At 68.1% G+C, this 57,671-nt stretch carries 46 protein-coding genes and 2 pseudogenes (1 of these 48 running past the window's edge); 23 read left to right on the forward strand and 25 right to left on the reverse strand.

The genetic code is table 11. From position 1 onward, the window contains the following. The 7 genes and pseudogenes from ACFYYJ_RS29860 to ACFYYJ_RS29890 all read left to right on the forward strand — a co-directional run. Nucleotides 1–261: pseudogene (locus ACFYYJ_RS29860) on the forward strand (hypothetical protein); the annotation flags it as partial. Nucleotides 262–305: 44 nt separating this feature from the next. Further along, complete coding sequence (locus tag ACFYYJ_RS29865; protein ID WP_389137097.1) at nt 306–1,088, forward strand: hypothetical protein; 783 nt, start codon at nt 306–308, stop codon at nt 1,086–1,088. A 315-nt stretch (nt 1,089–1,403) separates the two neighbouring features. Next, nucleotides 1,404–2,343 (forward strand): annotated as a pseudogene (locus ACFYYJ_RS29870) (IS110 family transposase); the annotation flags it as partial. Nucleotides 2,344–3,197: 854 nt separating this feature from the next. Beyond that, entirely contained in the window at nt 3,198–3,689 is a 492-nt protein-coding gene (locus ACFYYJ_RS29875; RefSeq protein ID WP_389137099.1) for a hypothetical protein, read from the forward strand. A gap of 195 nt (nt 3,690–3,884) precedes the next feature. Then, nucleotides 3,885–4,448, forward strand: coding sequence for a hypothetical protein (locus ACFYYJ_RS29880; RefSeq protein WP_362068539.1), 564 nt, complete (start codon nt 3,885–3,887; stop codon nt 4,446–4,448). An 8-nt stretch (nt 4,449–4,456) separates the two neighbouring features. Then, nucleotides 4,457–5,692, forward strand: a complete 1,236-nt coding sequence (locus ACFYYJ_RS29885) for an MAB_1171c family putative transporter (RefSeq protein ID WP_385126831.1) — start codon at nt 4,457–4,459, stop codon at nt 5,690–5,692. A gap of 320 nt (nt 5,693–6,012) precedes the next feature. Then, a complete protein-coding gene (locus ACFYYJ_RS29890; RefSeq protein ID WP_363178046.1) occupies nt 6,013–6,642 on the forward strand; it encodes an HAD-IA family hydrolase in 630 nt (209 codons plus the stop codon). Nucleotides 6,643–6,970: 328 nt separating this feature from the next. Here ACFYYJ_RS29890 and ACFYYJ_RS29895 read toward each other — a convergent pair whose 3' ends face one another. Continuing rightward, on the reverse strand, nt 6,971–7,846 hold the full coding sequence (locus ACFYYJ_RS29895; RefSeq protein ID WP_389137102.1) for a helix-turn-helix domain-containing protein: 876 nt from the start codon (nt 7,844–7,846) through the stop codon (nt 6,971–6,973). A 239-nt stretch (nt 7,847–8,085) separates the two neighbouring features. Here ACFYYJ_RS29895 and ACFYYJ_RS29900 point away from each other — a divergent pair, with 239 nt between their 5' ends. Beyond that, nucleotides 8,086–8,604 carry a hypothetical protein gene (locus ACFYYJ_RS29900; protein WP_385360001.1) on the forward strand — a complete coding sequence of 173 codons (519 nt, stop codon included), beginning with the start codon at nt 8,086–8,088 and terminating at the stop codon, nt 8,602–8,604. 349 nt (nt 8,605–8,953) lie between these two features. Here the strand turns inward: ACFYYJ_RS29900 and ACFYYJ_RS29905 are convergent, their stop codons facing one another. Beyond that, nucleotides 8,954–9,466 carry a LysM peptidoglycan-binding domain-containing protein gene (locus ACFYYJ_RS29905; protein ID WP_389137105.1) on the reverse strand — a complete coding sequence of 171 codons (513 nt, stop codon included), beginning with the start codon at nt 9,464–9,466 and terminating at the stop codon, nt 8,954–8,956. 279 nt (nt 9,467–9,745) lie between these two features. Here ACFYYJ_RS29905 and ACFYYJ_RS29910 point away from each other — a divergent pair, with 279 nt between their 5' ends. From ACFYYJ_RS29910 to ACFYYJ_RS29920, 3 genes are all read left to right on the forward strand, one after another. Next, nucleotides 9,746–9,976, forward strand: coding sequence for a hypothetical protein (locus ACFYYJ_RS29910; protein WP_389137107.1), 231 nt, complete (start codon nt 9,746–9,748; stop codon nt 9,974–9,976). A gap of 261 nt (nt 9,977–10,237) precedes the next feature. After that, the gene (locus ACFYYJ_RS29915) at nt 10,238–10,645 is read left to right on the forward strand and encodes a hypothetical protein (RefSeq protein WP_385126823.1); all 408 of its coding nucleotides are present in this window, start codon (nt 10,238–10,240) and stop codon (nt 10,643–10,645) included. Then, the gene (locus ACFYYJ_RS29920) at nt 10,605–11,150 is read left to right on the forward strand and encodes a hypothetical protein (protein ID WP_389137110.1); all 546 of its coding nucleotides are present in this window, start codon (nt 10,605–10,607) and stop codon (nt 11,148–11,150) included. The genes ACFYYJ_RS29915 and ACFYYJ_RS29920 overlap by 41 nt, the downstream gene beginning before the upstream one ends. 172 nt (nt 11,151–11,322) lie before the next feature. Here the strand turns inward: ACFYYJ_RS29920 and ACFYYJ_RS29925 are convergent, their stop codons facing one another. The 18 genes from ACFYYJ_RS29925 to ACFYYJ_RS30010 form a co-directional block, all read right to left on the reverse strand. After that, nucleotides 11,323–11,706: an HU family DNA-binding protein gene (locus ACFYYJ_RS29925; protein ID WP_389137112.1), complete on the reverse strand. Its 384-nt coding sequence runs from the start codon at nt 11,704–11,706 to the stop codon at nt 11,323–11,325. Nucleotides 11,707–11,838: 132 nt separating this feature from the next. Continuing rightward, on the reverse strand, nt 11,839–12,204 hold the full coding sequence (locus ACFYYJ_RS29930; protein ID WP_389137114.1) for a hypothetical protein: 366 nt from the start codon (nt 12,202–12,204) through the stop codon (nt 11,839–11,841). Nucleotides 12,205–12,245: 41 nt separating this feature from the next. Next, entirely contained in the window at nt 12,246–13,985 is a 1,740-nt protein-coding gene (locus ACFYYJ_RS29935) for a hypothetical protein (RefSeq protein WP_389137116.1), read from the reverse strand. Between the two features lies 1 nt (nt 13,986). Then, nucleotides 13,987–19,533, reverse strand: a complete 5,547-nt coding sequence (locus ACFYYJ_RS29940) for a hypothetical protein (RefSeq protein ID WP_389137118.1) — start codon at nt 19,531–19,533, stop codon at nt 13,987–13,989. A gap of 165 nt (nt 19,534–19,698) precedes the next feature. Next, a complete protein-coding gene (locus ACFYYJ_RS29945) occupies nt 19,699–23,739 on the reverse strand; it encodes a type IV secretory system conjugative DNA transfer family protein (RefSeq protein ID WP_389137120.1) in 4,041 nt (1,346 codons plus the stop codon). Nucleotides 23,740–23,899: 160 nt separating this feature from the next. Beyond that, nucleotides 23,900–25,957: a hypothetical protein gene (locus ACFYYJ_RS29950; protein ID WP_389137122.1), complete on the reverse strand. Its 2,058-nt coding sequence runs from the start codon at nt 25,955–25,957 to the stop codon at nt 23,900–23,902. A 141-nt stretch (nt 25,958–26,098) separates the two neighbouring features. Beyond that, nucleotides 26,099–27,853, reverse strand: coding sequence for an AAA family ATPase (locus ACFYYJ_RS29955; protein WP_385360028.1), 1,755 nt, complete (start codon nt 27,851–27,853; stop codon nt 26,099–26,101). A gap of 255 nt (nt 27,854–28,108) precedes the next feature. Next, nucleotides 28,109–28,657 (reverse strand): hypothetical protein, encoded by a 549-nt coding sequence (locus ACFYYJ_RS29960; protein ID WP_389137125.1) that lies wholly within the window; start codon nt 28,655–28,657, stop codon nt 28,109–28,111. An 87-nt stretch (nt 28,658–28,744) separates the two neighbouring features. Beyond that, on the reverse strand, nt 28,745–31,024 hold the full coding sequence (gene mobL / locus ACFYYJ_RS29965; protein ID WP_389137127.1) for a relaxase MobL: 2,280 nt from the start codon (nt 31,022–31,024) through the stop codon (nt 28,745–28,747). Nucleotides 31,025–31,118: 94 nt separating this feature from the next. After that, on the reverse strand, nt 31,119–32,159 hold the full coding sequence (locus ACFYYJ_RS29970; protein WP_389137129.1) for a hypothetical protein: 1,041 nt from the start codon (nt 32,157–32,159) through the stop codon (nt 31,119–31,121). Beyond that, nucleotides 32,159–32,683: a hypothetical protein gene (locus tag ACFYYJ_RS29975; protein ID WP_385360036.1), complete on the reverse strand. Its 525-nt coding sequence runs from the start codon at nt 32,681–32,683 to the stop codon at nt 32,159–32,161. The genes ACFYYJ_RS29970 and ACFYYJ_RS29975 overlap by 1 nt, the downstream gene beginning before the upstream one ends. Nucleotides 32,684–32,746: 63 nt before the next feature. Continuing rightward, nucleotides 32,747–33,457, reverse strand: a complete 711-nt coding sequence (locus ACFYYJ_RS29980) for a hypothetical protein (RefSeq protein WP_389137131.1) — start codon at nt 33,455–33,457, stop codon at nt 32,747–32,749. Further along, entirely contained in the window at nt 33,454–34,242 is a 789-nt protein-coding gene (locus ACFYYJ_RS29985; RefSeq protein ID WP_389137133.1) for a hypothetical protein, read from the reverse strand. The genes ACFYYJ_RS29980 and ACFYYJ_RS29985 overlap by 4 nt, the downstream gene beginning before the upstream one ends. A 74-nt stretch (nt 34,243–34,316) precedes the next feature. Beyond that, on the reverse strand, nt 34,317–35,018 hold the full coding sequence (locus ACFYYJ_RS29990) for a hypothetical protein (protein WP_385360042.1): 702 nt from the start codon (nt 35,016–35,018) through the stop codon (nt 34,317–34,319). Continuing rightward, on the reverse strand, nt 35,015–35,998 hold the full coding sequence (locus tag ACFYYJ_RS29995; RefSeq protein ID WP_389137136.1) for a hypothetical protein: 984 nt from the start codon (nt 35,996–35,998) through the stop codon (nt 35,015–35,017). The genes ACFYYJ_RS29990 and ACFYYJ_RS29995 overlap by 4 nt, the downstream gene beginning before the upstream one ends. A gap of 193 nt (nt 35,999–36,191) precedes the next feature. Next, nucleotides 36,192–38,816: a phage tail tip lysozyme gene (locus ACFYYJ_RS30000; protein WP_389137138.1), complete on the reverse strand. Its 2,625-nt coding sequence runs from the start codon at nt 38,814–38,816 to the stop codon at nt 36,192–36,194. 57 nt (nt 38,817–38,873) lie between these two features. Beyond that, the gene (locus ACFYYJ_RS30005; RefSeq protein WP_389137140.1) at nt 38,874–40,178 is read right to left on the reverse strand and encodes a hypothetical protein; all 1,305 of its coding nucleotides are present in this window, start codon (nt 40,176–40,178) and stop codon (nt 38,874–38,876) included. 138 nt (nt 40,179–40,316) lie between these two features. Further along, nucleotides 40,317–40,709: a hypothetical protein gene (locus ACFYYJ_RS30010; protein ID WP_385126794.1), complete on the reverse strand. Its 393-nt coding sequence runs from the start codon at nt 40,707–40,709 to the stop codon at nt 40,317–40,319. A gap of 453 nt (nt 40,710–41,162) precedes the next feature. On the opposite strand from ACFYYJ_RS30010, the gene ACFYYJ_RS30015 reads away from it, so the two are divergent. Further along, nucleotides 41,163–41,672 (forward strand): helix-turn-helix domain-containing protein, encoded by a 510-nt coding sequence (locus ACFYYJ_RS30015; RefSeq protein ID WP_385360050.1) that lies wholly within the window; start codon nt 41,163–41,165, stop codon nt 41,670–41,672. A 510-nt stretch (nt 41,673–42,182) separates the two neighbouring features. Next, nucleotides 42,183–42,356 carry a hypothetical protein gene (locus tag ACFYYJ_RS30020; RefSeq protein ID WP_385360052.1) on the forward strand — a complete coding sequence of 58 codons (174 nt, stop codon included), beginning with the start codon at nt 42,183–42,185 and terminating at the stop codon, nt 42,354–42,356. A 953-nt stretch (nt 42,357–43,309) separates the two neighbouring features. On the opposite strand, the gene ACFYYJ_RS30025 is transcribed toward ACFYYJ_RS30020, so the two are convergent. Continuing rightward, a complete protein-coding gene (locus ACFYYJ_RS30025) occupies nt 43,310–44,188 on the reverse strand; it encodes an undecaprenyl-diphosphate phosphatase (protein ID WP_389137143.1) in 879 nt (292 codons plus the stop codon). A 48-nt stretch (nt 44,189–44,236) separates the two neighbouring features. Next, nucleotides 44,237–44,965, reverse strand: coding sequence for a TVP38/TMEM64 family protein (locus tag ACFYYJ_RS30030; RefSeq protein WP_389137145.1), 729 nt, complete (start codon nt 44,963–44,965; stop codon nt 44,237–44,239). Nucleotides 44,966–45,014: 49 nt separating this feature from the next. Here ACFYYJ_RS30030 and ACFYYJ_RS30035 point away from each other — a divergent pair, with 49 nt between their 5' ends. From ACFYYJ_RS30035 to ACFYYJ_RS30050, 4 genes are all read left to right on the forward strand, one after another. Then, a complete protein-coding gene (locus tag ACFYYJ_RS30035; protein ID WP_389137147.1) occupies nt 45,015–45,731 on the forward strand; it encodes a DNA alkylation repair protein in 717 nt (238 codons plus the stop codon). Between the two features lie 274 nt (nt 45,732–46,005). Continuing rightward, entirely contained in the window at nt 46,006–47,187 is a 1,182-nt protein-coding gene (tuf, locus tag ACFYYJ_RS30040) for an elongation factor Tu (RefSeq protein WP_389137149.1), read from the forward strand. A gap of 108 nt (nt 47,188–47,295) precedes the next feature. Next, nucleotides 47,296–48,141 (forward strand): patatin-like phospholipase family protein, encoded by an 846-nt coding sequence (locus ACFYYJ_RS30045; RefSeq protein WP_385364087.1) that lies wholly within the window; start codon nt 47,296–47,298, stop codon nt 48,139–48,141. 78 nt (nt 48,142–48,219) lie between these two features. Continuing rightward, nucleotides 48,220–49,011 carry a spermidine synthase gene (locus ACFYYJ_RS30050; protein ID WP_389137319.1) on the forward strand — a complete coding sequence of 264 codons (792 nt, stop codon included), beginning with the start codon at nt 48,220–48,222 and terminating at the stop codon, nt 49,009–49,011. A gap of 40 nt (nt 49,012–49,051) precedes the next feature. On the opposite strand, the gene ACFYYJ_RS30055 is transcribed toward ACFYYJ_RS30050, so the two are convergent. Both ACFYYJ_RS30055 and ACFYYJ_RS30060 read right to left on the reverse strand, forming a co-directional pair. Then, on the reverse strand, nt 49,052–50,410 hold the full coding sequence (locus tag ACFYYJ_RS30055; protein WP_389137152.1) for an MFS transporter: 1,359 nt from the start codon (nt 50,408–50,410) through the stop codon (nt 49,052–49,054). Nucleotides 50,411–50,520: 110 nt separating this feature from the next. Next, on the reverse strand, nt 50,521–51,555 hold the full coding sequence (locus ACFYYJ_RS30060; protein ID WP_385126783.1) for a hypothetical protein: 1,035 nt from the start codon (nt 51,553–51,555) through the stop codon (nt 50,521–50,523). A gap of 98 nt (nt 51,556–51,653) precedes the next feature. Between ACFYYJ_RS30060 and ACFYYJ_RS30065 the strand changes: the two genes are divergently transcribed. The 5 genes from ACFYYJ_RS30065 to ACFYYJ_RS30085 all read left to right on the forward strand — a co-directional run bounded on the left by ACFYYJ_RS30065 (nt 51,654) and on the right by ACFYYJ_RS30085 (nt 56,404). Then, nucleotides 51,654–52,112, forward strand: coding sequence for a DUF4442 domain-containing protein (locus ACFYYJ_RS30065; protein WP_376658205.1), 459 nt, complete (start codon nt 51,654–51,656; stop codon nt 52,110–52,112). Between the two features lie 49 nt (nt 52,113–52,161). After that, nucleotides 52,162–52,362, forward strand: coding sequence for a DUF2191 domain-containing protein (locus tag ACFYYJ_RS30070; protein WP_376658206.1), 201 nt, complete (start codon nt 52,162–52,164; stop codon nt 52,360–52,362). 121 nt (nt 52,363–52,483) lie between these two features. Beyond that, on the forward strand, nt 52,484–54,997 hold the full coding sequence (locus tag ACFYYJ_RS30075; RefSeq protein ID WP_389137155.1) for a beta-glucosidase: 2,514 nt from the start codon (nt 52,484–52,486) through the stop codon (nt 54,995–54,997). Nucleotides 54,998–55,055: 58 nt separating this feature from the next. Beyond that, nucleotides 55,056–55,724: a DedA family protein gene (locus ACFYYJ_RS30080; RefSeq protein ID WP_385126777.1), complete on the forward strand. Its 669-nt coding sequence runs from the start codon at nt 55,056–55,058 to the stop codon at nt 55,722–55,724. Next, the gene (locus ACFYYJ_RS30085; RefSeq protein ID WP_385126776.1) at nt 55,724–56,404 is read left to right on the forward strand and encodes an ankyrin repeat domain-containing protein; all 681 of its coding nucleotides are present in this window, start codon (nt 55,724–55,726) and stop codon (nt 56,402–56,404) included. Before ACFYYJ_RS30080 ends, ACFYYJ_RS30085 begins: the two co-directional genes overlap by 1 nt. Here the strand turns inward: ACFYYJ_RS30085 and ACFYYJ_RS30090 are convergent. Next, entirely contained in the window at nt 56,401–56,946 is a 546-nt protein-coding gene (locus ACFYYJ_RS30090; RefSeq protein ID WP_385126774.1) for a gamma carbonic anhydrase family protein, read from the reverse strand. The genes ACFYYJ_RS30085 and ACFYYJ_RS30090 overlap by 4 nt on opposite strands. Before the next feature lie 139 nt (nt 56,947–57,085). Between ACFYYJ_RS30090 and ACFYYJ_RS30095 the strand changes: the two genes are divergently transcribed. After that, nucleotides 57,086–57,671: the 5' portion of an acyltransferase gene (locus ACFYYJ_RS30095; RefSeq protein WP_384581859.1), read on the forward strand. It continues 161 nt past the right edge of the window; the window shows 586 of its 747 coding nt (coding positions 1–586); its start codon is at nt 57,086–57,088; the stop codon falls past the right edge of the window.

Below are 57,671 nucleotides of genomic sequence, written 5' to 3' on the forward strand. Positions count from 1 at the left end.
GCTCCAACCCAGTCCTCCAACTCTCTGCTACCCCTGAACCGTAGACGGGGACGTTCATCCGTACACACCTGGGGAGCCGAGGTTGTACGCCGACACCGGCACCTGGAACGCGATCGCGATGCTGTCACTGCTGGACTCTCACTGCCGTGGAACTCCGGGGTCGTCGAAGGCCATGTCAATCGGATCAAGATGCTGAAGCGCCAGATGTTCGGTCGCGCAGGCTTCGAACTCCTCCGCAAACGTGTCCTGCTTTACACGTGACACCCGCAGACAACCCTGCCTCGTCAACCCAATAGCCTCAGTCTGTGACCCACAGCAGCAGCCACCACGAGCAGCCTCACCCCGCCGCCCTCCCTCCCTTTCAAACACTGCTGGACAGTACGAACTGGGCGTCACTTGCCACAGCCTGCGGAACGGGTGAGGCACTGCCGGCGGCACTGACACTCCTTACCAACGCCGACCCGGTTATCAGGCAGTCCGCCCTCCACGATGCGCTGGGGCCCGTGACTCACCAGAACAGCATCTACGAGGCCACCGTCCCGGTGGCGCTCTGCGTCGCTGCGATCCTCAACCATCCGGCCATCACAGCGGGCGATGCCAACCCCGACGCCGAGACACCGAACCGCCCGACTCTCGTGCAGCTGCTCGACTGGCTCGGCGACACCGCCTACGACGCCAACGACGAGTGCGTGGCCATCGACGAACGCCTCTACGGTGCGGGAATTCACGATGAGCAGATGCGGGCGTTTCGGAACGCGCGGCCAGCAATCCACTCTGCTGTTCATACCTTCCTCGGTCATGACGACGCCAACGTGCGCCACACCGCCCTTGTCGCTGCCATCCCCCTCATAGAGCACCCCCTCCTCACCCAACGCCAGGCCGATCTCGCCGACCACGCCCGACGTCTACTGGCCACCACCACCGACCGACACCACCGAGACCGCGCCCTGGACGCACTGAACGCTTGGGGTCATAACACCAGCGGCCTGGAGAACGCGTCCGACATTGCGGCCCGCGAGCACTACGCCCGCCTCAGAGCTGCACGCGAGTCTTGGGAAGGCGGATACAGCGAAGACCCGCCGTTCTGACTCAAGATCTCAAAACACTCCGGTCATTCACCCGCTACCCTGCGTGGCCGCACCACAAGAAGTGGATCAGAGCCGAAACTCACCAACAAAGCCAGGCCCGGTATGAACTGTGTCCCCTCTGTCGAAGGCATGACCCGCGGGGTGGTGTCGCCGGGTCCGAGGGGTGCCGTCGGAGACACGTTGATGAGAGACCCGGCCACTGCCCGGTCCGGCGTAATGCCGGGCGGTTCGCGGGCGGCAGGTCTGCACAACGTGCATGCGCGAGCACGGCGCCACCGCCGAGGCCGGCACGGTCAACACCTGCAGAAGGGTGCGATGTCAGACATCGAAGGCATAGACGTCTTCCTCGGGATGGACGTCGGCAGGACGGCCCACCACGGCCACGGGCTCACCCGGCGGGGAAGAAGGTCTTCGCCGTCGCCCGCGACGCAGGCTGCGACGTCGCCTACCTGACCGGACTCGCCAGGCGGCGGATCGCCGCCCTCTACCCGGGCGAGGCGAAAACGGATGCGCAGGACGCGGCAGTGATCGCGGATGCGGCCCGGACAATGCCGCACATCGCGCGCTCGCTCGAACTGACCGACGAAATCACCGCCGAGCTCACCGTCCTGACCGGCTTCGACCAGGACCTCGCCGCCGAAGCCACCTGCACCGGCAACCGGATACGCGGCCTGCTCACCCAGTTCCACCCGTCACTGGAGCGTGTCCTGGGCCCACGGCTGGATCACCCTGCCGTCACCTGGCTCCTCGCGCGCCACGGATCCCCGACCGCACTGCCCGAAGCCGGCCGCCGCAGACGCATCGAGCTGTTCCGGGCCAAGGCCCGGTGCATGGCCACCCGGCTGAACGAGGACGTCATCGACGCCCTCGACGAACGGACCGAAGAGGTCCCGGGCACGGGCACCCTCGGCGTGGTCGTTCCCTAGCCGGCCCGCTCGCTCGCCGCGGTCCACGAACAGCGCCGGGCACTGGAAGCCCAGAACGGCACCCTGCTGGAGGCCCACCCTCTTCACCCGGTCCTGCCATCGATGCCCGGAGGCGGAGTCAGGTCCGCCGCCGTCCCGCTGGTCACCGAAGCGACGGTACCGGCTTCCCCGCCGCAGCCCACCTCGCCTCCTACGCCGGCCTCGCTCCCACGACCAGGTCGTCGGGGACCTCGATCCACGGCGAACACGCCCCTAGAGGAGGAAACCGCCGGCTCGAACGCGCAGTGTTCCTCTCCGCGTTCGCGTGCATGAACGCCGAACCGGCCGCGGTCGCCAGCCTGTGCACCCCGCCGCTGGAGGCCGCGCTGCGCGTTCTGTGGCCGCACGTCGTGCGCAGCCGTCACGAACGGCGAGCCGGCTCTCGCTCGACACCAGCGCCCAGGAGCTCGTGTTCATCGGCGGCCCGCTACCCGTCCTGGCCCTGCACACCCTGGCGGCAGCCCTGTTCGGGGCGGGGATCACCCTGGGAGCACTCAACGTCGTCGGCCTCGCCGCAGCCGAACGTCACCACGCCGAGTACCTCTCGACGATGATGCCCGCGGTGCTCGCCGTCGGCAGCCCGATCGGCGGCTTCCTCTACGTGACGCCGCACCTGGCCCGGCTCGCCAACGCGTCAACTCCGCGCGATCGGTTGCGGCTTTGCGGTCGGCTCCCTGCCGACGCTCGCCGACCCCGCCCCTGCCCTGGCCATCACGGCCGCCGTACTGCCCGGCGTCTTCCCCGCGCCACTGCTGGTGACCGGCTTCCACACGCCGGACTTCCTCGTCCCCCGCCTGCTCTCGCTGAGGCGTCGGCCTGGCTCATCGCCTCTCCGAGCCTGGAGCAGGCCGCTGGGATCGCACTCGCGGGGCTCGTGCAGGCGGCCACTGCTCCCGCGGCAGCCGTCGGCGGGGTCGCAGCCGGGTTCGTCGTGCTCTGGGCCACACGCCGCCACTTCATCCCTGCTGCCGACTGTCCTCCGGTGGCGTCTGCCCAACTCGAACGTGCGCTAAAATCGGTCGACTTGACAGGATCCTTGCGCGTAGGGATATCGTGCGGACTCTCATCAAGTGGGCTGGATGATCAACACCTTTGGTTGACCTGGCCATACTGTTCTGTTCCGCAACGGGGGTAAGGCCAGCACATGCGGTGGAAAGCTCGCCGCGTCGGCAAGGGGTATACGGTCAGCCGCCGTGCCGTACGCGGAGCGTCCGGGAACATCGTTGAGAGAACCAAGCGCAGGGCGCGGCCGTTTGACAACATCTTCCGCCCGCGCAGTGTCCGTGGATCACGACCAGTCCACCACATTGCCACCCGGGCGTTCACGGGCGCCGTCATCGCGTTGGCCTTCGCGTTCACCGTTGCGTTCGAGGTTGTCGCTGAAATCCCGTACTTCATGGAACCGCACGCCGGCGTCTTGGGTCTACCGATAGGCATGGGCCTGTTCTGTCTCTGCACCGCTGCCGTCGCGGTCTGCGCGGCGCAGCGGGGCGGCGCGGTCAAGCAGACACCCGGGCGGGCGGTGAATGCCGTGGCCATGGTGCTGGACGTCGTCCACGACGTGCTGCACATGGTCACGACACGTCGTCACGCCGGGCAGCGAAGCGAGGGTTCACTGCACACGCGGAAAGTCTGACGACTACTTGGCTCAGCCTGCCGAACGCATGCCTGAGCGCGGGGTGGGTGGAGCCCCGAAAGCAAACGGGGCAGGGGCGAGGGGGACGGGGCGATGAGTTGGGCTGCTCGACGGAAGACCGCCCGGAGCGGGGAGAGTGGCGGGTTGCGTGCAGAACCAGGCGGTACAACGCCGCTGCACCTCGCGAGAGCAGTCATGCAGTGGCGCAGGGACCCTTCGCGACGCGCCCTCTTGAAGGAATGCGAGAAGCTGCTTGCCGATCTGCCCGTGCCCACTCCCTTCAGTGTCGAGGCGCTGGTCCGGAACATGGAGCATGCACTGAAGCGTCAGATTCGGCTGGTGCCTTTTGACGACCCGGATGGAGGGCTGGGCACAGCCTGCGGCCTTCGAGTCAGGACGCCGGAGTTCACGGTCGTGCTCTACCGGCGCCGATCCAGCCGGAACCAGACCGAGCACATCATCCTTCATGAGTTGGCGCACGAGTGGCTGGACCACGGCAGCACCCTGAACGATGAAGAGGTCGAGCGGTACGTCCCTGAGCACATCCGGGAGGAAGTCCTTCGTCGATTCCCGTTAGCTCTGGTCCAAGGCCGCGTGAACTACGACAGCCCGGAGGAGCAGCAGGCCGAGTTGTCGGCCTCCCTGATCAAGCGGTTGGCCCGCCGTCAGCCGTTGGCCGGCGACGACATGGTCAGCCTCTTGGAGTCCTCGCTCTCCCACCCGGTTGCTCCGCCGCGGCGTGGCTCCAAGAACGAATAACGGACGGCATGCTCGACTTCTTCAGGTACCTGACCGCGGCAGTGATGACCCTCATAGCCGTCTGGCGATTCCCCGCCGTCCGGTACGGTGACGCCCACCGCCGAGCCCTCTGGGGCGGCTACGCCGGATTCTCCGTGGCCCTGTGGCTCTACACGCCGGCAGCGATGCAGGCCGTGGACCGCATCCCCGTGATCGACCTGAACGCTCTCCTGAGACACTTCGCCAGCACCGCCGCCATCATCGCGTCCTTGACGTACGTTGCGACCAGCTACGGCAAGAGCTCCGAGGCCGTGGTGCCCCGACACGTCAGGGTGTCGCGCTGGATCGCCCGTGCCTCCTACCCGGTGGGCGCAATCGGCGTGACCCTGCTCACCATTCTCTTTTTTACCGTAGTGGACCGCCAGCGGCAAACTAAAGACTTTCTCATCGATCACGCAGGGCAATTGGGCGCCGCTGCGTATATGAGTGTCTTCTACTTCTTCCCGCTCGTCACAACCGCCGTTTGCGGTTACCAGTGGTCGCGGGGGGCGCGAGAAGCCGAGACGATCAGTATGCGAATCGGTCTCAGGCTCATGGGAATCTCGATGTGGATGGGACTCCTCCACACGATGGCCCGGATCTTCATCGTGTGGACGGCGGTATTTTTCCCGCTGAGGCATTCCACGGTGGAGATACTCGTTGATCTCACGGCGATGTGGATGAACCTGCTCTTCCTGATCGTGGCTGTAGGCGCGAGCATCCCCACCACCAGCGTCGTTGCCGCTCGCTGGAAGACATGGAAGACCCTCTACCGGCTTCACCCGCTCTGGTTCGACCTGGTGAAGGCTTTCCCCGGAACGAGTCTCTACCCGCCCGGGTCGCGCCTGGCCGAGCTGATCCACATGCGGGTCCCCAGCGATGTCCGCCTGGACCGATGGACCCAGGACGTCGCCGATGCCTGCGAGAAGCTCCGGTACTACGCCCCGGAGACGCTGCTGTGGGCCGCCGAAGAGACAGCCGCGTCGCACCCCGACCCAGAGCCGGGCGCCGAGGCGTACTGGATCGCCGCGGCGCTCCGTGCCGCTGCCTCCACGAAGGCCAGCCAGTACGCGACAGGCCCGCTCCAGGAGAAACCTTTCGTCGACACGAACAGCGAGGCAGCTTGGCTCGTCCGAGTGAGCAAGGCTTACGCGGTCATCACCCCGGAAGACGCTCAAGAGCTTCTGCAGCAGTCTGCGGAGCTGAGTCTTGAACCGGATGCGTAAAACGTTGCGGCCCGAACATGCCATTCGAGTTTCAGGTACCGCTCCTTGCGGCTGAAGAAGTCGACTCAATTGGGAGGTCGCGTGAAATAGGAAACAGTCCTCAGGTGCTATTGCCGCCCTTCGGGTTCGGGCGGGGCTGCCAGTCCGCAAAGAGGTGGCTGGTACCGTGGGCCAGACAGTGGGTGGCATCGTTTTCCGCCCTGTAAATACCGCCGACCCTGGAAAGCGAAGCGCAGGCGCTGTCGCCGCCACGCGTATGCCGGGGCCGGAACGCCGTCCAGTACGGGCGGCGCCGAGATTCTCAGCACTGGAGTTCCTGCATGTCTCAGCACACCGGCCTCGTCCTCGACTTCGGAGGCGTGCTCACCACACCGCTCCTGCCCGTGGTGCTCGCCTTCGAGCAGCGTGAAGGGCTTCCCCAGGGTGCATGCATCTCGGCCCTGTACCAGGACGAAGAGGGCGTCCGGATCACCAGCGACCTCGAGCGTGGAGCGGTCAGCCAGACCGAGTGGAACGAGTTCGCCGGCAAGAAGCTGGGCGTCTCTCCCGACAACTTGATGGGCAGGATCTTCGGAGGCCTGCGTCCGGAGCCGCTGCTGATCAACGCGGCCGCCGCGGCGCGGCGAGCGGGGATCAAGGTGGGCATCCTGTCCAACTCGGTGGGCCTCGCGCCCTGGGACCTCTACGACGGCTACGACCTCGACAAGCTGTACGACGTCGTGGTGATCTCCGAGCACCACCAGCTGCGCAAGCCCGACCCCGCGCTCTTCGAGATCACGCTCAAGCTCATGGAGATGCCTGCCGAGCAGTGCGTCTTCGTGGACGACACCGAGGCGTACGTCCAGGCTGCGGAGCAGCTCGGTTTCGCGGGGGTGCACAACAAGGACCCCAAGCAGACGGTGGCCGACCTGTCGAACCTGCTGGGCGTGGACCTCACCGCCGCGCCGTAGCCGGCCCCCGGGCAGGCGCCTGGTCCAGCCGTCCCCGGCCGTTGGCCACCTCACTGCGAGGTGGCCAACGGCCGGGGATCTGCGTTGTGCGCCGCGGCTCGGGATCCTGGTGGTACGCGTCAGGACCATGGGGGCACATCCGGTACACGGACGGTGCCGTTCCGCCCCCGGACGAAGCCCGGCCGTCGGCTACCGCTACACGCCGCATGGGCGTGCCCGAAGCTGCAGCTCAGCCGCGAAGGGCGTCAGGCCGAGGGCGGGAAGCGGCCGGCTCTGCCAGGGCCAGGGGCGGACGGCTCGGCGGCGCTGTCAAGGCGTGGCGCCGGCGTCACTGCTCGCTCTGCTCGCCCGGCAGCTTGTTCTTCAACTCTCCGACGACTTCGTTGATCTTGGCCATCATGCCGGCCGACAGCCCCGCCTGGTTGCCTCGGGCGGCGAGGCCGAGGATCTGGCCCTGGTGAATCGACCCGAGGAAGCGGATGGCTTCGAGGAATTCACCGGCCGCAGGGCTCAACTCGGCGTCGTCCTGGAAGAGGGCGATGTCGACCTGGAGGGCATGAGCCAGGCCGGCACGTACTGCGTCCGAGGCAGTCGTCGGGGCGCCCGAACGAAGCGTGGCGACATCATCGGCAGTCATGTGCGTCGTGCCGCTGTGCTCGTTGACGGCTTGCGCGATCTGCTCGTTGGACGGAGGCGTCCGGCCTGCGTACCCGTGCTCCAGAAGATAGTTGATCTTCTCGCCGACCGTGCGAGGTGCAGATGGACGAGCTTCCCTCAGCGGCCGCACCCTGCGGAGCCCGAACGAGACGTCCTGCGCGGCCAGTAGCTCTTCCGTCGTCACCCCGTAGGCGTGCGAGAGCGGTCCCACGTAGGCATCCTGGAGCCGACGCCTGCCGGACTCCGCGTTGCTCAGTGGCACGCGACTGGCGTTGATGGCCTCGGAGGCCTGCGCCACGCTGAGGCCGGCGTCGCAGCGAAGCAACTGCAGGTCCACGGCGCCGTCGTAGGGGAAGAGGGCGTCAAGGTCCTGACCAAGTGCCGAGGCGATCCCCGGGAGTTTCTCCCCCTTGGGGAACTCCTCGCCGCTTTCCCATCGCGCCACGGTCGGGCCGCGGACACCTACTCTCGCGCCCAACTCCTTCTGGCTGAGCTCCTTGCCCCGTCTGACAGCTCGCACTCGGCTGCCGTCGAATTGACGTGGCACATGTACTCCTGCGACTTGACGGTCTAGACCTCGGGTGGCGACGAGAGAACCCTAACGGAAACCGGCTTGATCGATCCATGCATCTACCGTACGTTTCTGTATCGCACTTGATGGCGGGGCTCTGCTCGTGCGTCGATCCTATGCCCCGATTAGTCCATCGCTCAACTACCCGCCCTGTTCAAGGCGGGTCCACCGGACCCGGTCATGCAACGGCCTGGGAACCTGGAAGGATCCCACCGATGATCCAGTCTCACTCGGAGTTGTCCGACTCTGGCGAGTTCAAAGGTTTCAACGAAGCCCGGCGCATCATGTGGTGCTATGAGGCTCGTGCCCGTGTGTGCGAGCGGTTCGAGGAGACGAGCTTCATCGGTGATGCCAACGTTGCGGCGGTCCACGTCGACAACACCACCAGGGCAGACCGCGTGTTCCTCGTGGCATTCGACGAGGACGGCCGGCAGGTCGGCGTTGACACGCTCTACGTCGACGGGCCGAATCAACACCTCGACATCGCTTCCGAGTTCGACCACGACTTCACCGGGATGGACGTCGTGCCGGGCTCGCAGCTTGACCAGGCCATCTCTCGCGAGAACGGCTGGGTCGTCAACCTGAAGGTACTGCGCGAGTACGAGCCCTCGGTCGATCGTCGGGCCACGCAGCGTGCGGTGTTCTTGGTGCATCTGCAGGACATGATGACGAACGGCGAGGTCCGCGGATTCCTGTTTGGCCAAGGTGAGTCCGATGAGGCTGATGCGGCGTGAGGGGCCACGATCTCGTACGTCAGACGACCCCGCCGGCCAGGCTGCCGGCGGGGTCGCCTGATCTCTGACGCTGTTACGGCGCTGCATCCTCGCGGCGAGGGGGGGATCGGCACGGCTGATCCGGGTGTCGAACCCAGGTCGAGTGCGGGCATGCCGTGGACCGGCTCATGCAGGTCCCGGGTGACGTCGGTCCCGGGTGACGCCTGGCGGTGAGCCCCGCGAGGTCACCCGGTTCACCTTCGACACAGTCGCCTTCCAGGAGTGGAGCCCGTGATGCCGCCCTGACGGCCTCGTGGCGTCAGGGCGTCGATTCAGGCTCGGTACGCGACGGTGTCGCCCTGTCGCGTCGTCACGTCCGTGGGATGAGCCGCGAGGCCCACTCGTGGATGAGTTCGGCATTCTCGGTCTTGTTCGCCTCGGCCAGAATGTCGATCGGAACCCCCGTCCTCCTTGAGATCTCGGCGAGCGTTTCGCCTGACACGATGGTGCGCGGCTTCGTCTTCGGCGCGGGCGCGGCGGGTGCGCCCGATCCGTTGGGCTTGTCCTTGTCCTTGTCCTCGTCCTCGCTGCCGCGACTGGGCTTCGAAGTCGGACTCGCCCCGCTCTCGTCCTGCTTCCCCGTGCCGGCCCCGCTCTCGTCCTGCTTCCCCGCGCCGGCCCCGCTCGGCTGCTGGGCGCTGCCGCCTCCGGCGTTCTGTTCGTCGGGGTTGCCCGGTGCCTCGGCCGGGGCGTGATTGCCATGCAGTGCCTGGGCGAAGCCGCCGCCGGAAGTCGCGAACTGTGTCAGGCCCCAGCCGGCGAGGATCGCCGCTCCGCCCGCCATGAGGCCGGCCGCGATGAGCGGCCCGTTGCCGAAGCCCATCGGGCCGGCGTGACTCCGGGCAGTTGCTCTCGTCTGTGCCGTCGGCTTCGACGCCGTCCCCTCTGGCCTCTGAACCGTAGCCGCCATCCCTGCCCCAACTCCTCTATGAATAGCATGCAGAGTCATCCGCGTCTGACATTGGCATTCTACTCATAGTCGAATAAAAGTCGATGCAATAAGGGATTGAATGGTAGTTGGAGCCCTGCCCGAGAGATCGCCAATGGATCCCCGAACCATCGACCGCCAGGCCGAACGAAGGAATCGCGCCACCATGGCCAAGTGCTCCGGTCTGCCGGCCCTGTCGCCGAGGGCAAGAACGTCTTCATCCGCAGGAAGCCCGGCTTGGCCGTACTCGCCCGCCTCGTCGAGGGCGCGGAACTCGTCACGAGCGACCGGCGCAAGACGACGAACGGCATGAACCCCGTCGGCGAGCCGCACAGCACCGCGACGATCATTCACGCCGAGGTCCAGTTCGCGTTGCGACGTCCTCTTGGCCCTGGACGGCCGTGACCGAGTGGTGGCCCTGTGGCGCTCGCCCGGCATTGTCTGCATGCAGGTCGACGCGGGGGACTCCTGGAGTCGCGGCTGTCCGTCAATCAGAGCCCGTGCTCCAGCCCGCACCGTGCGGGACTGGAGCACGGGCTCCTCCTTCTTTTGTCTGGCCCGCCTCTCGAACATGGAGTGAGTCGTCATTCGATGTCCATGTCGACTCGGCGATGACCTCGTATACGAGTCGACAACAAGTCAATCTAGACTGACTATACTGAAGGTATGACTCGCAACGACAATGCTCACGGCGGCAGCGGTCCCGGCGCCGAGCTCCCGAAGTTCTCTGTCAATGTCGTCCCGACAGACCAGCTCAGGCACGAGGAACTCGCCACGGTCCTGAACCTCTATCGCCGCGGCCAGATCACGCCGCTGATCTTCGGAGACGGCAACAAGCCCGAGGCCGCGATCATCCCCTTTGCCGCGTTCGTGCGCCTCATGAAGTACGACCACGCGGCCCACGTCCACGCTGAGGCTGATTTCCAGGCCGAGCTCTCCCATCGCATCCAGGAGTCCGACGCCTCCGGCGATGCGGGCATGACCGTCGAAGAGCTGGCCGAAAGCCTCGGCCCGCTCGGTCAGCAGTGGGCGGATGACCATCGTGCCGCCCAGCAGAAGAAGCGTCATGAGTGAGCGTCGGCCCGTCATCCGCATCCTGCCGACCGCCGGTCTCAAGCAGGACTTCCAGACTCTCCACGACGCTGCGCTGAAGAAACCTCAAGGACCAGCGGACCGGCTCCTGCGCGTGGCTCTCAACCAGCTGCGCCGGATCCAGGAAGGCGCGCCGGGCACGCACCCGCTGGCGTTCATGCCCAGTTATCCCGATCTCTCCGATTGTGAGACCACGTACGTCGGCGCAGATCCCAATGCAAAGCCCTCGCACCGGATCGTCTGGCGGGAGCGCGCGCCCCAGCACCCGGGCGAGCCCGTTGTCCGCGAGATCATCGCCCTGGGTAAACGCGCGAACGGGCAGGTTTACCACATGGCCGGCCAGCGTCTGGACCGCCCTGTGGGCTTCACTCTCGCCGAGCTGGCCGCGCAGCGCGAGCCGATTGCGAGTCCCTCACGACCCGGGCAGCGCTTGACCGGCAGTTTCGACACGCCAACCATGAACGAGCCCGACCACCAGTTCGAGTGACCTGTACCTGGCCGTGGCCGGCGTGTTCATCGTCCGGGTCGGCGCACTCGTGCTGATCTTCGTCATCGCCGACGGCTGAGCCTCGCGGCCGAACTCGTCTCATCCATAAAGAAAATCCCCGTGATGCCTGCAGCCATCACGGGAATCTTCTTTTCTGCCGGCTCCTCGCTTTCTACGACGCGGGCCGCAGCTCACGACCCTCAATGACGTTTTCGAACTTGCCGGCATCCCCGATCGACCCGTAGGTCTCCGGTGGGGCATCGTCTTCATTGCCCCCCAGTCGACGGTTGAAGCTGCTCGATGCGGAGAACTTGAGAACCACGTAGTCATCGACGTTGCTCTTGCCGAAGCGCACCTTGTGACCCTTGTGGTCCTGCCGGTAGAAGCGGCCGAAGCTCGTGAGTACGACCGCCTCTCCGCAGCTCACCGCCCCAGTGAGTTCATCAAGCAACGACTCGTATACCTGGTTCACCACTCGTCTGGGCAACTTGCTGCGAGTCGCGACCCGCGAGATGAATTCGCGCTTATTGACACGCGGTGTCTTCGTCGTTTCCATTTCTACACCCTGTCCTATCGCCGTTCGTGAAACGGTTCCAATTGGAAGTCAGTCTATCGGAGATAGTCATGAGTGGAGAAGGGGAGTTGGGCGTATCAAGTTCAGTCACCATGCTTATCGCTGGCCATTTGACTAGATTTCCAGATCCGGCTCGATCCCCTCCCGGTCGCCCCTGGGCTCATAGTCGACCGACTCGATGATGCTCCACGTCTTCGGATCGCGGCGCTGGTTCACGACCTTGTCGTGCGACTCCTCGAACCGCTCCTGCGCCGCCACGCGGTGGGCCGCATCGAGCTTCGCGCCGATGTTGCGCTCTGCGAACTCCATCATCGAACTCAGTGCCGACGTCGCGCCCTGCCGGAGCGCGCTGACGTGCGGCTTGTTCTGCGCCCGCTGCTGCTCCCATCGGCTCCGATCCTCCGGTGTGACGTAGCCGAACATCCGCGCGAAGCGCGATCCGAACCTGACCTGCTGACCCTCGCTCTGTTCCTGGCTCATGCCCCCTCCTCCTGCTCCTTGTTCGTGTTCTCGGATCGCACTCAGGTGGGCTGGAAGTGCTCGGAGTCGGTCTCGGCGTTCGGGCCGTTGTTCTGCGAGCCGGCCTCCTGCTCGGCCGACGGACCCGTAGGGCGCGACCGCGGCTTGAGTCGCTGCTCCTCGAAGAAGGCCCCGGGGTCGTCGACCGCCGCCTGCAGTGTCTGCTGCCAGTTCTCGCCGAGGCTCCGCTTCAGCTGAGCCTCGAGATCCGGGTACTTCTCGTTCACTGCCTCCATCGCGTCGACGTAGGCGTTGGAGTAGACCCGCTGCTGCTCCTCGGGTGGCAGACCGTCGATGTCCATGCTCGCGATCATCACCTCGGACTGGTCCAGGCGGTGCTGGAGCATGTCGGGCAGCCCGCTGGTGTCCAGACCCTGTTTCCGCACCGCGAAGCCGACCAGGTAGCCGAGCATGTTGCCCCCGTAGGCCTCTTGGTCGCCGCGGCCCAGCGCGTCGAGAAGCGAGGTCTTCATCGTCTCGGCGAGCTGGACCTGGTGGGCGTCCGCGTCCATGGGTCGGCGCAGTGTGAACATCCCGTCCTCTGGCAGACGCCGGCCCATCTGGTCGTCGAACTCCCCGCTCCACACCGTGTGGACCCGGTCGGAGCCCGCGATCCGCTCCTCGTGCGCGGGGGCCTTGACGATCCGTCCGTGGGCCACGCCGTTGAACATCGTGCGCAGCTCGGGCTCGTACTCCATCCGCTCGCCGATGATCCTTCGGGCGCGCTGGACGACCTCCCGTCGCTCCAGGCCGTCTTCGCTCATCTGCTCGTGCAGCCGTTTGCGCAGAGCCTGGTAGCCATCGCGGATCAGGCCGACGTCCGCGCCCGGCTCACGCATCTTCCAGAAGGCGTTCTCCATGAGCGCGACCTCGGTCATGGCTGCCGAGTCCGGAGTGAACATCTCCCGGTGGCCGCGCTCACGATGCTGCATGGCGTCGAAGCGCTTGCGCCACTTCTTCGACAGGTGGTCACGCGGATCCGTGCTGCCGATCAGGCGCTCGCGCCGGGCGTCGCTCGGCAGGTCCTTGAAGATCCTCTGCCGGTGCGTGATGCCGCTCTCGGCAAAGGCCACCATGCCACGGGTCCTGGTGTCGATGCGCTCCTGGATCTTGTCCTTGAGGGGTTGGAGGTAGCTGTCCATCTCCTTCTTGAAATCCGGGGCGAGCATCCGCATCGTCATCACCATGCCGACCGCTTGGATGATCGAGTTGGCATTCACTCCGCGAGAGAGCGGCTTGAGACACGACTGCATCATCATCTGCATGTAGACGTGGTGCATGGCGCCGAGATCCTGCGCCCGCTCCTCGTCGTTGAAGCCGGGCACCAACAGCTTCGAGTCCCGCAGCGAGGCCATGTACTTCTCGCAGGCCAGCCGCGTCTCCGCCCTGAGTTTGAGCAGCTGCTCGCGCTGATCCAGGCCATCGCTCTCGTCCTCGGCCCGGTCGACGTCGATCCCGTGCACGCGCTCACGGTCGGCCATCCGCTTCCGGGTCTTCTCACCGAAGAACTCGCGGGCACGGTCCCGGAGCCGTTCACGCCAGGCGCGCGCACCGTCTGCGTCCTGCGGCCCCGGATCGTCGATCACCTCGGCGTCGATCGGCTCGTCCGAGCGCGAGTCCGAGTGGGCACGGGTGTTGCCTCGTGGCTCACCGGTCCGAAGCCGATCGTCGCCGACCGGAAGCACCTTGATCGCGCGCCGACGGCCCGCGGCTCCTGTTGCCAGTTCCTTGTGCTGTGCCATCTCAGTACCCCATCCCGTAGTCGCCGTCGTTGACCTCGGGCTCGATCTCGATGCTCGGCCTGTAGACCGGGCGCGTCGCGCCCACGCCCACGGCATGCGCGGAGCGGCGGTGCGAGCCGCGGGTGCGGGACGCCGCCGCGCCCTGAGAGATCACGTCGGGCTTGACCACCGAGTCATCGAGAGCGATCACGGCGCGGTCCGGGCTGCGCGTCTCGGTGGAGCCCAGCTGATCGAGCTGCCAGGACGTCCGCACCCGAGCGTTCAGAGTCGCCACGGGCGCGAACTGCTCGTTCTTCTCGCCGTCGTAGACGCTCTCGCGGTTCTTGGCCGCCTCGACCAGATCGGCGAACGCGCCGCCGTAGGCCATCCGGTCCATCACGGTGCCCCGCAGCGACACGTCCTCTTCCAAGTTGCGGATGCGCCCGGTCGTCGGGTCCTCCAGCGCACTGGCCACGCGGGCCACGTACTCCGGGTTGACCGTGACTCCGAAGCCCTCCTTGGACTCGTAGAACTCGATGAACTGCTTCTCCCACTCTTCCGCCGTAGCCTGGACGGGCTCACCGTCGATGAATGCCGTGTGCCACTCGCCCGATCCGACATGTTTGATGCTGCGGCCCCTCCAGAGATCGCGGCCGGGGCCCTGGAGCATCGCGTACTTGTGCCGGGCCTCGGCAGCGTCGTGCTTCGCCTGCAGGATCGACTGGGTCACCGGGTAGGTGACCTCCAGGACGGCCTTGAGGTCCTCGCCGCGCAGCGCGCGCACGGCACGCTGGCTGAACGAGCCACCCAAGCCGGTGCCGTGGGACTTGATCGCCGTGGCGAACATCGAGGCTTCCTGGTCGGATTGGGTGATGCCGGGCGTGCCCTGTGCATCGCCCAGGTTCCGGGCGTAGTCGGTGAGCTTCTTCTCGCTCCCCTTGGCGCCGGTCTTGACGCAGACCTCGCGCACGCTCCGCAGGTGTGCCTCGCGATCCGAGAACGTCAGTGCCGCACCGAACTCGCCACGCTGCGCTTGGCGGTACAGCCCGCTCAGCTCCTCCGTCACGATCCGCTGGGCGAGCTTGATGTCCTCCGGCGCATCCGAGCCCGTGATCGCCCGCAGCCGGAGCCGGTTCGCCTCGCTCCGCGAACTCTCCAACTCATCAGCCATTCCGGCGTCCTTGGAGAGCGCGACCTGGGTGTCCAGCGACACCTGCATGGCCAGCGGGTGTGAACCATCGCCCTTGACCACTCCGGTGTCCAACAGGTTGGCCGGCACCGAGAGCTTTGCCAGGGCCTCGGCCTTGGCCGCCTCGCTGTGCAGCTTCACCACGGCGACGGCATCACCGTCGAAATCGCCGTCGAAGCAAGCGTCCATCACCGGGTTGATCGCGGCGCCGGTGAGCCGGTCGTCGATCGCGACCCGCATGTAGCGCACACCGGCGTCACGGAGCACCGGGTCACGCCACACCAGCGCGTGGTCGCCCTCGGCGAGCCCCAACTTCTCGGCCTTGACCGAGCTGAGCGCAACCTGGTCGACGTCCAGCCGTGGGTCCGCGGTCCACACCATCGTCGCCGAGTCGGTGAGCCGTGAGGACATCAGCCCGGTCTTGAAGATGTTGCTCTTGCCCGTCAGCACTCGCTTCTGGACGTCGGTCGTGATCGTTTCGAAGGCGCGCTGAGCGCGCGAGACCGATTCGCTCATTTTGCGACGCACCTCGGCGCGCTGCTCGGCGGACGGACTCTGGCCGTCCAGCTGCTCGGCCATGTAGCGGTAGCGGCAGGCCTCCACGAAGACGTCCTGGTAGCTGCTGGTGTAGTCGTGCGTGACGGAGGACCCGTCCTCGAACTCCTGACCACTGCGCAGATGCGAGGACATCACCGGCAGCTTCCACGAGTTCGCGCTCACCGTCTCGGTCTGCTCACCAGTCGGATACGTGAGCGGGAACGGGATCTCCATGTCGCCGCCGCGGTCGCCGATGAGCTCGCCGAAGGACTTGCGCATCGCGATCGTATTCAGTATCGGGAGCTGGCCCGCCTTGCGGGGCTGCGTGCGCAGCAAGTCGGGCATCGGGATGAACCGACGCTCGGTACGCTCGTCGAGACCCTCGGCCTGGCCGATCACGCGCAGCGTGCCGTCGGCGTCCATGTCCATGCCGGATACCAGCAGGTACTCGCGCAGGCTCGACTCGGCCCCGCTGTTGTGGCCGTAGAACTCGCGCATGATCGCCGGGCAGTCCTGAGACTGCAGCGCCCAGGCCAGCTGAGCGGAGGCCTTACGGCCCTTGCCGGCACGCACCTGCTCGTCGTCGTAGATCTTCGTCTTCTCGTCGACGGCCATATGGGTGACCACGAAGCGCATCTCGCCCAGGGCACTCGGCCGCAGTTCTCCGTCGGGCGAGCGCAGATCGGAGACGTTCCCGCTCATCAGCTCGCGCGCCGAGCCCGCGTTGCGCCGGGAGATGAGGCTGAAGGGACTCATCACCACGTCCAGACCCGGGTTGGCCCGGAACCAGTCGACCTCTTCGACGACGGCCTGCTGTTGCGCGTCGTGCAGGGGCATGTCCCGGTCGACGATCAGTGAGATCACGCCCTTGTTGCCGTGCAGATCCGAGATCTTGTCGCCCACGACGAGATCGCGCTCCCGACCGCCGGCCCCGCGGATGCGGTGGCGCTCGGCGAACTCCTTCGACACCACGATCGGGTCGTCTGCCGTCCAGCCGCCGAAGGTCATCAGCGCCGTCTTCGCCGGCGCGGTGACCTCGGAGGACTGCATGATCGTCGAGGCCGTCATCTGCTGACGGTCGAACGGGTCGTACCGCAGCGTCTCGAGCTCGGGGAGAGCCATGAGCGGCGCACGCTGTCCGGCCACGCTCTCGTCGCCCGGCACGATCCGACCATCGGTGTCGACCCGGGCCTGAGCGGTCAAGTACCGCACGATGCCCTGGTTGGTCGAGCCTCCGGTCATCACCGGGTCGAAGTAGCCGCTGGGCGCGGCCACGTTGTTCCGGTCCTTGCCGGTGAGCACCGTCATGTTCCGCCCGCCGGTGAGCCGCCAGGCGTCGAAGCGGTTGTCATCAGCCGGGTCGGTTCGGTCGCGCTGGGCCCTGTACTCGGCGTAGACCGTCGAGCCGGCCTTGATCTCGTTGGAGTAGCGCACACGGCGCGCCTCGGTCTGCAGGATCGCTGCCGTCCACTCCTCCAGGTGCGCCTTGATCTCGCCGGTGGACTCGTCCCGCTGGTACGTGGTGGCGCGCTCGATGTAGTCGACCGGGTGCTTGGTGCCGTACAGCTGTGAGTAGACCGTGTTGAGCGAGGAGGGCTCGCCGGTCTCGCTCCGCCCGGCGCTGACGTCACCGGCGATCTGGTACTGGATGCGCTCGTGCATGAGCTGCTCGTAGCCGCGCAGGCGCGTGCGCTCCTCGACCGAGGTCGGAGCCTCGCCCGGGGTCTGGGCCGTGATCGTGGCCTCGTAGCCGGGCACGATCAGGGCGTTCTGCCCGCTGGCGAAGGCGGTGGTGATCTCGCCGTACTCGCCGACATCGAAGACCTGGCCGATCTCACCCGAGATCGGAGTCCCCTTGCCGTTACGGTGAAGCTTCTCGCCACTCCAGCGAATGACGCCGTGCTCGTCGACCAGGATCTGGGAGACCGTCGCCGCGTTGCGCTCGATGCTCTCACGCACGGTGACCCCGATACGCCGTATGAACGCGGATTCGTGATCGGCGATCGGCACGGAACGCTCGGCGTTGAAGCGGACGAGCCGGTCCTTGAACCGGGTCGTCTGGAAGGTCGAGCCCATCATCTCGTCAGGGGAGATCTCGCAACGACGAAGCGCCGAGGCGAGGTTGTCGAGGTTCGACCACTGCCCGGTGGGGCTGGTCATGTATCGCGCCACCCGGTCCGGGTTGAAGCGCTGATCGACCCACTCGCCGTCGACGTCATGGGGCTGCGCCTCCCAGGTCCCGATGAGTTCGAAGGGAACGTCCTCAGCGTGCTGTCGGACCTTGTCCACGGCGGTGCCGCCGTAGACGAGGTTGCCCATCTCGGGCGTCTCCTCGGCCTGCAGCTCGCCGATCTCCTCCAGCCGTTCCCGATACATCTCTTCGGTCGCACCCGGGCGCAGCAGTTCGCTGTGCGCGCCTGTGAGCACGTCCCAGTACGAGCGCTGGATCGCGGCGACCTCGGAGTCAGCCGAGTACTCCGGCGGTTCCATCGCATCCAGCTGACCGCCGGTTCGCTCCAGCTCCGTCTCGGCGCGAGCAATGAGATCCTCGACGCCAAGGGCTGCCTGCAGGTTCTCCCGAGCGCTCTCGACGGCGGCCTTCGCATAGGCCTCGGCCGGCTCGGTGTCGAGGAAGAAGGCCGGCAGTGAGCGGTTCGTCGCGTCCCGGCGCAGCATCACCTTCGAGCCGGGCCGAGGGCGGGACTCACCGGGGGCCACGTAGTCGCCGACGACGAACATCGAGTCACGGTCAACGTGGTAGCTGTCGGGCACGTCCACCACCGTGCGGCCACGGCCGAGCTCCTGGTGTGTCGTGCCGGTCCCGCCTGCGGCGTGCCCCGGCAGATCCGTACGCTCGACGCGATGTCCCTGGGCGAAGCGCAGGAGTTGGACAGCCTCCGCCGGAGAGGGAGAGTAGACCGCCATGCCGCCGGGAACCCGGTGGTTCGTCGAGTAGCGCAGCACCGTGCCGTTGTCGTACACCCGAGCTCCGGCGTACTCCTCCTGACGCGTGTCGGTGAGGCGGATCTCCATGCCGGTCCCAGCGATCTTCGCCTTGATCTGACCTGGCTCGCGGTCGCGCATCACCGCGTAGGACACGCCCTGGGCCTTCAGCTCTTCGAGCAGTGCTGCCGAGCGCGCCACGGCGCGCCGGGACATGAAGCGGTTGCGGTCGACGCGGTTCGTCTGCGGGTTCCGGGCGCCGTCGATGACCCACTCGCGCACCTGGTCGTACTCCTGCCGGCTCATCTTGTCCATGAGCGCGGTGAGTCCAGCGGCGTCGTCGTTCGTCATCGCGCGGCCCGCCTCGAACGGCTTGCCGTTGTCGTCGATGCGCCAGAGCACCATGTTTCCGTGCCGCGGATCGGCCAGGGTCTCCACCTCGCCGCCGGCCACGCGTCCGATCGTCTCGTCCGGCAGGTACAGCAGCGCGGTCCCGGCGCGCTTCACGGTCGCGCGTCCGGACCAGGCGGGGTCATAGGGGCTGATCGGCAGCCCGGCCGACTTCGGGTCGACCTGGGCACCGACACCGGTGACGCGGGTGAACTGCCGCTGCAACTGCTGATAGCGCTCGTTCTGCGGGGAATGATCACCGAACTGCGGCTCGTAGTCGGACACGTTCTCCTGGAACGCCTGGTCGATGGCGGAGAGGCAGTCCGCGATGGCCAGCCGCGGGTCGGCCAGTGCGGTGCCCCGCCGGCCGAGGATCTCGTCGACTCGGGCGCGGATCGCCTTGGCCTGGGAGATCGGAACGACCTGTCCCGCCTGCACCCGGGCCTGCTCGACTGCCTTGTAGTAGACGTACTCGTAGAAGTACTTCCGCAGTCCGCGTGCCTTCTTCATAGTCAATCAGCTTCCTGTGGATGCTCCGGGTTACATAGAGCCTACATTGCCTATCGAAAGAGAGTTGGAGGCTATTCGAAAGGCCAGTGCCGAGGCTGTCTCTCTTGGGTGAGAGATGGCCTCGGCACTGGTTGTGATCCTCGTCCGACCCCAAGCGGCCGTCGGCTACTTCGAGTTCATCTCGATGGCCATCGCCCTGTCGAACCGGCCGTCGGCCAGCACCTCCCAGCTCGGCAGCGAGGCCAGGTACTGGTAGAAGGCCGAGTAGACCTTCACCGTCGCCAGCGACTTCAGGTCCTCCTCGGTGACGTCCTCCTCCGCGAACACCCGAGAGTCCTTCTCGTTCACGTGGCCGTTGATCCGGCGGGCGGCATTGGCGTACGCGTCCGAGCGGATCTGGCTGATGTAGGTCTGAGACCCATCGGCGCTGCGCAGTTCGCCGTCGCCGCCGACCGAGAAGTGCTCGCGATCCTGTTCCAACTCGGTCTGCGCGGACTTGTAAGCCTCGCCGATCTCGATGTCCAGGCTCTTGACCTTTGCCGAGCCGTCGGGATTGACCAGCATCTCCTTGCTGATCGTCCCCTCCGCGTAGAGCAGACGCTGCCGCTCGACGCTGACCGCCTGCCTCTCGGCGACCGCGACCCCGACCTCGACGTTCTCGATGAACTGGTCCTCGTCGAACATGCTCATCCCCTCGTACTCGTCGGGGTCGACGACCACCGGAGCGTTGGGGTCCTGGTACTTGTCGACCGTGGTCATCGTCGTGATGACCTCCATGACCTCGTCGGCGTAGACATCCGGGTCCAGTCGCTCGATGTCGACCTCCTGGTAGCCGTAGATCTCCTTGTACTGCGCCTTCGCGTCCGCGGCCTTGACCGCCTGCCGCATGCGCTTCTCCAGCATCTTCACGAAGTCCGGCTGATTCATCCGCACGTCGAAGTCCATGGCACTGGACAGCGTGGGGATCGTCTGCAGCGAGTACGTGTGCCCCGGGTGCTTGATCGTGTTCCCCAGTAGCCGGACCGACATCGGCAGGATCGTCTGGTTGCGGTTCCAGATCGGCGCATCGCCGGCCCGGAAGACGATCGAGTTGCGCGGCGAGAGGAAGGCCATGTCGTTGTAGCTGATCAGCGGCTCTTCCCTGGTGCTCATCGTGTAGGAGACCCGGCCCTCGGTCTTGCCGCCGATGACCTTGTCGAGATCCTGGCTGATCTGCTTGCTGTCCCTGTACGACCGGTGGGTCTTGCCGCTCATCTTCTCCAGCGTCTCGATCATCGAGTCGTCCGTGGATTTCAAGAAGACGATGTTCGAGGTGTTGCCCTGCACGATCTTGTCGACGCTCTCGCCGTAGACGTCGCGCAGTTGCTGCAGGGTCTGCAGGATGAGCGTGAACTGCTGCTCCTGGCCCAAGCCGATGGAGAGCATCGTCGCGAAGCCGTCGATGCCCTTGCCCTCCGACTGCAGGTTGCCGAGCTCGTCGAGCATGAACCGCGTGCGGTAGAGCGGCTTCTGGTTGGACTTCGTCATGTACGCCTGGTCGGCGCTCACGTCGAACAGCTGCTTGACCAAGATCAGGATCAGTTTCGCGTACTTCATCAGGTGAGGCGGAGTCACCAGGAACAGCGCCTTCGGGGACTCCGAGTAGCGAGACAGTTTCTGCGTGATCGCCCGTGCCTGATACGAGACCTTCTCCGGGTTGCCGCCGCCGGAGAAGTCGAGTCGCGTGTCCGGGTAGAGCGTGTCCCCGGCCTGGAAGGACAGGATCTTCCCGTCCCGAGTGCCACCCTCACGCACCGGCTTCAGCTCACGCATCACGCCGTTCTTCACGATCTTCTTGCCCGTCACCGGCTCGACCACGTAGTGCCGGCCATTGAGCGAGACCTGGTGGGTCTTCGTGAAGCTGAAGTAGAAGGTGCGCAGCAGCATCTTCGTCTGTGGGTTGACCAGCTCCAGCTTGAGCCAGGCTTCGTGGCCGGGGAACTTGCCCTTGAAGTTGTACCGGGCCCAACCTTCGCGGCCGACGATCTCCTCGTGCTCGAAGTCCTCGCCGAGGTTCTCGGTGAACATCGGGTCCGCGTAGGCCGACCACACGGCCTGCTGACCGACGAGGTGGTCGCGCTTGACGTAGTTCGGCGCGAAGCGCACGCCGAGGCGACGCGGGAAGCTCAGGCCGGCCAGGTCGGTGTTCTGCGACGGCTTGCCCGAGGTCAGCGTCGAGATCGTGGGGTCGGTGAAGAACGACATGGCGGTGATCGCGATGCCGTACACCGAGGCGAGCATCTTCTCCGCGCCGGCCATCGAGCGCAGTGCGTTGTGGGCGTTGCCCACCATCGTGCGCATGTTGTTGCGGGGCAGAGCTTCGCTCGCGTTGAAGTACAGGCTGAGCATGTCCTGATCGGCCTTGCCTTCCCACATGAAGGCCTGGGCCGCAGCCTTCTCCTGCTCCTCGGCCAGGGCGTCCGCGTTGTTGTCGAACTCGCCGGCCTTGACCCGCTTCTCCAGTTCGGCCTCAGGGTTCTTGATCTTCTTCGAGCTCATCTGCACGAAGAGCTGGTAGCAGTTGTAGAGCGTGACCTTGCCCCAGAGGTCATCGAGCTTCTGCTCGAGCAGCGCCGGGTCCATGCTCAGCACGGCTGCGGCACTGCGCAGCTCCCGTTCCTCCTCCAGGTAGAAGTCGATGAGTCCGTAGGCCGCGCGCTTGAAGGCGTTGTTGGCGGCATTGGGCCAGACCGGGTCCTCGCCGCCGTCGAGCGGAAAGAAGATCCCGGCGATGTTCTCCACATACAGTGCGCACTTGGTGAAGTTGCCTTCACGCGCTGCGTCGGCCGCCAACCCCAGGGGGTTGTAGATGTCGGTCTTCATGGAGTTGATCAGGTTGAACTGCACCGGTTCGAACCCGCGTGTGACCAGGGGCACGTAGTTCTTCACCAGCAGCTCGCCCTTGGGATCGTTGACGACCATGTTCGAGGGCTTCTTCTCCCGCGACCACATGTCGATGACCGGCTCGATGTACGTCTGGCCCTTACCGGCTCGGGTGATGGCCAGCACCATGGTGTTCACCGGCGCGGTATCGACCACGTACGCCCCGGCAGGGCGTTGGACCTCGTACGCCGGGAACGTCCAGTCCTCCTTGATCAGGGCGGCGACGGTCTTGTGCGTGTCCGACCCGAAGCCGAGTTTGTCCCGGTTCTTGCCGTCAGGGTTGTACGGGATGCGCGTGGTGTCGTACTTCAGCCGCAGGGTCTTGTCATCGGGGAGGCCGGAAGCCTCGAACAGCTCGTCGCCGAAGCCTTCGTCGATGATCGGCAGGGTCTGCGTCAGCGGACTGCCTTCGTCGTCGTCCATGACCTCGCCGGCGTAATAGGCGAGGTTCCCCTCCTCGTCGATGACGTCCTTCTCGGCGCGCTGGGCGACCTCGACGGTGCCCAGACCCTTCTGCCTGAGCATCATGTGGCTGAGCATCGAGCTGACCTGCACGCTCGAGTGAGCACCGGCGTCAGGGAACCAGTCGTAGTTCTGCTGGATCTCTTCCGGCAGAGCGATGTGCTGGTCGTTCTGGTACTGGTTGATGTCGCTCGTGGTGTTCATCAGGTTCGCCGCGGCGACCCTCCGCGAGAACCACGTGCCGATGACGAGGGCGACCATCAGACCCGAGCCGAGCGTGATGAAAAGCTTGAACCCCGAGACGTCGGCCAGCTGCTCTCCGACCGTCGTCGTGCTCTTTTCGGGCTCAGCCGGCCTGCCGGCGCTGGGCTTGTCGTCCTTCGCCGCGGTGTACCAGATGGGGACCGGAACGGCCTCAACGCTGGGGTGACACTTCGCCTTCACGTCCGGGTTGCCGTCCTTGGTCAGGGGCCGGTAACACTTCACGACCGAGCCCCCCGCACCCGTCATGGTGTCCTGGACGTAGTACGCACTCGGCTTGCTGCCGCCGGACACACCCGAGCCCAGGGAGACGCCCACCGAGAGCACCGCCGTGGCGATGAGCGAGTAGAAGACCCAGGCGACGACCGTCACCAGCACTCCGGCAATCACCGCGACGACGATGCCCGGTCTGGTCGACCTCAGGGTCAGGAACTTGCTGCGGTCCAACTGCTGGTTGTCGTAGACGTCTCGGTTCGTCAGCGTCTCGCCGGGCGTCCGCGCCGAGATCTTCTCCCAGCTGCTCGCCTTCGGCCGTGCCGCCTTCCGCTTGTTCGTGGCCATCGTGCTTCCCTACTCTCGAGCCTCGCTCATTTCGCTGTCCCGCTGTCCCGCTGTCCCGCTGTCCCGCTGTCCAGTGCGCCCGGCTGCGCAGACGACGACGGCGCATGGGGAACGCGCCCCATGCGCCGTCAGATCACCCCGTCGGTCATGACCGGATCGCTCAACGGATCAAGACCACCCCGACGATGAAGCCGGCGACACCCATCAGGAGCGAGAGCGTGACGATCATGACGACGAGAATCTTGTTCGAGCGGCTCTGCATCTCGGAAGCCCGCGCCAGCTCGTTGGCGTAGGACTCCTTGTCGGCCTGCATCTCCGTCAGGCGTGCTTCGTACCGTTTGGCCACTGAATCCTCGACCGTCGACAGCTGCCCGAGCAGGTCGGAGACCCGCGTCACCTGGTGGTTGGTCTTCTCCTTCTCCAGGTCGAGGTTGTGCTGCCACTCGGCGTCCCGAGTCGTCATCTGGGTGATGGCGTCCTTGCGGTTGCGTTCGAGCTCGTCCTCCATTCGGCGGATCCGGTCGGCGTGCTCAGAGCGCACCGATTCCAGGAGGTCCAGCTGTTCCCGGCGCAGGATGCCGATCTCGTCCGTGGTCCGCTGGTGCTCGGCCAGCGCCTCGTACTGGGCGATGTCGGCCTTGCGGTTGTCGTCGACGATCCGCTGGATCTCGGACTTCCACTGGCTCAGGCGCGCTTCCTCGGCCGCCAGGTACTCCGACTGCCGCTCGGCCAGCACCTCGAATATCCGCGTCTGCCCGGTCTGCATCTTCAGCGTCGCGTCCGACCGCCGGACCCGCAGGATTTCATGCTGGTTGTGCGCGTGGGTGTCCTCGATGTCCCGCTCGATCGCGGCGGCGGAGTCAATCTGCTCGCGCTCCATCCGCGAGCGGTTGCGCTCCTTGTACTGCAGCTCCGCCGAGAGCGCCGCCTGCTGGGCCACCTTGGTGGCCTGCGCCTCATAGTCCTTGGCGATCTCCGCCCGGCGGGCTCGGATCTTTTCCTCCCTCTCCGTCTGCCGCTGCTGGTGCTCAGCCTCAGCCGCGTCCTTCAACAGCTTGTACCGGGAGCCCTCGCGGTCGGTGGCCACCGTGCGGATGACCTGCTCGGTGTGCGCCGACATGAGGTTGACGTAGAGCGCACGCAGCTCGACCTCGTGCGCGGAACGGAGCTGCATCAAGTCCGCGTTGGCCTGCCGGTTGAGCTGGGCGACCTGGTCCCCGAGCCACTCGGTCGCTCCCTCGGGCACGGCGATCTGCACGACCGGTGCGCCGATGGTGAAGGTCGCGTCGAACTCGTCGAGCCGGACGTCCAAGTCCAGCTCCTCGGAGAGGAACCGGCGGGCGATGACGTCGCGTACCTGGGCCTGATCCGCCGGAAGCACAGCGTCGCCGGCCTCCTGGTAGTCGCCTTCGATGCCGGTGCCGGCGTCGGCCTCGTCGAAGCCCTCGTAGTCGGTCACCTCGTCGCGGTCGTAGTCCGGCTCCGACTCGACCGAAGCGGTGGCCACGTCGTCCCCGTCGAACACGGGTGTGTCCACCCCTTCATCGTCGTCGATGACGTCGCTGAAACGCGGCTCGTCGTCCAGGCCCTCGTCAGCCCCCTCGTCACCGGGGATCACATCGAAGATCGCATCCCCCTCGTCCTCCCAGAAGACCGCCGGGGCGGGGTCGGCGGTCCCGGCCTCGGCGATCAGGCCGCTGTGCTCTTCCCACGCCATCTTGCCCACGGCTTCTTCGAGGCTCGTGGTACCTGCAGCGACAAAGCGCGCCTCTGCGAAGGTCGCGTCGTTCACCAGATCGACGAGCAGATCGCCGCCGGGCTTCTGCCACACGACGGCCCAGGCGTAGGTGGCGCCGGTGAGCAGCGAGTACTCCTCCATGCGCGCGAGAGTCTCGTCGGTGGGGATGATGCCGAAGACCTCCGCTTCGAGCATCTCCGCCGTGGCGACCGTGCGGATCTGGTCGGAGCTGATGAGCTCGATGATCGAGCCCTTCGCCTCGTCCCGGCCGTGCCGCGTACTCAAGCCGCCGATCTCCTCGGCCGCAAGCACGAGCATCACCCAGGCCGTGCCGCTGGGAAAGACGAACGGAGTGTTCGACCGCAGCAACTCGACCGCTGCCGGGATCGCCGTCTCTCTCACCACGGAGGCCAGAAGCTCGTTGGGCTTCTTCTTCCGTTCCTTCTTCTGGCGGACCGCCGCCGTTCCCAGAATGCCCATTGATGCCGATCCCCTCGCCAAAAGAACACAGTCCGCCTGGTTTACGAGCATCCTATCGTTGGCTTGTCGGAGTAAGCAACTATAGGGTGTCGAAGGCCTATCGACTCGTTAGTCGACTAGATCCCGTCGGCCTTGACCGACTCATCGCACCGCACTGACCTCGATATAGGCATCGGAACTCAGCAGGTTCTTGTCGTCGCTGACCAAATCGCCGACGACGTCAATGCGGATCCGTCGCTCTGAGGGGTGCTCGTTGAGGAAGGTCGCCACCGCGGTCGTCACCTCGTCGGTCAGCTTCGCCACGGCCGCACGCGCGCCGCCTGCATCGGAGTCGGTGTCACCCTTGTCCTCGATGAGGTACTGCAGGACCCTCGCGTCGACGTCGACCCGCACGTTGTGCTTGACGAACACCTCCTGCACCATCTGCCGCAGCTTCTTCCGCACGATCTTCTGCTGCGTCGGCAGCGACAGCGGCTGGAAGGGTACGATCGCGTCGATGCGGCCCAGCAGCTCGGGCGGGAACCGGTTGTCGCCCGTCGTCGAGGAGATGGAGCGGCGGATCAGCTTCTCGTACTCCATCAGCTGTTTGCCCGAGCCGGTGTCGTCGGCGGCGTACTGCGAGATGCTCTTGTAGATCTCCGTGCCGGCGTTCGTCGTCAGAACGATGTACGTGTTGAGGAAGCTCACTTCGCGGTTGTTGTCGTCGTTGAGCCGGCCGTCGTCGAGCACCTGTAGCAGCACGCGCGTGACCATCGCCGAGGCCTTCTCGACCTCGTCGAAAAGCAGCACGGCGTGGGAGAGGTCCCACACCCGCTTGGTGAGTTCGGAGCGGAAGGCCGCGAATGACGAGTCCTCGGCGTACTCCGTCATGTCGAAACGGATCAGGTGCCGCTGGTCATCGCCGAACAGCAACTTCGCCAGTCGTTTGGTGAGTTCGGTCTTGCCGACACCGGTGGAGCCCGTGAACAGCAGGCTCGCCATTGGCTTTCCCTTGTCATTGAGGTCCGCCACCGCCAGCTGCAGGCGACGTGCCACCGCGCTGGTCGCCCATTCCTGGCTGAACACCTTCTCGTCCAACTGCTTCTTGATCTTCGCGCCGTCGACCTTGAAGGCCACGTTGACGTTCAGGGTCTCCATGAGCACGTCCGAGAGCAGGTCCCGGTCCATCGGCCGGTGCGTCAGGCGATGCCAGCCGACCATGGAGTCGAGCACGAGGATCGACTTGCGCGGTTGAGCGCTGGCCGGCATGTAGCGCTGGGTGTACTCGTAGATCTGCCGGAAGATGTGGTCGTCGTAGAACTCGTCGGCCACCCCGTATCGTTCGGCCATTCCCTGCAGAATCTTGATGGTCGTCGACTGGTCGGGCGGGTTCAGGTTGATGCGTTGCAGTCGCTCGACGAGCGGCTGGTTCGGCGAGATGTGCTTGTGGAACTCCTCGTAGGTCGTCGCCGCGATGATCCTGATGCCGCGGGTTCCCGATGCGGCGAGGACCGGCTTGATCGCCTCGACGGCGGCGTCGGAGAGCTGAACGATCTGATGGAACTCGTCGATGAAGAGGACCAGTTCGTGCTTCTCGATTCTGACGAAGTCCTCGGCCTCGTCGAAGAAGCCCTTGAGGATCGCCGCCATGTTCTCGGCGTTGCCCGCCTCGGAGATCATGCGCGCCGGGTCCACCTCCAGGTACAGGCGGTCCTTGTCCACCAGCATCGTGGCCTGGACCAGGGCCGTCTTGCCTGTGCCGGCCTCGGCCAACAGGAGCGCGTTGCACAGCTCGGGACGGCTCATCGAGGCCAGCAGCTGTGTCGTCTCGTGCTCGCGGCCGACGATGTCGCGCTCGGCCTTCTTCAGTGGCTCCGAGAGCTTGGACAGGAGCCGGTAGCGCTCGTTGAGCTGCACCTCTTGAAACATGCCGCACAAGCCCTCTCGACAAGACTGACGATTCGACTGCAAAATCAGTCGAAACCTATCATGAGTCGTACTCGATAGGAGGCTTGATAGGGAGTGTGAAGGAGTGCTCGCGCGCGTAGCGCCGGCGGTTCCGGTGGTGCGAGCTGACCGGCAGGTAGGCGCCCCCGTGTAGCCGAAAGGCCCCTGGATGTCATTCCAGGGGCCTTTTGGGGCTTGACTCGGCCTCGACCTTCGACCTTGGTCTCAGCCGACCGTCGGCTGGTCGACCTCGACCTCGGCTGCCTGCTCCCGCTCGGTCTCGGGGGCCGAAGCCCGAGCCTGTGACTCCCTGGCCGCGGCCTGGGCCTTGCGGGCTGCGCGCATGGAGGTCAATTGGTTGTCCAGCGTTGTGCTGTCGACCTCGAACTCGGAGGCCTCGACGGACTTGGTGTTGACCACCAGGCCGGTGCCGCGCGTCGCGGGCATCACATTGCCCTTGAAGCCGTAGACGGTGCCGACCTCCTTGCCGTCCTTGTCCAGGATCGGCTCGGTGTTCGGCCCCGCGGCCTTGGCGATCTCCTCCATCTGACTGGTGGAGTACGGGGCGCCGTTGTTGTAGCGGACCTTGCCGTCCTCGCCCTGGACCCGATCGGACTTCAGATGCAGGTTCGTCTGCTTCTGGCCGCGCGGATCTCGAGCGTCGAGCTGGACGTCGGCGTACCGGGACTTGCCATCCCTGCTGAAGCCCCTCGTGTAGGCGATCGCGATGAGGTTGACTCCGATCATCGCGCCCTGGCCCTTGATAAGTACCATGATCTCTTCCCTCCACTTGTTCCGACTGTCATCTGACAAGTCGGCCGTGATCGGTCACATCGCCCGAACAAGACGTAACCAGCCTGTCTAGTCACGCTCAAAAGCGGTTGAGATGGACGGCTGATGCGAGTCGAATGCCATCTCGGCATCTGCTGTGGTCACAGCCTGATCGACTCGGGCCTGGACCCGCACGACGAGGCCGGCGTCCAGCGAGGAAGCCTTGGATCGCCGCATCCGCTCGGTCTGCTCGCGCCCGGCGCGCAGCTCCGCGATGCGGGAACGCAACACGAGCGAGCCGGATCCCCGGCCCGTCTGCTGGGGCGTCAGCTCCCGGGAGACCCGTGTCATCGCCGCGACGTCGTTCACCGGCAGATCGCGAATCGCCTCTGCCTGACCGGACTGGTCCAGGTAGTCCATCGCCGCCAGCAGCAGCCGTCGGCGATCCCTGGCCGTCTCGACGAAGACCTGGTGTGCGCGCGGCCCGATTTTGACGTCGGTGACGAAGTCGTAGCCCAGGTGATGTAGATCCAAGCCCTTGACCTCGTCGAAGTCGTACGTGGCACCGACGACGACCTTGAAGTCCGTGCTGACCGCGTCCGTCTCCGTGCTCGCCCGATCCTCGGCGCTCGACCCCACGCGCAGCACCAGGCCGGAGGAAGCCAGATCGGCCCGGAGGCCGTCCAGCTTCCGGTCATAGGACTGCTTCATCGTCCGAATGCGCGCGTCCAGCACAGCCCGGCCGCGCTTGCCCTCGGTCAGGAGCCTGCCGCCGGGCTGAGCGTAGATTGTCCGGCCCAGGTTCTCGGCCTCCTCGGAGTCTTTCATCCGCTGCAGAGAGGCATCCGCACGCAGGGCCATGAGCGAGAGCAGCCGCCGGCCGTAAGCCGCCACGTCCTGCTGCTGCTCGTGCCATGCGCCTGCATCCCCGACAAAGGGGAGGAAGTGCCGGTACTTGCTCATCAGCCTCCAGTGGTAGTCCTCCTCGAACCGATAGAAGTCGTAGAGCGGGCGCGAATCCTCGGCGGCAGCACCGGCCTTCTCGGCCCGTTCCCACTGGTGAGTGAGATCGCGATAGACCCCGACCTTCTCCCGGTGATGCCGCAGACGTGAGGCGTAGCTGCGCAGCCGGAAGCCGAAGGAGACCAGATCGGTTTCCGTGTTCTCGCGGTCCGCCTGACGATCTGCAGCCAGCGCCGCCATCTGCTGATAGTCCATCCCCATGACTTCGAGCATCGGCGTGCGCACTCGAAGTTCCGACTCCTGCAAGGCTCGCAGCATCTGGTAGACGCCGTTGACGGCGCGCTCCGTGATCTGCGTACGTCCCCGCTCGACCAGCTCCTGCCATTCCTCCGTGCTCAGAGACTCCTTCGCGCGGCGCCCGTTGGCGTGGTCGACGATGCGCTCCATTGCCTCCGGCATCGGTGACCCGGCACGTTCGAGCTGCTCCTTCACGAGTTCGGTCACCAGCTGGTTCGCCTTGCGCATGCGAGCGTCGTTCGAGCCGGCGAGCCAAAGCGTTCGGTCCCCGGGCAGGCAGGCGACCAGAAACTGCGGCAGAGACTCGGCACGGATTCGCTCGTGCGCCCACCGCTTGATGAAGGTGGTGACGTTGCGCCGCTCGTAGCCGACGGCGCTGGAGAGGTGAGCCACCGCCTGCTTCTCGTCGAGCCAGGCATCGACGCCTCGGCGGAGCCGGGACTTGTGCCGGTCCAGTAGCTTGCCGCGCTGTGTGCCGTCCTTCGTCAACCGGCCCCGGCCACCGTCGACCATGGCCAGGTGGCAGTGCACGTGCTCGGTGTCGACCTGGATGACCCCCACGTACCGCAGGTCGTCGAAGCCGCTGGTGCCCGAGCTCATCCGCTCCAGGCCGTACATGATCGCCATGCGCAGCTTCATCTGATCGATGTGGCCGCGGTAGTCACCGCGGGCTTCGCAGTGGAAGTCCTCGTCGATGATCTTTTGCTTACGCAGGTACTCCTCGTCGAAAGACAGCACGGTCTTCAACACGGTGTGCCCCGCGCTGAAGTGCTGCTGGATGTCCTTGCCGGCCGCCTTGAGCTGTTCGTCCGAGAGCGAGACCGAGCCGTAGCCGAAGGCCACGCCGCCGTCGCCTTGGGCCTGGCGCATCTCGTGCTTCGTCGCACCCCGCGAGATGCCGACGCGCTCGACCGCGGACTCCCGCGCCGTGTAGCGCAGGATGAAGTCGTCGGTGCGCAGACGCTGGATCGGAGCCAGGGACTCCGTCGCCTGCGCGCGGGCCATGTACCGGGTGACGTAGTCGCCCGGCGTCGCACCGCGCGATCCCTGGCCGCCGGGCAGCGGCACGCTGAACTCATTCACGATCACGATGTCCTGCTTCAGGCCCATCGGCGCTCTCCCTCCCATCTCGCCACCGATGCACTACGGCCCCGGCTGCTGTCAGCCGGCACCCGGGACCGCACACGTCATGCCTGATCCGTCCTCAGGAGCCCAAGCTCTGCTCGTCGTCAACGCCGAAGTCCAGGTCGGCCGCACGCCGGGCCACCTGGAGCTTGCGCTCGTCCAGGCTCGGGACCGGCTCGACCTCACGTCGGCGTGTCTCCTCCTCCGCCTCCAGGTCGGGATCCAGGTTCAGGTCGCGCTGCGCCTCACGGGTCGGGACCGGGGAAGCGGACGGCACCTGCTGCTCTTCAGCCCTGTGCAGTGGTGCAGCCACGCGCTCCTGGTAGAGGTTCTCCGTGGTGCCCTCGGTGCTCGCGCGCTCGGTCTGGTACTGCTCCCGTTCGGCGGCGATCTCCGCCTCGATCTCCCGCAAGCGTGCGTTCATGCCGTCAGCGACCGGCGCTGCCTCAGGCACGGGCGCTGCGACGACCTGCGTGACCTCGGTGTCCAGGCCCAGCTCGTCCTCGGTGAACAGCGGGTTGATCGCGTCCGAGCGCGACTTCAGCCCACGTGCGTCGACCACGGCCTCGGCCCGCGGGACGCCGTTCTGGGATTGGTCGGCGAAGTAGCCGGCGAGGTCATAGCCGCTGGACTCGAGATCGATCTCCAAGCCCCCGATGCCGTGGACCTGGGTGAAGACCACGGGCACATCGCCTTCGGTCTGCACTTCCGACGGAGCGAGGACGAGCATGTCCGCCGTGGCCGGCAGCTCCCACTCGATCCCGGTGACCTGCTCGGGCACGGTGAAGCCACTCGTGAAGTATCCCTTGCCGGCCAGCACCACCAGTTGCTGGTCGTCGAACTCGTAGAAGGCGTCCACCCTCTCGCCCTGGCCGGGGGAGTAGGTCACCTGGGAGATACCGAACGGCAGGACCTCGGCAGGGGTGACCGAGCGCAGCTCGCCCGTCATGTGCAGATACGGACGGTAGTTCTCCTCCGCGCCCCGATGCTTGAGGTCGAGCGATTCGACCATGACGCCGAGTTCGGCGACCACCCCCTCCAGCCGGTACGTCTCCACTCCTCGTTCGCGCAGGAGGCGGTGGGCCCATACGTCGTTCATCGTCAGTCCCGCGGTGCGCATCACTTGCTCCTCTTGCGGTTGGTCTTGCTCTGGTTGGTGGTCCTGGTCGTGGACTTCGGTGTGACGTCGGCCCCGGTCGCCTCGCCCCGGGCGTCCTGGATCTTCGCGATCATCCGTGTTGCCCAGCGCCACATGCCGCGCATCACGGCGATCTCGCCCGCGGCGAGCAGTGCGACCAGGAAGAGGAGCGGCACCAGCCACATGGCGATGGTTCCGTCCGCGCTGAGCGCAACCCGGGACGCGCCCGACTGCTGGTGCAGCCATGCGCCCAGCAGCGGGATGACGACCACGGCCGTGATGAGTGCCAGCAGGTAGTCGGCGAGAAGGACGACGGCCCGGAAGAACCCCGCCCACACCACGACTGAGAACCCACCGGCCTGATTCTTCGGAGCCAGGCGCCGCCATCCGGTGCGCGGCTTCGAATCCTCGTGCTCCTTCTCAGGCTTCGCCGTGGTCTTCCTCGCCGCCGAGGCCGTGCTCGTCGGGACAGTCGTCTCGGTCTTCTCCAGGGCCTGAGTCGACATGTTCGTGTCCTTACGTCTCGTAGAGGTCTTCTGGGGTGCGTGCCGAAACGGTGGGCGCTTCGCTCACCGTTTCGGCTTGGGGGAGGACTGTTCCCCGCCGGCGCCGACGAGGGCGTCGCGGGTCTTGCCGGAGGCCCGATAGGCGTCCAGCGACGTCGCCGTGCCGTCCTGGGAGGTGGAGTAGGCGAGGACCACGAACTCGCTCTTGGCAGCGCCGCTCTGATCCGGTCCGACGCGGACCGGATCGAGACGGGCCACCCCCGTGTAGGAGTAGTTCAGGCCCTGCACCCGACTCACGTGAACGTCCAGATCGGCAAGCGCGTACGTCGTCCCGGCGCCCTTCGTGGCTCCGGTCGCCGCCATCCACTCCGGCACGAACTCGGTCAGTACCCGGGACTCGTGGTCGAGGAAGCCGTAGCGCGCGTCGAGCAGCGCCTGCTGCTCCTTGACGGTACGGCTCGACGCCGAGCTGTCCGTGAGGCCGAGCAGAAGGGACCGACCCGTCGTCCTGTCACGGTTCACCCGCTCGATGTCCACGCCCGGCAGCTTGGCCAGCAGCGCCGTGTGCCGTGCTGCGAGCTCGGTCCGGGCGGCGCTGAGGTTGCCTTCGAGCTTCTGGACGACCGCGTTGTCCTGGGTGCCCGAGGCAGCCGAACCGTCGCTGATCAGGCCGGCTCCGAGTGTGACCACCGAGAGCGCGAGCAGCGCCCCGGTGCCGCCGAGCAGGATCCTCCCGGCGTGGGGGCGCAACTTGTCCTTGATCTCCTCGTTCACGGTGCCTTCACCTCCTGCTTCAGAGCCTCGCCCGTGGCCGTCGTACCGGTCCGGATGTTCACGAACGCGTTGCGGACCAGGTCGTAGTCGGCGCGGGCCCAGGCCAGCAGCGCCGGCTTCTCGCCCGCACCGGTCCTGGTCTCCGTCGCCAGCCAGGTCACGGCGATGGTGCCGTCGTCGTTGACCAGGTAAGGCACCTGGCCGGCCCACTCGAAGCCGGAGTCGAAGCTCATCGGGATCCCGACGCCGGCCGGTACGTCCTTGTCGCCGGCTAGCAGGTACCACGGGCCCAGGTCCCCCTGGTGTACCGAGGGGGCGAAGTAGGGGATGAGATTGCGCAGCGTCGACTGAGACGTCGCCGGGTCGAGCTTGCCGCCGTTCGCCGCCAGGTTGGGCGTCAGGTAGCGGTAGTCGTTCTGCAGCTTCGCGACCTGACCGGCCGCCGTCAGGGCCGCGGTCAGACCGCGCTCGGCGTCGTCGGCCTTCGGTAGCGCCGCGGTCTTCGCCTCGGTGATCCTGATCTGCTCCCGCAGAGAGGACACCTCCGGTACGGCCGTACCGCGCACCGCGCTCGGGCCGTCGGAGATTCCCGCGGAGAGTACGAAGCACAGCACTGCGCCGACACCCATGCTCAGGCCGGCCGCAAGGGTGCGCTTGCGCAGGCTGCCCGCGGGCTCCGTGCGCTCAGGAGTGTCCGCGCCCTCCTGCGAGGCCGCGGACGTCGCGACGAAGCGCGTCTTGCGTACCGCGGACCCGCTCGACTCATCGGCCTGCGTCGATGCCATTGCCCCTCAACTCGCCGTTCTACTCGAATACCAGCCTAACTCTATCAGTGAGGCGAGTCGAAAGGAGGTGTGAGTCATTTGGAATGGCGAGTCTCGCCGCTCGCCGGCACGCCGGAGAGGTTCGAGACCTTGCCCTGGGCGTCGACCGTGACGAAGAGCAGCGCGCGCCGGTACGCCGTGACGCTGGCTTTGCTCGCCTTGTTCTGGGACGTCGCGTCGGAGGTGACCTCGACGTCGGCAAGGACGGCGTAGGTGTAGACGCCCGCCTTGGCGTCGATGACCTCCATGTCCGGATCCGCGCCGAGGGCCGAGTTCAGGCCGACCGCGTCGATGTAGTAGTAACGCCGCCCTTGGGAGTCCTCGTTGAACCTCGACGGGGGCATGAACGACTTCAGGAACATCTCGTTCTCGGTGAGGTCGAACCGACGCTTCAGGCTCTCGCGCGCAGCCTCGTAGCTCTGCCCCGAGTCCCACGTGAAGGCCATCGAGAGCAGTGACTTGATGCGCTCACCGTCGGTGCTCAGCCGACTCTGGCTGACACCCAGGGCCGCCATGACGTCAGCGTTCACCTGCTCGGCGCGACTCTTGCGGACTGCCGCCAGATGTCCCTCGATATCGTTGATCCGGGCTTCCTGCTCGACCTGGGCCGCGTGCCGGCTGCTCCAGGTCGCTCCGCCGACCGTCGCTACGACCGCGAGGACCGCTGCCGTCCCCAGTGCGGAGAGGTTGCGCCGGAAGAATCCCCGCCGCGCGGGTGCTGCCGTCTGCTCCGTCATCGCTTCCCGCTCTCCTCCTGTGTGCCCGTGCCGCCGAGTTCGGGTACTCCGGACCCGACCGGCATCTTGACCGCCGGGTTCTCGTACTGAGACCCGGCGGCGGTTACCACGAGGGCCAAGTGGTCGAAGGCCCCCGCCGTGCCATTGCGCACGTAACGCGCGCTCGCCCAGGCGAGCACCTCGCCGCTCGTCGTGTCCCGGCACAGCCAGACGACCCTTGCCTGGTTCGTCGCGCCCGAGCCGCCCTTCACGCTCAGATCGGGCATCACCGTCTCGACCTTCCACGCGTACGTGCTCGGGGCGGCTGCTTTGTCGCCGTCGTAGCGGATGTACCAGGCGTGGCGCGGATCGATCTCGGTGGTCGCATCGAACGGCGTCAGCGACGAGGTGCTGTACGCCTCCTTGTCGCTGACGACGAAGGAGTCCTTGGTGAACAGCGGCGCCAGGTCCCGTCGGTGCTCGACGATTTCCAGCGTGGCCTGGTTCGGAGCCCCGTTGTTCTGGCTGGGCTGGACACCGGCCCGGTGGTACAGCGCGGCGAAGGTCTGCTCGCCCTCCTCGACCTTCTTCGCGTCGGCGGCCGCCGCCTCGGCGAGCTTTGACAACTGCGCGCCGGCGTCCGCCTTCGTGGGCGTGGACCGGGCGTCGTCCAACTGCCCCGCGAGCTGGAGGATCCGGGCCTCGTTGTCCGCCGTGGTCGTCTTGAAGCTCTCGCCGGTCACGCCCGCAGTGATGACCAGGGCGAGGATCCCGGCACTCATCACCGCGGTGACGCCGCGGCGGAGCAGGCGCGCGTTGTCCGCCGGGGCGTGGGACTGGCCCTTCTCGCGCCGGCGCGTCATCCAGCTCGCGAAGCGTTCTTCGAGCTCGACTCCGGTGACTTTCGTGTGCGTCTTCGATACCGCGGGCTTCTCCTCGGGCATCGACTCGCTCTCCTGTGCCGATCCTGTGCTCTCGGACTCGTCAGGGGTTGTCGTCACGGAACGCTCCTCACTCCGCGTTGTTCTCATAAACGACTCAAGCCTATATCAAAAGCCATTCATGGCCGAGTTCGAATCCATTCAGCAAGAGCGTCGAAGGCGGAACCGGCGCGCGGACCTGACTCGGACACGAAGAAGCCGGTGCCCGGATCGCCGAGCACCGGCTTCTTCCTCCCAGGTCAGATGCTGCGGGTCAGGCTTTTTTGATCTTGTCGGAGGTGAGCATCGCATCCGACATGTCCACGAACTTCCAGCCCTGGGCGGCCATCCGCGCCGCGCTGTCGACGCGGACCCGGCCCATGTAGGCGCACCAGCCGGCCTCACCGACGATGACCTTGTCCCCCTGGACGCCGAGCACCACGAGGGTGTGGCCGACGGAAGTGGATCCCGGCCCGGACCCGACCGAGTAGGGGACAGGGGTCGACTGCATCGTCTTGCCGGTCTCCGCGGCGATCGTGTAGGCCGTCTGCTTGCCATCACCGGACGGGTAGGCCTGGAACGTCGTGTACTTGTTCACGAAGTAGGTCGAGAAGCTCACGCAGTTCATCGCGTGGTTGTCGCCGCAGGAACCAGGGCCGCCGCCCGGACCGTACCGGTCGTCGAGGAACTTGTCGCCCTCCTTGTTGAAGAGGTCGACGAGGGCCTGGGCCTCCTCCTGCGTCATCCCGCCGTCCTTCGGCGAGACGGAACCACCGGCCGTGGAGGCGCAGTTTCCCAGGATCGTGTCGATCCCGTTCGATATGTTGTCGATGATCCCGCCGACGATGTCCTCGACGCCACCCACGACCGAGCTGTCGACCGACCAGCCGCTCATCTTGCCGAACCACATCTCGGCGTTGTCGCCTCGTTTGGCGACCCCGGCCGCGCCGTCGGCGGAGCGCTCCCAGTTCGCGTGAAAGTGCACCGCTGCCGCACGCGGCGAGCCCTGCGACTTCCTGAGCATGTCCTTGAAGACCGCAACGTCGCCCGGGTTGTCACCATCGACCATGAAGGCCAACTGGGCCTTGATCGTGAACCAGTCGACGCGCTTGCCCTGCGCGTACTGGCGCAGCAGCGTGTTGCGGCCGAACGTCCACTGCCCAAGACCGATACCGTTGTCCGTGTTCTGCGCGGCGTTGGCCTTCGCGGCGGTCATGGCATACGTCCCCGTCGGAAAGTTCTGCACACTCGTCGGGTCGATCCCGGACTCCTGCGACCAGTTTCCGAGGATGCCCGCGATGTTCGCCTTCGGCATCCCCCAACTGCTGAGTACCGAGTAGATCTCCTTGGCGTTCTTCTCCACGTTCGCCGGGACGGTGGCACCGGAACCCGTGCCGACGTTGTCCGCGTTGACGGCGCACGCCGCCCTCTTCGCGTTGATGCTGCCCTCGGTCAACGCCGTCGAGTTGAGGACACCGGTCAGGATCGAGCCCAGCAGGGCCACGGTGGCAGTCATCGCGACCGCACCCGACAGCGCTGCCGCCACAGGGGCAATCGTCGCAGTGACGGTGATGCCCAGGACCGCGCCGGCCCCCTTGGCCAGGAAGCTGCCGATCGCCACGAACGGCGCAGCGATCGCATGACCAACAGCCTTGAGGATGTTGACGATGAGCATCCACAGCAGCTTCCCGGCGTTGACGGCCATCGCCATGGCTGCGAAGAACATGGACTTGAGCCAGTTCAGTAACGCCATGGCCATGACCACGGCCATGGCCGGCGGAGCAGCAGACGCACCACCGCCGACGGCGACGCCCTTGGCCGCCTTCGAGCCCAGGCCCTCGTCGTCCTTCGTCGCACCGCGCTCGTAGCCCGTGCCGCCTGCACCCAACTCGCGCTGGTCGGCCGGCTTGGCGTCCGGGCTGCCGCCGGTGGCCTTGGACACGCCTTTGACCGTGTCCTGGGCACCCTCGACAGCGAGGTTCTTCGCTGCGCCAACGGCGGCTCCCGGAAGCCCGCCGGCCTGTGCGCCGGACACGGCACCGGAGACAGCGGCTCCCGCGTAGCGCCCGGCGTGACGACGGGTCGCGCTGCTGCCGTCTCCTTCGATCGCCTTCTGGGTCGCGCCTCCGGCCAGGTTCCCGGCGACGCCGTTCATACCCTGGTTGATCGTCGCCCCGGCGTTTGCGGCCCCGGCGTTTGCGGCGCCGGCGTTTGTGGCGCCGGCGTTTGCGGCGCCGGTATTCGTGGCGCCGGCGTTTGTGGCCCCGGCGTTTGTGGCCCCGGCGTTTGCGGCGCCGGTATTCGTGGCGCCGGCATTCGCGGGGCTGGCATTTGTGGCGCCGGCGTTTGTGGCCCCGGCATTCGTCGCCCCGGCATTGGGGGCGCCGGCATTGGGGGCGCCGGCATTGGGGGCGCCGGCATTGGGGGCGCCGGTATTCGCGGGGCCGGCATTCGTGGCCCCGGCTGTCCTGCCTGCGGTGTCTGCCCTGACCGGTGTCTTCGACCCGGCCTCCGACATCTTCGGCGCAGTGTTCGCCGTGCCGGATCGGCCAGATGAGCCAGAAGGACCGGAAGGAGCGGAACGATCGGAACGATCGGAACGATCGGAAGGACCGGAAGGGCCGGAAGGACCGGCTTCCCGCCCCGGGAACTGCTTGGGCACGGTGGCCTTGCCCTCAGGAGGCTTCTCGATGCCCTCCTTATGGGTGGGCGGCGCCGCCTTCGCCCTGCTGGATGAAGGCGGCGCCGCCTTCACCCCGCTGTGCTGGCGCAGGGGCGCCGCCGAACCGAGACTCTTGGTCCCGCGACCCTGCCGGGGTATCTCCTGACTCACCGACGTGTCCGGGTGGTCCTGCGTCGTCTCCTTCTCGGAGCTCCGATTCGGTTGGTCGGCGGCCATGCTATTTTCCCTTCCGGCTCAATTCAGGTAGCAGGGTGCGACACTTCCTCGCGGCACTCAGTGGAATGTGGTGAGGAAGTCTTTGTCGTTGCGAATGGTGCTGTTGGACTGCACGTCCCGCAGACTCACGTCCAGTCGGAGTAGGTCGAGTGAGAGATCGGACTGGTACTTGGACTTGTTCGCCGAGTAGTTCTGATACGCATGTGAAAGGTTGTTCATGATGTTCATGAGCGGGCGCATCGCCACGTCAGAGGACTGGTAGTCCTTGGTGAGGCTGGTGCCATCCGAGAGAGTCCACTGCATGTCAGAGATCTGCTGATTCGTCGGATCTGAGCCCTCGTCACGCTTCTTGGTGAAGAGCTGGGCGTAGCTCTGTCCGGCCGGCGCCAGGGCATCGAGGTAGCCGTCGTAGACGTTGCCCGCACGCCAGTTGAGGTCGAAGCCTCCGGGGGCGACGTGCTTGGTCTGCAGCGCCAGCGTCGAGACACCGTCCTTCGCCTCGGTTGCGGAGGCCCCCGTGATCTTGTCGGTGGCGATCGAGGCCGGAACGGTCGGCGGACGCAGGAACAGCCCGTCGATCTTCGTCGTCTGCAGGTCGGACGTATAAGACCGAATCTGCGTCAGATTCGCGCGCATCTCGACGAGCTTCTGGTCCAAGGCCTTTCTGGCCTCGGTCTCCTTCTCCTTGAGTGCGACCCCGTAGTAGGCCTGCGCGGGATCGAAGGTCGGCGCGTTGAGTGCCGCGATCTTCCGGACCCCGGACGCACCGGGGTTGAAGAAGACCCGCCACTGGTCGTACTTGGAGAAGGTCTCGTCGCCGGCCAGCTTGCCGCTGCTCTGCTTCTGCTGCACTCCGGGCGTGGTGAGTTCGGCGTTCGCACGGACCGTCAGATTCAACACCTGACGGTCGAAGGGCCGGTCGGCGTGCAGGAGGACCCCGATGTAGCCGGTCGAGCCGAAGGTGTAGAGGGAGCCCTTGATCCCGGTGGTGCTGACCGGCTCGCTGTTGAGCGAGGTGTCCGACCCGAGCAGGAACGCCCTGTAGTCCGCGGCGTTGTACGAGATCTGAGCGGTCGGGCTGAAGTGCATCATCACGAGCGCCTTGTTGCCGCTCTCGTTGGTGTAGACCCCGTCCACGGTGCCGTCGAGATTCGTCTTCGACGTTTTGAAGTCGCGGGTGTACAGCGCCGTCTGCGACAGCGAGTTACGCTCCGCCTGGTATGCCGAGACCCCTGATGCGCTGAGCGCGATCGCGCCCGTGACCGCGAAGACGCCGAAGAACACCCCAAAGCGCTCGATCGCGTGGTGCGAGTCAAGCTTGAACTTCCTGCTGACGGACTGCGCCTTGTCCTTGATCCCCATGTTCTGCTCTCCTTCGCGCCTGCACCGTGCTGCGAGCCCGGATATGGCGAACCGGGTCGGAAGAGGCCTTGCACCTCAACCGACCCGGTTCGCTCGATGCCTCTGTCACCGTTCGTGTGCGCAGTCTGTGACGGCCCCTTACTTGGAAGGGCCGCTCAGGAATCCGCTGACCTGGTCGAGGGTCTGCACGATCACCGTGCCGCCGCCGAGATCCGTAATGGTCTGCTGGCCGCCGGAGCCGATCGTCTGGATCAGCGTCCACCCGCCGGTGCTCAAAGCTCCGCCGACGAGAACGAGGAGCGCGATCGTGCCCCAACCCTGCTGTTGGCCGGCGGACTGCGGGTTGGCCATCAGCTTCTTGATCAAGAGCACACCGCCCCAGACCAGGCCGACAACACCCAGCAGCATGAGTACGGAACCTCCCCAGAGCTGGACCTGGCCCTTGGCGTTCGTCAGGAAGCTGGTCAGGTCCCAGGCGGCGCTCGGCAGGGGTGCCTGTGTGAGGACGTCTGCCCCGTAGGTCTTCGGCATACTTCTTTCCTCTCACCTTTCGATTCATTCAGTGACGTGGCATCGAGTAGCAAGACAACAAGCGCAGACTGCCCATCATGGCAGGTCGCGATAGGAGCTCGGGTGATCGATGGCGTCCATCGACCCCTCTTGCCGACTCGTATACGTGTGCATCTTGAGTGGCTAACCTACACCATTCGAATGGTGGTGCGTAGGGGTGTGTCGGGGTCTATCGATAGAGCATTGAGAGGGGCTGGGAAACGAGGCGAATCGACGTCCGGCGCGTGGTCGTGGAGGTGGCGCGTGGCCGTGGAGGTGCGGCGGATGCCTGTGGAATCCGCAGTGTCGGATGTGTAAGGTGCTGCCCCAGCACTGCCCCAGCACTGCCCCGACGGCGGCCTGCTCGATTCCGAGGTGGGCCGCCCCCGCCTACCCCCGTCGATCGCGATCTTCACCAGGAAGTGTCAAACCGCCATGAACTCACTGCCCGGTGACCTCTTCGCCCGCCGGCTTCGTCAGGAGCGCGAACGCCTCGGCATCAGCCAGGCAGAGCTGGCGCGCCGTATGGCCGCACTGCTTGGCACGAACGTTGACTCCACCGCCATCACGCGCATCGAGCAGCAGACCCGTGCGGTCAGGCTCGACGAGGCGGTCACCGCTGCCGAGGCTCTCGGGGTTCCGCTGATCACACTGGTCAGCGACAACTACGCCCGGGAAAACGAGGCTGAGATCCAGAAACAGCTCGCCGAGCTCGCCATCGCCGAGCAGGAGCGGGAGAGGCTGCGGCAGAAGATCCACCGGATCACCCAGACCATCCAGCAACTCTCCGCCGAGCGGGAGGCCTTCAGCTCTCACGCGCTGAGCGTCAACCCTGAAACCGCCGGCGACCACGAACTCGACCCTGAGACCCAGGCCTCCCTCGATGCCCGGATGCGTGGTGTCCGCAACAAGCCGGCCGGAGAGGGTGCAGGCCCAGGCGCATGACGCTGTTGCGGGCGGCCGGGTTGAACTTCCGGTCGCAGACGTTCGCCGTCTCGGTTTCCGCCACCGGCCGGCCTGCGTGACCCCTCGGTGCTCGCGTCGTCCCGGCGTGTCCGGGTGACATGACCAGCCCGCAGACTGTGGAAGTCGTATGCCGACGGAGCCCTCCCGGCCCCTCCCGTGTGCCGGTGCACCATCGCGTGCGGCACGTCGTCGCTCACGCCGGTCGTGTGGATCCGTGCGTCCCTTCGACTGGGGGGCGTCGCCCGCGTTTTCCGTAGTAGAGGCCGCCGCCAGTGCGCCCCACCGGTGAACCGTGCGCGGCGCGCAGGTCGATGGTGCCGGCTCGAACGGCGTGACAGCGGCGTCGAGAAGAACATTGTCCTGGGTGGCCTTCGGCTGGCCACGGGCCCATGGATCCGTCGATCAGGTGTAGCTCAAGGCCGTGCGGCCGCACGGCCGTAGTGTCACAAATCGCCGCGACTGTCGGGCAGTTCGGATAGGATCATAGGTATGGGAATTGACTGGGAAAACATCCTCGACGCAAGCGGGAACGGCCTCGACGAGGCGTACGACAGGGCGGTCTCCTCGGTCGTTTATGGCGAGACCGAGGCCGAGTCCCTGGGGGGCGCCCATCGGCCACTCCCGATCGGCGAAGAAATCGACGACACGGACGGCCTGCGCTGACCTGAGGGCGCACGCAGAAACTGCCCGATGAGTCGGGGCTTTTGTTGGGCTTGGTCCGCTTTGGCGGGCATTGGAGATCAGCGGTTTCCGCCCCGGAGTGAGCCGGTGGTCAAGCGTGACACCGGCAACCTCGCCTCGCCGTGTCCGAATGAGCGCGGCACGGGTAGCGAGAAGGTGCGCTCGGACGGCCCGGCGTCCGTCGCCGGCTTCTTCGGCGGGGCGCTGACCTGGCCGGGGAAGTCGCGGGCCAGGCCGGCATGGCCGGAATCGACTTCGGCTTTCACGTTCGGGTGCAGACGCTCACGGCCCGGCCGCCGCGCCTTCGGGCAGAGTACCTGCACTTCGGTACCGTCGATCCGCAGCGTGATCCCTTTGGCCTGGGCATAGGCGAACAGGTCTGGAAGGGCCCTGAGCCCTGATCCCGGGCCGATGTGACGTTGCGAGGATCGCAGGTCGCATGGATCCGGTGCAGTGCCCTCGGCCCAAACCCTCTGCCGGGAAGTTCCCCGCCGATGGCTGCGCCCATGCCTCGACGCTGACCGACGGGGCGACGTCGACCGGTGGAACCTGGATCGGCAGCTGGGCGGCACGCACCCGAGCCCTGGTTCGTACCCCTGAATCCTTTGGCTACGAGGACTGGTGCGACTCGCGGGGTCTGGCCGGCACGCCAAAGTGGTCAACTCGGCGCCGACATCACCAGTTCGACTTCAGCAGGACCCGCCCAGTCGGCGGGGCTCCCACTCAACCAGGAGCCGTTGGTACTCCGCCGCGCGCCGGATGAGATCACGGCGGCCGGGGACATCCGGGTCCTCCAGGTCCTCGCGATCAACGGGGACGTGGGGAAGGCGCCATCGCCGTTGTACGGAAGGGCCCGCACGGCAAGCCGTGCGGGCCCTTCCGCGTCAACCCTCGCTTTGCGGACGCGCACGCCGTAAGGGGAGTGCGGCCCGGGTTCAGGACCCGGACTCGCCCGCGTGCGGGCTCAGCACACCCGCCCAGACCAGGATGAACAGGAGGATGCCCAGCAGGACCCGGTAGATCACGAAGGGCATGAAGCTCTTGTTCGAGATGAACTTCATGAACCACGCGATGACCGCGTAGCCGACGAAGAAGGCGATGACCGTCGCGAAGATCGTCGGACCCCAGGTGATGTGGCCCGGGCTCTCGATGACGTCCTTGATCTCGAACAGACCCGAGGCCAGCACGGCCGGGATGGCGAGGAGGAAGGAGTAACGGGCCGCCGCCTCGCGGGTGAAGCCCAGGAACAGACCGCCGGAGAGCGTGGCCCCGGAGCGGGAGACGCCCGGGATCAGGGCCATCGCCTGGCAGAGACCGAAGATCAGGCCGTCCTTGACGCCGAGCTCCCGCAGCGTCTTGCGCTCGCGGATGGCACGGTGCCGGCCGCCCTCCTCGTCACGCGCGGCCATCCGGTCCGCGACGCCGAGGACGATGCCCATCACGATGAGGGTCGTGGCGGTCAGGCGCAGGTCGCGGAACGGGCCCTCGATCTGGTCCTTGAAGGCGAGGCCGAGGACACCGATCGGGATCGAGCCGACGATCACCAGCCAGCCCATCTTGGCGTCCTGCTCGGAGCGCAGTGCCTTGGTGTACAGCGAGCGGAACCAGGTGGAGACGATCCGCGCGATGTCCTTGCGGAAGTAGATCAGTACGGCGGCCTCGGTGCCGATCTGCGTGATGGCCGTGAAAGCCGCGCCCGGGTCCTGCCAGCCGGCGAACGCCGCGGTCAGCCGCAGATGGGCGCTGGAGGAGATCGGGAGAAACTCCGTAAGCCCCTGGACGAGACCGAGGATTAGGGATTCGAACCAGCTCATGTCGGGGTGCGCTCGTCCTTGTGATCGTCGGGCAGTTCGCCCCCGATGCTAGGGCCCGTGCGGAGCGGCGGTGACCACTGGGGGGTGCCCCGGCGCCGGCTCGTACGCCGCGCCCCCGTTCCGGGGCGGTGCGAGCCGGTGCCGCTTGCGCCAGGCGACCGCTCCGGCGCCCACCACGGAGACCACGATGAAGCCGAACGAGACGAGGAACGCGGGTGATCCGGGGGAGGAGGCGTTGGCGCCTGCTATCACGTAGGCCGTGGTGTTGGGGACGGACCCGAGCGCCGTCGCGAGGAGGAACGGAGACCAGCCGCACCGGGAGACCGCCGCGCCGTAGTTGGCCACCACGAAGGGCATGCCGGGGAAGAGCCGGACGGCGAGCATCGAGCGGAAGCCGTGCCGGCTGAGCTGGCCGTCGGCCGCCTGGAGCCACCGGCCGCGCAGCAGCGGACGCAGCGCTTCCTGGCCCAGCACCCGGCCCAGGCCGAAGGCGATGCCGGCCGCGAGGACGGTACCGGCGAGCGCCGCCACGAGGCCCGCCTGGGTACCGAAGACGGCTCCGGCGGCGAGGTTGAGCAGGGGACGCGGCACGAAGGCGGCCGCGCACACCCCGTACGCGGCCGCGAACAGCGCGACCGCCGCGGGCACGGGGAGGCCCGGCGGCCAGCCCTCCGAGAGCAGGCGCTGGGGCTCGAACAGCAGCACGCAGACGCCGGCGGCCGCGAGCAGCACGACGAGCAGCGACAGCCGGGCCCACGGCGTGAGGAGGAGGGACATTCCGGGAGACTAACCGACCACCCGGGCGCCGCGCCGTAATCTGTGCCTCATGCCGTCGAACGACGGGCGAACCCCGAGGGTTCCCCGCAGCGCCCCCGCGGACACCCTCCTGGAACGGCTCACCGACACCTACGCGCCGGCCGCCGACCCCGTGCGGGCCGAGGCCATGGCGGCGTACATGAAGGATGTCGCGCCCTTCCTCGGCATCCCCGCCCCGCTGCGCCGCGAACTGTCGAAAGCGGTGACCAAGGGCGCCCCCGGGCCGTCGGAGTCGGACTGCGCGGCGCTCGCCCTCCGCTGCTGGCGCCTCCCGGAGCGCGAGTACCACTACTTCGCCGTCGACTACCTGCGCCGCCACGTGGCCCGTTGCTCCTCCGGCTTCCTGCCCGTGGTCCGGCACCTGCTCGTCACCGTCCCGTGGTGGGACACCGTCGACCTGCTGGCCGCGCACACCGTCGGCCCGCTGGTGGCCGCCGACCCGGATCTGGGCGCCGTCATGGACGAGTGGATCGAGGACGAGGACGTCTGGCTCGCCCGTGCGGCCCTCCTGCACCAGCTCCGCTACAAGGACGCCACCGACGCCGAACGGCTCTTCGCCCACTGCCGCCGCCGGGCCGGACACCCCGACTTCTTCCTGCGCAAGGCGATCGGCTGGGCCCTGCGCGAGTACGCGAAGACCGATCCCGCCGCGGTGCGCGCCTTCGTCGAGGACGAACGCGGCTCCCTGTCACCGCTGTCCGTGCGCGAGGCACTGAAGAACCTCTGAGCGCACGGCACTTCGCCGGAGATCCCGCCGTTAATTCATTCGACGGGCGGCAGTCCGTCCGGCAGGATCTGGGGCATGTCCCGGTACGCCTTCCTCGTCGCACCGTCCGCAGTCGCGGACGCGCCGAAGGCTGCCGTTCCCGCAGAGGCATTTCCCTTCGCCGCATTCGACGGCGCACGAAGCTGACCCTTCCCGGATCGTCCGGCGGACCCCGCAGGGGGAGGGTCGGCTCGGTTCAGGGGTCCCGTTCCAGCTTCGAGCACGGGAAAACATCATGGCCAAGACGGCTTTCGTGCGGACCAAGCCGCACCTCAACATCGGCACCATGGGTCACGTCGACCACGGCAAGACCACCCTCACCGCCGCCATCACCAAGGTCCTCGCCGAGCGCGGGGGCGCGTCCTTCGTGCCCTTCGACCGCATCGACCGGGCCCCGGAGGAGGCCCGGCGGGGGATCACCATCAACCTCACGCACGTCGAGTACGAGACCGACACCCGCCACTACGCCCACGTCGACATGCCCGGGCACGCCGACTACATCAAGAACATGGTGACGGGCGCCGCCCAGCTCGACGGGGCGATCCTCGTCGTCTCCGCGCTCGACGGGGTCATGCCGCAAACCGCCGAGCACGTGCTCCTGGCCCGGCAGGTCGGCGTCGACCACATCGTGGTGGCCCTCAACAAGGCCGACGCGGGGGACCCCGAGCTGACCGACCTGGTCGAGCTGGAGGTCCGGGAGCTTCTCACCGCGCACGGCTACGGGGGCGACAGCACCCCGGTCGTACGGGTCTCCGGACTCGGGGCGCTGGAGGGCGACCCGCAGTGGACTGGTGCGATCCAGGCGCTGCTGGACGCGGTGGACACGTACGTGCCGACGCCGGTGCGGTACACGGAGGCCCCGTTCCTGCTGCCGGTGGAGAACGTGCTGACGATCACCGGGCGCGGCACCGTCGTGACCGGCGCCGTCGAGCGGGGGACCGTACGGATCGGCGACCGCGTGAGCGTGCTCGGCGGCGACGGCGAGCCCGTGGAGACGGTCGTCACCGGCCTGGAGACCTTCGGCAAGCCGATGGAGTCCGCCGAGGCCGGGGACAACGTCGCGCTGCTGCTGCGCGGGGTGCACCGCGACGGGGTGCGCCGCGGACACGTCGTGGCGGCCCCCGGCAGCGTGACGCCGAAGCGCCGCTTCAGCGCGCGCGTGTACGTGCTGTCCGGGCGCGAGGGAGGTCGTACGACGCCGGTCGCCACCGGATACCGGCCGCAGTTCTACATCCGCACCGCCGACGTGGTGGGGGACGTGGACCTGGGCGAGGCGGGCCTGGTCCGGCCGGGGGAGACGGTCACGATGACCGTCGAGCTCGGGCGGGACGTCCCGCTGGAGTCGGGGCTCGGCTTCGCGATCCGCGAGGGCGGGCGGACGGTCGGCGCGGGCACCGTGACGGAGGTGCTCGAGTGACCCGGCCCGGCTGACCGGGTCCGGCGAAACCGGACCCTTCTGTGGTGACGGCGGACCTGCTGCGTCAGACTGCCGTCACCACAGGCATGAGCGGAGGGACGGGCGGAGATGGGCGGCGACACGGCACTGGTGTTGGGCGGCGGCGGACTGACCGGCATCGGCTGGGAGTGCGGGATCCTCTACGGGCTCGCCCGCGCGGGGGTCGACCTCACCACCGCCGACCTCGTCGTGGGTACTTCGGCCGGCTCGGTGGTCGGCGCCCAGCTCACGTCCGGGCTCCTCTCCGCGCAGGAGCTGTACGAGCGCCAGCTCGGCGACGCCGCGGGGGAGAGGGCCGCGAAGCTCGGGGCGGGCGTCATGGCGCGGTTCGCCCTCGCCATGGTGCGCTCGCGGGACTCCACGGCCTACCGGCAGCGGGTCGGCGCGATGGCCCTGGCGGCGGACACGGGCGCGGAGGCCGAGCGGCGCAAGGTGCTCGCCGCCCGGCTCGTCTCCCACGAATGGCCCGAGCGCCGGTTCGTGGTTACCGCCGTGGACGCGCACACCGGGGAGCCGGCCGACTTCGACCGGGCGAGCGGCGCCGGGCTCGTCGACGCGGTCTCGGCGAGCTGCGCCGTGCCCGGGGTGTGGCCGCCCGTGACGGTCGGCGGACGCCGGTTCATCGACGGCGGCGTCCGCTCCGCCACCAACGCCGACCTCGCCGCCGGCTACGCCCGCGTGGTGATCGTCGCGCCGATCGCGCTCGGCTCCGGTCTCGTACCCTCGCCCGCCGCCCAGGCCGGCCGACTGCGCAAGGCCGGGGCGCGGGTGTTGGTGATCACCCCGTCGGCGGCGGCCCGCAAGGCCTTCGGGCGCAACGTACTGGACCCCGCCCGGCGGGACCCGGCCGCCAGGGCGGGGCTGGCGCAGGCCGCGGAGCACGTATCCGAGGCCGCGGCGGTCTGGTCGGGCTGAGCCCGGCCCGACAATGGTGGGGTGAGCGACGAACAGATCCCGGTGATCCGGGAAGTGGGTCAGGGCACCGCCAAGCTGATGCCGGACGTGGACCGGGAGCGGGCCTGGCTGCTGACCGTCGACGGGGCGCCGCAGTCGTACGTGGACCTCGACGACCCGCTCCACCTGGAATTCGAGTACGTACAACGCCTCGCACACGTCCTGGACTGCGCGGCGGAGCCGGGAAGCGCGCTGGACGTCCTGCACCTCGGCGGCGGTGCGATGACCCTGCCGCGCTACGCGGCGGCCACGCGGGCGGGCTCCCGGCAGACGGTCGTGGAGTTCGACGAGGGCCTGGTGGAACTGGTCGCCGAGTACCTGCCGCTGCCGGAAGGGGCCGGGATCGCGGTGCACGCCGCCGATGCCCGGGCCTGGCTGGCAGCCGCGCCGGCGCGGAGCGCGGACGTGGTGGTGGCCGACGTGTTCGGCGGCTCGCGGGTGCCCGCGCAGCTGACGTCGGTGGAGTACGCACGGGAGGCGGCCCGGGTGCTGAGGCCCGGAGGGCTGTACGTGGCGAACCTGGCGGACGGTGCCCCGTTCGACTTCCTGCGGGCCCAGCTGGCGAATTTCGCGGAGGCGTTCGCGGAACTGGCGCTGATCGCGGAGCCCGCGGTGCTGCGGGGGCGGCGGTTCGGGAACGCGGTGCTGCTGGCCTCGGACCGGGAGCTTCCGGTCGCCCCCGTGGCTCGGCTGTGCGCGGGTGACGCGTTTCCCGCCAGGGTGGAGTTCGGGGGCGGGCTGGCCCGCCTGCTGCGGGGCGCGGTTCCCGTGAGCGACGCCGACGCGGTGGCTTCGCCGGAGCCGCCGGAGGGTGCGTTCAGTCTGGGGTGACCGGGCGGCTGCCGCGCCGCAGCCCCCGGACCCCCGCGCCTCAAACGCCGGCGGGGCTGGATTTGTCCGGGGCGGGGCCGGGGTTGTCCGCTGCGGGGATGGATTCGGCCGTGGACGGGCCGGGTTCGGGCGATGGGGACGGGACGGGTGGGGCCTCACGGCGCGTCAGTCGGCGGACGTCCGGGATCACGAGGACCAGGGCGGTGGCAAGGACGACCAGGGTCGCGCAGCCCCACAGGGCCTCGGTGCGGCCGAAGGCCGATTCGGCCGGGCCCGCGAGCGCGGTGGCCAGGGGGAGCATCGACACCGAACCGAACCAGTCGTAGGCGGAGACCCTGGAGAACTTCTCCTCCGGGATCTCCTGGTGCAGGCTCGTCATCCAGTTCACGCCGAACACCTCGATGGCCGCGCCGCTCACGAACATCACCGCGCAGAGCCCCCACACCGGCAGCGGCACCGCCAACCCGGCCGACGGCAGTGCCAGCGGGAACACGCACAGGGTGCCGGTCAGCAGCAGCCTGCGCGGCTTCCACGCCATCATCAGGACCGCCCCCGCGATGGTCCCCACTCCGAAGCAGGCCAGGGCCAGACCCCACGGCGCCGGGCCGCCGAGCCGGTCCCGCGCGACGAGGGGACCGTAGACCGCCTCCGCGGCGCCCACGACGGCCACGACCACGGAGAACTGGAGCACGATGCTCCACAGCCAGGGTCGGGTACGGACCTCCACCCAGCCCTCGCGCAGATCGGCCAGCATGCCGCCGCCGGGGGCGCGGTCGCGCGTGGGGGCGACGTCCAGGAAGGCGCGCAGCGCGCCCGCGACGGCGAACGCGACGGCGTCGACGGCCAGGACCCAGCCCGGCCCGAGCGCGGCGATCATCGCCCCGCCGAGGGCCGCGCCGCCGATGCCGGCGCCGTTCATCGCCATGCGGAACAGCGCGAAGGCGCGGTTGGCGTGCTCGCCGGAGACGGTGGACAGCAGCATGCCCTCGGCCGCCGGGTTGAAGAAGGCGGTGCCGGTGCCGCACAGGGCGGTCAACAGCATCATCTGCCACAGCCGGGGTTCGCCGGTGAGGACGAGGAAGGCGAAGACGGCCTGCGAGAGGCCGTTCAGGGCGTTGGCCGCGACCATCACGCGGTGGCGCGGCAGCCGGTCGGCGATCGCGCCGCCGATCAGCAGGAAGAGGACGAGCGGCAGAGTGCGGGCGGCGGCGACGAGGCCGACGTCCCCGGTGGATCCGCCGGCCTCCATCACCGCGTACGCGGACGCGATGAGCGCTCCGTGGCTGCCGAGGTTCGTGATCACCGCCGCGCCCGTCAGCAGCGTGTAGTTGCGGCCGGCCCACTCGGGCCGACGGCGGCGTACGGGCGTACGGGAGGAAGCGGTGCGGGAAGAGCTCACCACGGGACTATGTCCGCCCCGGGCCGGGAATCCAAACGGATTGTCGGCCCGGGGCGGTGGCGGGGCACCTCCACGGAGCGCTCGGGGGCGTCCGAGGCCCCCGGGGCGCGTCAGCCCGTGGGGGCCAGTCGGACCGAGCTGAGGATCTTGTCGATCGTCTCCTGCTTCAGCTCGTCCGGGACGCCCGCGACGCCGTAGAGGATCCAGGAGGAGAAGTCACCGTTGGCGGTCTTGAAGCTGAAGGCGATCGACTTGCCGTCCGTGGAGCACTTGTTCTCCTTCGGCAGGCCGGTCACGCTCGCCGTCGCGACGTGGCCCTTCAGCCCCGAGGCGGTGGTGTACTCCTTCGCCTCGGTGACCTTGGTGGTGCCCTTCGGGGCCTTCTGCGCGTACCCGGCCCACGCCCAGCTCTCGGCCGCGTTGCGCGAGGCCTCGGCGGTGTCCTTGGCGCCCTGGCCGCCCTTGGTGCCGGCGCCGGCCAGTTCGTAGGACTCCTCGCTGCCGTTCTTGTCGGCGTCGACCTTGCACCAGTCCTTCTTGTAGGACGCGGGCCCGGACATCGCGACGGCCGGGGAGCCGTCCTTCTTCGCCTCGTCCGAGAAGGAGATGATCACGCCGGAGCCCAGCACGTTCCAGTCCTGCGGGACGTCGAAGGCGGTGCCGTACTTCGGGTTGGTGACGACCTTCCATCCCGGGATGGTCGGCTTGATGTCGCCGCCCGCGCGCGGGTTCGCGCTGCTGTCGGCCGGGGCGGGCGCACTGGAGGCGGGCGCCGAGGAGGCCGCGACGGGCTTGTTGTCGGCCTCGTCCGTCTTCTTGTCGTCCCGGGTGAGGACGAACGCGCCGGTCGCGGCGGCCGCCACGACGACGAGGGTCGCCGCGACGATCGCCACGGTCTTGGTCTGGAAGCCGCTCCCGCCGCCGCCCGGGCCCTGTGGCGCCTGCGGGGGCTGCTGCGGCTGGCCCCACTGCTGGCCGGGAACGACGGTCGGGGGCTGGGGGAAGCCCGGCGGCTGCTGCGGATATCCGTAACCGGGCTGCTGCTGGTAGGGGTTCGGCTGCCCCGGCTGCTGGGCGTACGGGTTCTGTTGTGCGCCTTGGGGGTTCTGTTCGCCCCCGGGCGGCTGCTGCTGTCCTGGCCACATGGCCGGTAACGATAGTGGGAGCGGCTTCCGCGGGCCACGGCCGCCCCCCTGCGGGAGGTCTGGCCAATCCTGTCTACTCGTGGGTAACATCGCCCTTCATGAGCGCAGATCAGATGAACGTGGGCGAACTGCTCGCCGCGACGGTGCCGATGGCCCGCACCCTGAACCTCCAGTTCCTGGAGACCACCCCCGAGCGCGCGGTCGTCCGGCTCCCGGACCAGCCGGACTACCACAACCACGTCGGTGGCCCGCACGCCGGAGCCATGTTCACCCTCGCCGAGTCGGCGAGCGGCGCCATCGTCCTGGCCGCCTTCGGCGACCAGCTCTCGCGCGCCGTGCCCCTCGCGGTGAAGGCCGAGATCGGCTACAAGAAGCTCGCCAAGGGCGTCGTCACCGCCACCGCCACCCTCGGCCGCCCCGCCGCCGAGGTCGTCGCCGAACTCGACGCGGGCGGCCGCCCCGAGTTCCCCGTGACCATCGCCATCCAGCGCGAGGACGAGGCCGTGACGGGCGAGATGACCGTTGTCTGGACCCTGCGTCCCAACACCCCGGCGTAGCGACCCCGCTGCCACTAGAGTCCCTCGCACGACGACGGAGGGAGTGCCCGTGGCCAAGGTCAGCATCAGCCTCGACGCAGAGCTCGTGGTGGAGGTGATGGTCCTCGCCGGGGTCGGGTCGCCACAGGACGCGGTGGAGGCCGTCGTACGGGACTACATCGCGCGCGGGCACCGAACCGAGGCCCGGGTGCAGCTCCAGGACGAGGCCCGGCGGGACGCCGACAGCCTGCCACCGCCGCCGCAGGGCTGAACCTCGGCGCCCGCGGTGGCGCGTCTCGGCGGGCCCCGCCGGCCCCAGGCGCACAGTGGGCGGGGGAGCGGTCCGGCGCGGGCCGCTCCCGCCGACCCACGCCGCCGCCGCAGGGAGGGCCATGAGCGAGGCCGTGTCCAGACGTACGGCGATGCGGCTGCTCGGAGCGGCGGGCGCGGTCGGCGCCGTGGTCGGGGCCGGCGGCTGCGCGCCCACCGCGCCGCCGGGCGCGGGCCCGCGCAAGGCCTCGCCCCCACCTGCCGCCGCTGCCCCCGGAAAAGGCGCTGCCGCCAGGATCGACGCCCTGCTGGAACGGCTCACCCTGGAGGAGAAGACCGCCCTGCTGCACGGCGCCGGGGACCCGGCCCCGCTGGGCCAGGCCGGATACGTGCCCGGCGTACCCCGCCTTCGCATCCCCGCGCTGCGCCTCGCCGACGGGCCTGCCGGCGTACGGGTCGCCAAGCCCGCCACCGCCCTGCCGGCGCCCGTGATGCTGGCCTCCGCCTTCGACCCGGCGCTGGCCCGCGAGTACGGCAGGCTCCTCGGCCGGGAGGGGCGGGCACTCGGCCAGGACGTCCTGCTCGCGCCCATGGCCAACCTCATCCGCACCCCGTACGCCGGCCGGAACTTCGAGACCCTCGCCGAGGACCCCCGGCTGACCGCGGACCTGGTCGGCGAACTGGTCCGCGGGATCCAGGACGAGGGACTCGTCGCCGCCGTCAAGCACTTCGCCCTGGGCAACCAGGAGCGCGGCCGCGACACCGTCGACATGATCGCCGCCGACCGGACCCTGCACGAGACCGAACTGCGCGGCTTCGAGGCCGCCGTGGCCGCCGGCGCGGGCGCCGTGATGGCCGCGTACAACAAGGTCAACGGGGTCCACGCCGGCGAGAGCAAGCCGCTGCTCGACGAACTGCTGCGCGACACCTGGGGGTTCGCCGGCTGGGTGATGTCCGGCCGGGACGCCACCCACAGCACCGTCGCCGCCATCGGCGCCGGGCTCGACATGGAGATGCCCGGCGGCACCCACTTCGGCGGTCCCCTGCGGCAGGCCGTGCGCGGCGGCACCGTGCCGGAGGCCTTCGTGGACCTCGCCGTGCACCGGATCCTGACCACCATGGACCGCTTCGGGCTGCTCGCGGACCGCCCCGCGGCGCGGCCCGCGCGCGACGCCGCCGCCGGGGCCCGGCTCGCCCGCAAGGTGGCGACCGCCGGCGCCGTGCTGCTCCGCAACGAACACGGCACCCTGCCGCTGACCGGCGCGGACGCCCGCTCCATCGCGGTGATCGGCCCCACCGGCCAGGTCCCCTTCGTCGGTGGCGGCGGCAGCTCGCACGTGGTCCCCGACCGGGCCGCCTCCCCGCTCACTGCCATCAGGCAGCGCGCCGGGAGCGGCGCCGCCGTCCGCCACGCCCTCGGCGAGGACCTGTACGGGCGCCCGCTCCCCCCGAAACTGCTCACCCCCGCCGCCGACTTGGACGACCGGAGCGTCGAGGCCGGGAAGAGCTGGAGCCACGAGGGCGAGTTCCGCCTGGCCGAGGACGACGAGTGGACCCTGCTCGTCCACTACACCGGACAGCGGCCGGGCGTACGCCTCGACGGGGAGGAGCTGTTCCCGGTGCTCCAAGGCGCGGCCGAGCGGTTCGCGGGCGGACTGCTCGGTTCCGCACCCGACGGAATGAGCGTGCGCCGCCGCACCCTCGCCCTCAAGGCGGGCACCCACCGGCTCGCCGTCACCGCCCCGAGCGGGCCCCAGAGCCGGCGCTTCCGGCTCAGACACACCACGAAGGCGACCCGGGCGGCCGACGTCGCCGAGGCGGTACGGGCGGCGAAGGAGGCCCGCAGCGTGGTCCTGTTCGCCTACGAGGACGCCACCGAGGGCAGCGACCGCACCTCCCTGGCCCTGCCGGGCGGACAGGCCGCCCTGATCGAAGCCGTCGCCGCCGCGAACCCGCGCACCGCCGTCGTGCTCAACACCTCCGGTGGTACGACCATGCCGTGGCTCCCGCGCACCGGGGCGGTCCTCCAGATGTACTACCCGGGCCAGGAGGGCGCCGCCGCCACCGCCGACGTCCTCTTCGGGGACGTGGACCCGGGCGGGCGCCTCACCCAGACCTTCCCGGCCGACGAGGAGGCCACCCCGGTCGGCGGGGACCCGGTGCGCTACCCGGGCGTCGGCGGCCGGCAGGAGTACACCGAGGGCGTCCACGTCGGCCACCGCTGGTACGACGCGCAGCACGTGGCCCCGCTGTTCCCCTTCGGGCACGGGCTCTCGTACACGACCTGGCAGTACGAGAAGCTGGCCGTCCGCCCCGAGCGGGGCGGGCTGCGCGTGGAATTCACCGTCCGCAACACCGGCCGCCGCAAGGGCACCGACGTGGCCCAGGTGTACGTCGGCCCGTCCCCGGACCTGAAGCTCGACCAGCCGGTGCGCGTGCTGGCCGGGTACCGGCGGCTCACCCTCGCGCCGGGTGCGGAGCAGCGGGTCACCGTCGACGTGGACGCCCGCACCCTGTCGTCATGGGATCCGGAGCGGCGGGCCTGGGTGCCCGGTTCCGGCCGTCGCGAGGTGTTCGCGGGCCGTTCCTCCCGTGAACTGCCACTGAGGGCGAAGGCTGTGGTGAGGAGCCGATAGGCTGCCCGTTCGGCGTGTCACAGGGGGCGCGCCGGGGACGACACGGGAGGACGTACCGGTGCACATCCAGGAATGGCTGGAGACGATTCCGGCGGTCAGCATCTACCTCCTGGTGGGTCTGGTCATCGGTCTGGAGAGCCTCGGCATCCCGCTGCCCGGAGAGATCATCCTGGTCAGCTCGGCGCTGCTGGCCTCCCAGCACGGCGACATCGACCCCGTGGTTCTCGGCATCTGCGCGACCACCGGCGCGATCGTCGGCGACTCGATCGGCTACGCGATCGGACGGCGCGGAGGCAAGCCGCTGCTGGAGAAGCTGGGCCGGCGCTTCCCCAAGCACTTCGGGCCCGAGCACGTGGCCGTGGCGGAACGCTCCTTCGAGCGGTGGGGCATGTGGGCCGTCTTCTTCGGCCGCTTCGTGGCGCTGCTGCGCATCTTCGCCGGGCCGCTGGCGGGCGTGCTGCACATGCCGTACTGGCGGTTCCTGATCGCGAACATCCTCGGCGGGATCCTCTGGGCCGGCGGAACCACCGCCGTCATCTACTCGGTCGGCATCGTCGCCGAGCCCTGGCTGAAGCGGTTCTCCTGGGCGGCGCTCGCGGTCGCGGTGCTGTTCGGTCTCGCGGTGACGCTGGTGGTGCGCAGCCGCATGAAGAAGGCGGCCGCGGCGGCGGCTGCCGAGGCCGGGGTCCCGGCACAGTCCGGGGCACGGGTGCCGGCCAACGACTGATGGCGGGGCTGTTGGAGGGGGAATGGTCGGCGGAGGGCCGGTCGGAGCAGTACAACCCGCTGGCGAACGGGCTGGGGCGGGCGGCCGAGGACGGTGACGCGGCCCTGGTGGAACGCATGCTCGCCGGGGGAGCCGAGGCCGACGCCTGGGTCCCCGGCGGGCGCAGGGCCCTGGACCTGGCCGTGTGCGCGGGGCGGGCCGAGGTCGTGCGGCTGCTCCTCGCCGCCGGTGCCCGCCCCGGGCGCGAGGCGGGCCCGTACGACGAGGCGACGCCGATGGCCTTGGCGGCGATGAACGGGCACACGCCCGTCGCCCGGGCCCTGCTCGACGCGGGCGCCGATCCGCGCGGCCCGGCCGGGCGTATGCGCTACGTACCGCTGGTCCTGGCCGCCACGTCCGGGGAGGACGGCTCGCCGGCGACCGTGGAGCTGCTGCTGGACCGGGGCGCCGACCCCGAGGAGCGGATGAGGGGCCGCACCGCCCTCGAATGGGCGGCCCGCTTCGGCCACCCGGCCGTGGTGGAGCAGCTGATCGCGCGCGGGGCCGCCGTCACGGAGCGTGCTGTGCGGGAGGCGGTGGTGGGGCGGGCGTTCCGATCACGCAACGGGGACCCTGACGGGCGCGGCCCGGAGTACGAGAGGGTCGTGACCGTGCTCCGGGCCGCGCTCGACGGTTCCTAGGCCTCCGGGGTCACCGAGGCGCGGTGCTGCTTGGCGAGTTCCACGTACATCTGCGCGTTGATCCGGATGTGCTCGCGCTCCTCCTCGGACAGCTCCCGGCGGACCTTGGCCGGGACGCCGGCGACCAGCGAGCCGGGCGGGACCACCATGCCCTGCGGCACCAGCGCCTGCGCGGCGACCAGGGAACCCGCGCCGATCACCGCGCCGTTCAGGACGGTCGCGCCCATGCCGATCAGGCAGTCGTCCTCGACCGTGCAGCCGTGCACGACGGCGTTGTGGCCGATGGAGACGCGCTCGCCGATCGACACCGGGAAGCCCGGGTCCACGTGGATCGTGCAGTTGTCCTGCACGTTGCTGTCGGCGCCGAGGGTGATCGGGCCGCAGTCGGCGCGCAGCACCGCCGAGTACCAGATGCTCGCGCCCGCGCCGAGGGTGACCTCGCCGACCACGACCGAGGTGGGTGCGGTGAAGGCCGTCGCGTCGATGTCGGGGTCCTTGCCGCCGACGCCCGCCACGAGTGCTCGGGTCCCCTGGTGCGTCATGTTCTCTTCCTTCGTCTTTCCGGATGCCGCTGCCGCGCTCACAGCACGGTAGGGCACGCGGTTCCCCCCACCCGCGATGGGGTGAAGATCACAGGATCGTGGCCCGGACGACCGGCCACCGGCGCACTACCGTGGCCGGGTGCCGAAGAACCAGAACACGTTCTCATCCCTGACGGCCCTGCGCCGCCGGTTGGCGAACCGCGCGGTCCACGCCGGCTGGCGCTGGATGCAGCAGGCCGGCGCCGTCACCGCGCAGACCCCGGGACGCCTGCGGTTCGGTGCGATCGGGCACGGCACGCGGCTCGCCTTCCCGCAGGGCACGGTCTTCGGCGAGCAGTGGATCCGCCTCGGCGAGCACTGCATCATCGGCGAACAGGTCACCCTCACGGCCGGCATGATGCCGGACCTCGACCTGGGCGCGGAGCCGATGCTCGTGCTCGGCGACGGGGTCGTGCTCGGCCGCGGCAGCCATGTCATCGCCGACGCCCGGATCACCATCGAGGCCAACACGTTCTGCGGCCCCGGGGTCTACATCACGTCCACGAACCACAGTTACGACGATCCGCACGAGCCCGTGGGCAGGCAGTGGCCGCGCAGCGCCCCGGTGGAGATCGGTCCGGGGTGCTGGCTCGGCACCGGCGCGGTGATCCTGCCCGGCGCCCGGCTCGGCCGCAACGTCGTGGTGGCCGCCGGGGCCGTCGTACGGGGTGAGGTGCCGGACCACG

Source organism: Streptomyces sp. NPDC002467 (assembly GCF_042889825.1).
GTDB lineage: Bacteria > Actinomycetota > Actinomycetes > Streptomycetales > Streptomycetaceae > Streptomyces.

Excerpts from the sequence above, each read along its gene's own strand:
- ACFYYJ_RS29885 (WP_385126831.1), top strand. The coding sequence starts at position 4,457 with ATGCTCGACTTCTTCAGGTACCTGACCGCGGCAGTGATGACCCTCATA.
- ACFYYJ_RS30035 (WP_389137147.1), top strand. The coding sequence starts at position 45,015 with ATGCCGTCGAACGACGGGCGAACCCCGAGGGTTCCCCGCAGCGCCCCC.
- ACFYYJ_RS30015 (WP_385360050.1), top strand. The coding sequence starts at position 41,163 with ATGAACTCACTGCCCGGTGACCTCTTCGCCCGCCGGCTTCGTCAGGAG.
- ACFYYJ_RS29925 (WP_389137112.1), bottom strand. The coding sequence starts at position 11,706 with ATGGAAACGACGAAGACACCGCGTGTCAATAAGCGCGAATTCATCTCG.
- ACFYYJ_RS30020 (WP_385360052.1), top strand. The coding sequence starts at position 42,183 with ATGGGAATTGACTGGGAAAACATCCTCGACGCAAGCGGGAACGGCCTC.
- ACFYYJ_RS30060 (WP_385126783.1), bottom strand. The coding sequence starts at position 51,555 with ATGTGGCCAGGACAGCAGCAGCCGCCCGGGGGCGAACAGAACCCCCAA.
- ACFYYJ_RS30005 (WP_389137140.1), bottom strand. The coding sequence starts at position 40,178 with ATGGGGATCAAGGACAAGGCGCAGTCCGTCAGCAGGAAGTTCAAGCTT.
- ACFYYJ_RS29920 (WP_389137110.1), top strand. The coding sequence starts at position 10,605 with ATGACCATCGTGCCGCCCAGCAGAAGAAGCGTCATGAGTGAGCGTCGG.
- ACFYYJ_RS29905 (WP_389137105.1), bottom strand. The coding sequence starts at position 9,466 with ATGGGCTTCGGCAACGGGCCGCTCATCGCGGCCGGCCTCATGGCGGGC.
- ACFYYJ_RS29915 (WP_385126823.1), top strand. The coding sequence starts at position 10,238 with ATGACTCGCAACGACAATGCTCACGGCGGCAGCGGTCCCGGCGCCGAG.
- ACFYYJ_RS30025 (WP_389137143.1), bottom strand. The coding sequence starts at position 44,188 with ATGAGCTGGTTCGAATCCCTAATCCTCGGTCTCGTCCAGGGGCTTACG.
- ACFYYJ_RS29990 (WP_385360042.1), bottom strand. The coding sequence starts at position 35,018 with ATGACGGAGCAGACGGCAGCACCCGCGCGGCGGGGATTCTTCCGGCGC.
- ACFYYJ_RS30050 (WP_389137319.1), top strand. The coding sequence starts at position 48,220 with ATGCCGGACGTGGACCGGGAGCGGGCCTGGCTGCTGACCGTCGACGGG.
- ACFYYJ_RS29970 (WP_389137129.1), bottom strand. The coding sequence starts at position 32,159 with ATGCGCACCGCGGGACTGACGATGAACGACGTATGGGCCCACCGCCTC.
- ACFYYJ_RS29975 (WP_385360036.1), bottom strand. The coding sequence starts at position 32,683 with ATGTCGACTCAGGCCCTGGAGAAGACCGAGACGACTGTCCCGACGAGC.
- ACFYYJ_RS29900 (WP_385360001.1), top strand. The coding sequence starts at position 8,086 with ATGATCCAGTCTCACTCGGAGTTGTCCGACTCTGGCGAGTTCAAAGGT.
- ACFYYJ_RS30030 (WP_389137145.1), bottom strand. The coding sequence starts at position 44,965 with ATGTCCCTCCTCCTCACGCCGTGGGCCCGGCTGTCGCTGCTCGTCGTG.
- ACFYYJ_RS30065 (WP_376658205.1), top strand. The coding sequence starts at position 51,654 with ATGAGCGCAGATCAGATGAACGTGGGCGAACTGCTCGCCGCGACGGTG.
- ACFYYJ_RS30090 (WP_385126774.1), bottom strand. The coding sequence starts at position 56,946 with ATGACGCACCAGGGGACCCGAGCACTCGTGGCGGGCGTCGGCGGCAAG.
- ACFYYJ_RS29950 (WP_389137122.1), bottom strand. The coding sequence starts at position 25,957 with ATGGGCATTCTGGGAACGGCGGCGGTCCGCCAGAAGAAGGAACGGAAG.
- ACFYYJ_RS29875 (WP_389137099.1), top strand. The coding sequence starts at position 3,198 with ATGCGGTGGAAAGCTCGCCGCGTCGGCAAGGGGTATACGGTCAGCCGC.
- ACFYYJ_RS29960 (WP_389137125.1), bottom strand. The coding sequence starts at position 28,657 with ATGGTACTTATCAAGGGCCAGGGCGCGATGATCGGAGTCAACCTCATC.
- tuf (WP_389137149.1), top strand. The coding sequence starts at position 46,006 with ATGGCCAAGACGGCTTTCGTGCGGACCAAGCCGCACCTCAACATCGGC.
- mobL (WP_389137127.1), bottom strand. The coding sequence starts at position 31,024 with ATGGGCCTGAAGCAGGACATCGTGATCGTGAATGAGTTCAGCGTGCCG.
- ACFYYJ_RS29930 (WP_389137114.1), bottom strand. The coding sequence starts at position 12,204 with ATGAGCCAGGAACAGAGCGAGGGTCAGCAGGTCAGGTTCGGATCGCGC.
- ACFYYJ_RS29940 (WP_389137118.1), bottom strand. The coding sequence starts at position 19,533 with ATGAAGAAGGCACGCGGACTGCGGAAGTACTTCTACGAGTACGTCTAC.
- ACFYYJ_RS29985 (WP_389137133.1), bottom strand. The coding sequence starts at position 34,242 with ATGGCATCGACGCAGGCCGATGAGTCGAGCGGGTCCGCGGTACGCAAG.
- ACFYYJ_RS30010 (WP_385126794.1), bottom strand. The coding sequence starts at position 40,709 with ATGCCGAAGACCTACGGGGCAGACGTCCTCACACAGGCACCCCTGCCG.
- ACFYYJ_RS30000 (WP_389137138.1), bottom strand. The coding sequence starts at position 38,816 with ATGGCCGCCGACCAACCGAATCGGAGCTCCGAGAAGGAGACGACGCAG.
- ACFYYJ_RS29880 (WP_362068539.1), top strand. The coding sequence starts at position 3,885 with ATGCAGTGGCGCAGGGACCCTTCGCGACGCGCCCTCTTGAAGGAATGC.
- ACFYYJ_RS29890 (WP_363178046.1), top strand. The coding sequence starts at position 6,013 with ATGTCTCAGCACACCGGCCTCGTCCTCGACTTCGGAGGCGTGCTCACC.
- ACFYYJ_RS29945 (WP_389137120.1), bottom strand. The coding sequence starts at position 23,739 with ATGGCCACGAACAAGCGGAAGGCGGCACGGCCGAAGGCGAGCAGCTGG.
- ACFYYJ_RS30075 (WP_389137155.1), top strand. The coding sequence starts at position 52,484 with ATGAGCGAGGCCGTGTCCAGACGTACGGCGATGCGGCTGCTCGGAGCG.
- ACFYYJ_RS30045 (WP_385364087.1), top strand. The coding sequence starts at position 47,296 with ATGGGCGGCGACACGGCACTGGTGTTGGGCGGCGGCGGACTGACCGGC.
- ACFYYJ_RS29935 (WP_389137116.1), bottom strand. The coding sequence starts at position 13,985 with ATGGCACAGCACAAGGAACTGGCAACAGGAGCCGCGGGCCGTCGGCGC.
- ACFYYJ_RS30085 (WP_385126776.1), top strand. The coding sequence starts at position 55,724 with ATGGCGGGGCTGTTGGAGGGGGAATGGTCGGCGGAGGGCCGGTCGGAG.